The following is a 57,671-nucleotide window of genomic DNA, read 5'->3' as shown; positions in this document are numbered from 1 at the left end:
GTGGTTTCAGCAACGAGACCATCCAGAACATCCACGAGGCTTATCGCCTGCTCTACAGCAAGGGCATCCTGAAGGAAGGTATCGAGGAAATCAAGAAGAATCTTGAGGTGACTAAGGAAATCCAGTACATCATCGACTTCGTAGAGAGTTCTCAGCGAGGCATCATCCGATAAAGAAAACGCCCTGAAAGGGCAAAAGCACATAGCCCAGGGCATCGCCCTGGGTTTATTTATAATATAACGAAGACGCCCTGTAAGGGCAAAAGCATGAATAAGAAAGAAAAAACATTAATCGTTGTTTTAGGCCCTACAGGTGTAGGTAAGACCGAGCTCTGCCTTTCTCTGGCAGAGCATCTCTCTATACCTATTATTAATGCCGACTCCCGCCAGATCTTCGCCGAACTCCCTATCGGAACAGCAGCGCCTACTGCCGAACAGCAGCAGAGGGTGAAGCATTATTTCGTAGGAAACCACCACATCGAAGATTATTACAGCGCAGCCCAATACGAGGCCGATGTGATGAATCTCCTGGAAGAAGAAATCTTCAAGAATCACGATGTGGCGCTGCTTACAGGCGGCAGCATGATGTATATCGATGCCGTATGCAAGGGTATCGACGATATTCCTACCGTGCGGGATGACATCCGTACCTGGATGAAACAGCGCCTGGAAAACGAAGGCTTGGAAGCACTGGTAGAAGAACTCCACAAGATGGACCCGGAGCATTGGGCGATAGTAGATAAGAAGAATCCACGCCGCGTGGTGCATGCCCTGGAAATCTGTCACCAGACTGGCAAGACCTACACTTCTTTCCGAGTAGCCGAAAAGAAGCAGCGACCTTTCCGCATCATCAAGATAGGCCTGAACCGCGACCGTGCCGAACTGTACGACCGAATCAACCAGCGTGTACTGATGATGATGGAGGAAGGTCTGGAGGCAGAAGCCCGCAACGTATATCCACACAAGGGTCTCACTGCCTTGAGAACCGTGGGCTACAAGGAAATGTTTGCCTATTTCGATGGCGAGATAGATAAGGATGAAGCCATCCGCCAGATACAGTCGCATAGCCGTGAATACATGCGCAAGCAGCTCACCTGGTTTAAGCGAGATGCCGAAATCCACTGGTATCATCCCGACCAGCAGGATGAAATCATCCGATTTATTGATGAAGAGATATAAACGTAAATCGCCCGATAGCATCAAAGAATATGCTATCGGGCGATTTTCATATATTCCGATGATTCGCTCAGACGTATTGATAACTCTGATACCCTCCACAATTTCTTTCAAAATTCTAAACAAAAACGGTCTCCCAACCGCATTATCCCGATATTTTAAAGAAAAAACGAAGATTTTTCCGAAAATATTTGGTTATTTCAAAATTTCGCTTTATCTTTGCACTCTAGTTATCAAGAAATCTCGGGGTTGACTGGATTTGACGGCGAGATGAAATGGTACGTAAGCATGCGGAGGCTCGTTGGCTACCTCCTAAATCCTAGTGAACAAAAAATTAATTGGCGAAAATAACTACGCTCTCGCTGCTTAATCGAAGTACAGTAGATTAGCTTTATTCCGGCACAAGGTGCTGGAACGGGACATCGCTCAACGGATGTAGTTCCGAATCTTGTTGATCAAGCGGTGCAGGTAAATCGGAAATAGTTCATGTACGCCTCGTTGCATGGATGAAATTTTAGAGGATAAGGGTATGATTGGTGGTCCAGGTCTTGTCATACCTCGAAAATTGAAGGCTGGAATAAGCATGTAGAAAGCGTATGGTTTCCTTGTGCGGACGAGGGTTCGATTCCCTCCAGCTCCACCCTATAAGCAAAAAGCAGCTGATTTTCAGCTGCTTTTTTTGTTTTTATTGCATAACGGATTGTCAAAGAACTGGGCATGGCTTCTATATGCTGACCCATTTTGTGACATAAATAATCTCCTTTCTTACCAATTCAACACCCAACTTGCATTGGAATATTTTCCTATAATCTCTGCGTCCTTGATGACATGAAGCTGGCGGACATACGTGTTTCTCTTGCTGGTATCTATAGCTTTACCTTCCTTGTCATGGCTATTGAATTCCAACAGGACTGCTGAAGATGCAGATTTGTCAATCGGTCCAAAACCTTCAGAAGGTACATCGTCGAGTGTACAGTTCAGCAACACACACTCCGCATCAGGATAATTCCTTCCTTTATTATCAGGCAGACGGGCTATTACGGCATCCTTGCTCAATCCTCTGAAAGTGCAATCATTGAAGATGTTACCATGGTTATCCCTGGTATTTCTAATCCACATGAAAGCACCATAGCTGGAAAGGGTGCAGTGATTGAAGTAGGATGGACCTCTTCCCAAAACCGTATCCCCTCCTCCATCTATGATGCAGTTGAGCCAGTAAGCTGATCCATTCACCTGAAGTGCATCGCCATCACCGATGATATGTACATCTTCTGCCAGGTTTCGCTCTCCATTTAGAAGAAAGCCCTCTGCCTGTCCCTTGCAATCAGTCTTGAATGTGATATCTTTGAAAATCATGTCGGCACAGTTGTCTGCTGCAACTGCTGCACGGCGTGAAGGGAAGGTTCCTTTCAACTCATTGGTTTTGATATCAACAGGATGAGGATTGAAAACCTCGTTATTAGGGTAATGTACTACCACTCCATCCATGGACTCTCCCTGGATGGTAACAAATCGTTTGTTGCGGAAATACACCAGTTCCTCATAATCTCCATTCTTGACGAAAACCGTTTTCCTGCAAGCTTCTGTTGGCAATGAGTCTGGTATCCAATCCATGGCACCTTGCAGGGTTGAGAAATCTCCGCTTCCATCTGCAGCCACTACCACCTGACTCAAATCCGCAGAAGGTGCGTTCTTCTTGGTGGTGAACTTCCAAGATGTCTTGCCCTTCCAACCTTCAATCACACCGTTGCTTATCTTTACTTCATACTCATGGCCGTAATCCAACATGTTGTTATGCAGATAAATGGTGGCCTTGCTGCCATGACAGAAAACAGGATAGAAGTGGAAAGCATCAGAGAAGCCGCCTATGATGGTCTTCTGGTATTTGCGCTTATCTTCCTTGGCCGCACCCGACGGAGTGCCCGGACGGGTATTGCGATTGGTGATGTGCCCTACCTTATATATATAGGGTACTGGAGTATAGATGGCATGGGGATTCTTGGGCTGTCCTTCCACAGGACCTGCCGGAATACTCATGTCGATTCTGTCAACCACCTTGCGGGTAGTCTTATCAGTAACTGTGATAACACCCTTGCTGCCGGCTTTCACCGTCTTGTCAAACTCAATGACCAGATGTGTATCAACGTTGATGTCCTGGGCATTCTCATGTGGATAAAAACTGATTGGAGTTTGTGCCATCAGGTTCATACCAACAAAGAAATCTACCGTTAAAAAAAAGATTCGTTTCATATTTAAAAGTCTTTAATATTGTTTTTTGTACCAGTCTAATACATCACCTTGCTGACCTGCCATTTCATACCCAAAAACACCGATGCCTTGCGCATAGCAGACACCCATGTTGTTCATCGCCATCAAATCTCCTTCAAGAGCTTGCTGACGATACTTGTTCGTCGTTTCACGTTCCTTTTTCATTTCTGTAATCTCAACTTGGGTGCAAAGGTACAACTTTTATTTTGATTTTTTGCATCGTGAAGAGCTAAAAAAGAAAAGGCAGCAGCAAGCTTCTTCGCAAACGCCTACAACTGCCATCTCTAAATGAAGTGTAGGAATGATTCGTTTACGATTTATTTTTGCTTTCACAATTCTTCAAAACCACTGATTACCAATACGTTTAGGATGAAGGCAGTTTATAAGCAGAAAATATGATAGTACTAATAGGAGTAGCTGACATTTCCAACAAGAAGTATTGATATCCCTATCAGGAGAAACAGATACTATCTAGCATCGGCTGATCCGTGTCATCCATATAGATGACTCTAGTCAGCTATATAGATTACTGGTATCAACCGATACGAGAAGAATATTCCCCGTCCTTCTTTACCTGCCAGCTACTCCCACTCATCATTATCTTCCACCCTCCTTCACCTATCAACCATTTTTCCTCTTCATTATTCTCCTTTCACACTTAATCCACTATGATACAAAGAGTTAATATGAGTGTGAAAGCATTTTGAAATAGACATGGAAATCGTCTCGAAGGATTCTGATTTCTCTATTAATCTTACTTACTGACATACCTGTCTTTCTTGCTAATTCGGGAATAGTCATCTTGTTGTTATCCAACACAGACGATACAATAACCTTCTGTATATCAGATAGGTTTTTCATGTCATCTTTCATGTCATCTTTCATGTCACCTTTCAGGATTGGTCCTCCTAGACAATCCGGATTACATGGTATGTCTATCAAGAAAAACGTTCGCTCTTCATCAGTCTCTATCGTAGCACGTGACGATCCATTTTAACGCAACCTCTTTTATGACACCTTTTACGACATCCCTCATCTCCTGTAGGCGGACATTCTTGTTGTACCATGAAAGCCTACTCAGTAATAAAAGTATAAAGCAGTACATGAAGATGAGTAACCTCCGATAAAAAGGAAGCCTAGCAACTACGTTCACCACAGATAAATGATAATTTAGAGGCGATAGCAAAGCAACTCTACGACTATTGGTTTGTACAATTTGACTTCCCGAATGAGGAGGGCAAACCATACAAATCAAGTGGCGGAGCTATGGTCTATAATGAACGCCTCAAAAGAGAAGTTCCTATTGGTTGGGAAGTTGAAAATCTAATCGATTTTGCAGAAATAAAGAATGGTGCGACACCTTCAACTGCCGACGAAGCAAATTATGGTGGTGATATAGTTTGGGTAACTCCAAAGGATTTGTCTGACCAACAATCAAAGTTTGTGTATCAAGGTGAACGCAACATAACAAAGCAAGGTTTCGATTCTTGTAGTACAAGTATGCTTCCAACAAATTCTGTACTTATGTCAAGTCGTGCTCCAATCGGTCTGGTTTCTATTGCAAAGCATGAGGTCTGTACAAATCAAGGTTTCAAGAGTTTTATTCCTAAGAATATAAGTGATTCTATCTATTTGTACTACTACATAAAACACCATATCAAGCAAATAGAACAATTAGGAACAGGTACGACTTTCAAAGAAGTTTCAAGGGATGACCTCTGCAAGTTTCCAATTCTTACTATTGGTGCAAAAGACATCTATGTGCAATGGATAGAATTACAAAATGGAATAGCAGACAAACAGCTTGCTCTTACTAAAGAAATTGCTGCTCTAACTAAGCAGCGAGACGAGTTATTACCTCTATTAATGAACGGTCAAGTAACGGTAAATTATCATTTATCAGTTTTGTTTATTACTAAAATTATGTTATATTATAAGGAGACAAACATTAATTTTAGATATGAAAGAAATAATAATACAAAACGTTTTAGATGGAATGAGAGCGGTTCTGTCAGTTGAACAGCTGGATTTGTTAAGCGAAGTGACTCTAAAAGCATTGGCTGAATACGAAATTGTGGTTAAAGCTACAGACGAAGAACAGCGTGATAAAGAAAATTCAGATCTCCTTGGAGCTTTTATTTCTTCGAAAAAAGTTGAAGGATGTTCTGAAAAAACGCTCCACTATTATAGGTCTTCTATAGAGAAGATGATTGCTGCTGTCAAGAAGAATGTCTGCAATGTTACTACTAATGATATTCGCTGCTATTTGGCTGATATGCAGGAACAACGAAAGTTGAGCAAGGTGACAATAGATAATTTGAGACGCATCTTTTCAAGCTTCTTTTCTTGGATGGAAGATGAGGACTATATCACTAAAAGTCCGGTGCGCAGAATACATAAAGTACGTACTGATGCTTTGGTGAAAGAGGTGCTGACGGATGAGAATATAGAAGTGTTGCGTGACAGTTGTCAAGAACTTCGTGATGTGGCGATGATAGATTTGCTACTCAGTACAGGCATGCGTGTGGGTGAGTTGGTAAAAATCAACCGTGAAGACATTGACTTTCAAGAGCGCCAATGTGTTGTGTTTGGAAAGGGTAATAAAGAGCGAGAGGTGTACTTCAATGCTCGTACGAAAATACACCTCAAAAAGTATCTGAATCAACGCTCAGATTCTAATCCTGCATTGTTCGTCTGTCTCAAGAAACCTCATACCCGATTAACAATTAGTGGCGTTGAGGTTCGCTTGCGCCAGTTGGGCAAGAAAGTTAATCTGCATAAGGTACATCCTCATAAGTTCCGCAGGACTTTGGCAACAATGGCTATAGACAAGGGTATGCCAATAGAGCAGGTGCAAAAGATGTTGGGACATGTGAAAATTGATACTACGCTGCATTATGCTATGGTAAATCAGACAAATGTCAAGATAGCACACCGAAAATTTCTTAATTAAGGTTTACAAATTAGTTATTCTGCTTGATTTTGAGTACCTTTGCATCACAAAATGTAAGCAAGCAGAGCATGAAACTAAATGATATAGCAGAATTTGTAACAGACAAAATTAGCAGTGGTAGCATTTCTTTAGACAGATATGTCACTACAGATTCTTTATTACAAAATAGAAGAGGTAGAGAAACAGCACAAAATCTACCTCCAATGCCGTGTGCCCTTACTCATTATAGGCAAGGTGATGTATTGGTAGCAAACATTCGACCTTATCTTAAAAAGGTCTGGTATGCTGATTCAGAAGGTGGTTGTTCTTCGGATGTTCTGGTTTTCAGAGCAAAGAATGGGCATTGTTCGTCATTTCTTTATACAGTTCTAATGCAAGATGCTTTCTTTGATTACGCAATGTCTGGAGCAAAAGGAAGCAAAATGCCACGTGGTGACAAAGACCAAATCATGCGATATGAATTGCCGACATTAACTCCTATGGAGGAAGAAAATATCGGCAATATGATGGTTGATATTATGTCTAAAATCAATGTCAATCGTCAGATAAATGATAATTTACCATGGCTTGACTGTTCATTAAGAGTGGCAAAAGTTCATCTCGCTGCTTAGTGAGACTATTGATTTCTTCTATATTATTCTTTATACTATCGAATATTGGAGCAACTTTATTATGGAAAGCTTGTAAAATTTGCTTTGGGGGATAAGCCACGATTATTGACGCAAATTCTTCCTTGCTCATATTTGCAAAAACATTCCCAGTCTTAGCTTTTGCATTTTCATAATACAATTTCAAGGAAAAATATAGAAATTCTTTGTTATATTCATGTTCAAAAACAATTGAGTTTATCTGTTGGTTCGTCTGCGCTAATCTTGCAACAAATCCCATAACACCAATAGTTCCAATACATGAAACAGAAAGACTTCCTATGGGTAAGTATTTCTTTTCTTGACTATCTGCACCTTTTGTAGAAAGAGTACGTTGTGCCTCAAAAACAAATAAATTGCCTCTAATATCGTCTATCGTCACAAAAGGTATATCTCCTCCGAAATTATCCTCATCTGCACATGAAGGAGTCTTGCCTGTTATGATGTTCTTTTCTATATCTCCAATCTTTGGGGTACCCAATCCCTGCGGTATTTCACGCTTCAGCTTCTCATTCCACACCATAGCTCCGCCACTTGATTTGTATGGTTTGCCCTCCTCATTCGGGAAGTCAAATTGTACAAACCAATAGTCGTAGAGTTGCTTTGCTATCGCCTCTAAATTATCATTTATCTGATGATTAAGAGCAATTTTGCGGTCAAGTGCATATAATATAGAGACAATATCTTTCTGATATTTAATACCAGGAAGGTATATCTCTATTTCTTCAAATACCGATTTCGGTAATATTGGAGTTGTTGTAGAACCTGCTATTTTCTGAAAGTAAGGTTTCATCGTGGAAAGCAGATAGTACACATACAATGGTTCTGCTCCATTTTTAAACTGGGTTATTGAGTTTATTTGTTGGTTCGTTGCACACGTGATATTTGAATACGAAACATTTCCCATATCTGAACCAATACACCCCACCAATACACTTTCGCCAGAAATAGTATTACTTGCAATTTCTTCAAATCCTGTTTGAGAAATGAAACGATTGTTTCTTCCCATCATCCTCAATCCTTTTGCAACATCTTCAGGAGTGTAGAACGGAATATTACCACAAGCATAGTTTTCTGCTATGCTTGTGGATGGGGTTTTGCCTGTAATCACCTTGCCGATGTCGGCAAGTCTATATTTTTTCAATTTCATTTATTCCTATATATATTATGGTTGTTTCCAAAATGGAAATAACCACGTATTACTCTTTATCCGTTTTTTCCTCTGATTCTTCAAGTTTCTCCTCTATTTCCTCAATCTGTGGCAATGCCGATGCTACATCAGCAAAGAGTTTTTCTGTTTCGTATTGTGCAATTCCCATAGGTTGGGTAATGCCACGAAGCGAAAACTCAGCTTTCTTGTTACTCTTGGTTCGACAGAGAAGCAAGCCAATGGTAGGTTTGTCTTCTGGAGATTTTACAATGTCATCAACAGCAGAAATATAAAAGTTCAGTTTGCTAACGAACTCAGGTTTAAACTCCACGGCTTTCAACTCCACTACAACATAGCAATGCAGTTTGAGATGGTACATCAGCAAGTCGATATAATAATCATCCCCATCTACGGAAATATGGTATTGCCTGCCTATGTATGCAAAACCACGTCCCATCTCGAGGAGAAAATCAGTTATCTTGCTTGTCAAGGACTTTTCTATATCCAATTCATTTTGTAATGCCATCGTTCCTATGAACGAAAAATTGTAAGGGTCTTTGAATATGTAACGAGCCAAGTCTGACTGAACAGGTGGCAAGGTCTGTTCAAAATTATTAATTGCATGCCCTTTTGCATGGATATATCCATTGTCTATTTGGAGGAGCATCACATCACGACTCCACCCATTCTGTGCTGTTTCTGTTATATAGTAGGCACGTTGTGCTTCGTCTTTTACCTTGGATAACAGTGAAATATGGTGATACCAAGATATTTGTGCAAGTGGTACTTGTACATGCTCTTTTCCTTCATTCTCTAATTCTGCAAGTGTCGCTTGCAGAATTGGCAATTTCTTTAATTCTGCAAGTGGGACTTGCAGAATTGGAAAGTCTGGATATTCAGATGCAAAGCGTTTCATATATCGCAGATTACGTATGGAATAGCCACGATCATCCGGATAGCGAGAAATCAAATCTTTCGATAGTTGCTCTATAACCTGTTTGCCCCAACCTTCCTGTTCTTGTTTCTGTAGGATACTTTTCCCTATATTCCAATATAGCGACAATGTTCCCATATTGACACTGATAGCTGTTTTCAACTTTGCAGTGTCAATCAGGTTTTCTATGTCTTTACGCCATTGATTATAGCCAGTAGGCAACAATGTATTGCCGTCTTTTGTTATATTGTTCATCTTATTATTCCTTTCCTGCATTAGCATTGAAACCGATGCAGTCCAACTGTTTTATAATTTCTTCTTCCAAACGATGACTTTCTGTAAATTGTTGTGTAAGCGTAGTTTTATAATCGCTCATTCGCTTGTTGAACTCTTCTTCCGTAATATCCACATAGTCTATCTTGATATCAAAATACTGTCCGGCAGAGAGGCTATATCCCTTCTCTTTGATTTCATCGTAGGTCACATTGACAGAGAAGTCATCCACAGCTTCCTTATTTTGAAAAGTGCTGACTATCTGGTCTATCTCCTCGTCACGAAGACGGACCTTTTTCAATCCATTGCTATCTTTGTATTCCTCACCAAGTTTGCTAGCATCAATCAATACCACCTTATCACTCTTCTTTGAATCATCGAAGAAGAGCACAGAAACATTGGTTCCTGTGTTGGCAAAGACATTACTTGGCATGGATACGCAGCCATAAACAATCTTGTTGTCAACGATATGTTTTAGGATTTTGTTCTCAATGCCACTCTTGGCAGTGATGAATCCTGTTGGAATAACAATGGCTCCCTTGCCTGAGTTTTTCTTCAAAGAATTGATAACATGCTGGATGAAGCAGGTATAGATTGCCATGCTGTCTTTTTTCTTCGCTGGCACTTTTGGTACTCCTGCCCAAAAACGAGCAGGAAAGGCTGCTATCTTCTCTCTTGTATCGCTGAAATCCATCTTGAATGGTGGATTGCTTACCACAAAGTCGAACTGGCGAAGGCTTTGTCCGTCATCGCTTTTATGGTAAGGTGCAACGAGTGTGTCACCTTGGATGGCATGATCAAGTGAAGATACCAAACCATTGAGCAACAGGTTGAGCTTGAGCATCTTGTTGCTTCGTTGAGAAATATCTTGGGCAAAAATAGTACAGCGGTCTTCTCCGATTTGATGTGACAATGCCATCAGCAAAGTACCTGTACCTGCTGATGGGTCGTAGCATTCAATATTATGGAGGTCGGCATGATCGCCCACTAATAATCTGGCCATAATGGTAGCGATGGCATGAGGAGTGTAATATTCTGCATATTTTCCGCCTCCAGCCGTATTGTAGTCTTTGATAAGATATTCAAAGATATTGGCGAAGAAGTCGTAATGCTCCGAAAATGCTTCCTCAAAAGAGAAATTGGCAAGCTTATCCACCATGGCACGTGCAAATGGTGCTCTCTGAGCCACATCTGTCACATATTGGGTCAATGGCTCAAAGAGAGGTATCTTGGTGTTTTGGGTGGTTTGTGTAGAGAAGATGGCAAGATTCTGCTCCGCAATGTCGCTCATCGTATTGTCAAAGATAAAATCAAAATCACCCTTTGCCTGCTGGTTCCAGAGGTTTGCAATCAGATGCTCTGGTTTCAAGCGTGGTAGGTCTGGAGACAAGGAAGCCAGTAACATCATGCGCTCCATATCACTCAACTCACTGTAAGCGGTTTCCCATTTCTCTGCTGTGCAAATTTTCTCAGCATAGCGGTTTCCTGAGTGTTTGATAGCATAGCCAAACTTGTCATTCAAGAACTTATATAGGAATACCTGGGTGATAATTTTATACTCATTGCCGTCATTGCCCATGCCGTATGTCTTGCAAGTTGCTTTCAGGGCATCGATGAGGGCTACGGTATTTTCTCTTATTGTCATATTTTTATATTTAATTACTTGGATATGTTCTATTATATTGATTGATGTATTGACGAGCTATCCTTGACTGGATGAAAGTAAAATCTTCCATCTGTGGCTCTATGTTTGGATAATGATAGAGCGACTGAGCTATCTCAGTCATCACGGTCATTTCGAAATAGTCGTCTTTCTTAAGAATGTCTGCACGGTCGTAAACCTTTTGATCTATTTCTGATTTTATGTCAGAAAGTATCGCCACAATATCATTATCATAATAACTGAAGATGAATGGCTTGTGCTCTTTCAATCTTCGTTGGTTTTCTTCGTGAATTCGTTTGTGGACATTGGCAAACTTGGTGTCGCCATTGTATTTCTTCAGCAAGCGGTTGTTGCTTTCCTGCAATTTTACCAATCGCTCAATGATTTCATCCAACTCTTTACTTTCTTGGTTAAACTTAGCGATACTGTCAACGACAAAGCCATGCTCCTTGAATCTTTGCATGAAGGCATCACGCAGAGTGATATATTCAGGATCGTCTGGGTCTGTATTTTCAGTGAATTTGTGAATCACTAAAGCCCATTTTTCTTGTAACTCCTGTCCACCTGCTATCATTTTCATTTCTTCCTCTCCAATTTTAGAGAAATTGAAGCGGATGTCTTGCATAGCTTCATTGACGAGTTGCTTGGTCTCATCAGAAATGGCAAAGGCTTCCTTTTGGTTGATGATGTCAATGTGGTGTTGCACTTCCTTTAGCATATCTGGGAGTTTGGTCAGTTCAACCTTGCTGAAAGCATCCTTTAAGCTATCATCACCAAATGTACGTACTATATTGGCACAATCCTTGGCTGAAATCAATGCTTTTTTCAAGTCAAGCAGCACCTGCTTATCTTCTATGGAAGAAATCTCAGAAGAGAAGTCTTCTACATTGTTTGTCGTGTAATCAAACAATGTTTGGCGTACATCTTTCATCTGCCGAATCAGTTCTTCAGGGTCTTCTATAACCTGTGAGAATGTATCGGTGACATGATTGCCTTCTACTTCTTCTGGATTGTTGAAGCGATTCAACTCTCTGAGATAAGCCTCATTGGTCTCTTCAAAGTTTTGCTTGATATTAGCAAAGTCGATGACATAGCCATAACGATTGTTCTTATATGGTCTATTTACACGTGTGAGAGCCTGTAAAAGGTTATGATCTCGGAGCTTACGACCAAAATAAAGTCGCTTTAAGCGTGGTGCATCGAAACCAGTCAAGAGCATGTTGAAGACAATAAGCAAGTCGATGCTCATGTTCTTCTTGAAATCCTTGATAATTTGCTTGTGAGTATCCTTGTCATCACTATCGTGCAAGATGAGTCCAACTTTCAGTGGATGCGTCCTGTAACCTGACATAGGTATGGCATTGGCAACCATCCACTCTTGTCCATCCATCTTAATCTGGATAGGCTTGGCATATCCTGAGTCAAGCGTGTTGGCAAGACCACCATCAGAGAAATTTCGGAAAGCCTCATACAGCTTTCTTGCTTGTTCACTTGTCTCACAGATGACCATGCCACCAAGTGTATCATCTCCCTGTATCTTACGGAATTTTGTTAAGTCATCCGCTATGTAACGGGCCAATTCACCTACATAACTATCGTGCTCTATGATTTGTGCACGCTTGATATCCCTCTTTTGCACAAGGGTTTCCAGTTTGTCGTAAACCTCAGACAGACGTTCCTTATATGAGGTCTCTATATCCTCACGGATTATCTTTAAGGTATATCCGTCAGCAATAGAACGGTCATAATAATAAGTATGGAAATAGCGTTGGAAAACCACACTCGAAGCACAATCTTTCTTTAGCAGAGGAGTTCCTGTCAAGGCTATCTTGATGGAATTTGGATCTGCATCAAAAAGATTGGCTAGAAAACAACCACCAGGTTTGTAACCACGATGAGCCTCGTCCATAATGAAAATACGCTGAAGATTTGTTGCATAAGCCGGAAGTTCCACCTTTTGCTTGTCTTCAGCAAAACGCTGGATGTTCACAACTGTTATCTCTTGCTGTCCACTGGTTCCTTCTTGTGCATGGTTGTTGCGGAACTGAGCCATCAATTCCGCACGAGTATTGGCTGTCGAAACAACGAGTCCACGAGCCTCAAACTCTTGGGTGGCTTGTTCCAACAAGTCTATTCTATCTACTATGAAATAGAATTTTGCAACCATATTCTTCTTGGCATAATAGTCGGACAGAACATAGGTGAGATAAAAGGACAGAGCCGTTTTTCCACTACCTTGCGTATGCCATACTACGCCAGAAGTAGCTCCTTCTGAGAGTTGTTGGCGGATAGCGAGTGCGGCAAACATCTGCTGGTAGCGCATGATGTGCTTTTGATCGGTGCTTTCTATTTTACCATCTACTTCTTTCTCCATTTTAACGTATGCTATGCCATACTTGATGATAAAGAGCAATCGCTCAGGGCTGCACATGGAGGTAAGCATACGGTTCGTAGGAGTATTGACGCCAAGATTGGTTTGATACTCCGGTGTATGATGAATAACTTGACAGTTGAAGTCTGCCAAGATTTGTCTTTCTTCTTTTTGGTTGATTTCCTTATATGGATAATTCGCATTATAAGGTGCTATCGGGAGATTGGAAGGATTCTCCTCACGGAAGCAATTGAAGGGGGCGTTTCCTCTTGCAGCAGTGCAATAGAAAGCTCCTTGGATAGGAACTATTCCCCCCATCGTATCGTACTCCATATTATTGGAGAAAATCATCAACTGTGTGATGTTGATGAAGCTACGAAACTTTTTGTTTGGGAAACGCTCTTGATTCATTCGCTTGCTTTCAGCTACAATTCCTCCATGATTGTTTGGCTTTTTTACCTCTACGAAGCAAAGAGGCAAGCCATTGACAAACAAAGTAATATCTGGGCGGAATTCATCTTGCCCATTTTTACAAGTGAATTCAGCGGTAAAATGAAAAGTATTGTTCTGAGGATTTTCAAAGTCTATCAATTTGATGGGAGATACAGCCTGTAATCTTTTGTAAAAAGACTTACCGAGGTCATCATTCTTTAGTTCTTGGCGAATGGAGCGCAAAATGCTCTTGAACCCATCCTTCTTTGCTGATGGATTCAACTTATAAAATTGTTCTCTGAAAATTTCAGTCAATATATTTGTGTCAGGGTCATAGACTGTCCCTGCCATATCTTCGCTAATCTTTCCGAAATAAGAATAGCCTAATCGAGTAAGGTGAACCATTGCTGGCATCTGAACTCTTGTTGCTTCGTTGAATTTACTCATTGCTTCATTTTATTGCTTTAAATGCAAATATAGTGATTTCTTTTTATAAATATGCAATTTAAGGTTAATCTTTAACAAGATATAACAAAGAGAGCGAGCAGAGAGAGCAGAAGCATAAATTCGTGTTCAAACGCCAGCTCACGGAACTGAATGGTCAGGAGATTTATCTTCGCAAGGAGCAGCAGATTGCAGGAAGCAACCAGTTTAAGAAATTGGATGATATTCCTTATAAAATCAGCGTCTTGTTTGATGCAGAATTCTAAATAATACTTCATTTGCCATCGAAGCCTATTTCATTTGGAACAGAAGAAAGCCAGCTCAGTAATCTAGGCTATTTTTGCCAATACTTATAACCAAATTTTACATACTGGTAAACTTGGAATCTAGCAACGAAAATAGGGAGTTTTGAGCATATCAAATTCCCTATTTTCTGTTTCTAATTAAGCGAATACCCTATAGTTGTACAACTATAAAGTTGTAGTCGTACGACTATATAGGCTATGGTTGTACAACTGTAGAGTTATAGTTGTACAACTACAGGGGTTATAGTCGTACAACTATAGATTTCCTATTTTAGCGCTATTAACTAGCAAAACCATAATCCTTTGGCTATTAATATATTACCATTTTCTTCCATATTTTCAATATTCACAAAGAAATATGAATCGTTTGAAAATACGAGAATCTCAGCAAGGGAAATGTATAAAAATAAAACGACCCGCACATTTGAGCATCGTTGAGAGGCTTGGCGGGTACTAGCGGGTACAAAGGTACGAAGATTTTTCGAAACCAGCAAATTTTTAGAGAGATTTTTATCTCTTTCTTCACCCAATTACCTTCATTCTCTAATTCTGCAAGTGGCACTTGCAGAATTGGAAAGTCAGGATTTTCAGATGCAAAGCGTTTCATATTATATGTCTATATGTCTCTTTGAAATTGCTCCCCAACTTGGGGAGTAATTTCAAAGAGACATTTTTTGCCCCATGTCAAGGTGAAAAATCTTTCTTCTCTAATTGGTCAGCAACTTGCTGACTAATTACTCTTTATATGGTAGGTACATGCAATAAAAATTCTTCATGTATAGAAGATTCAGAATTTGCAGCAAGTTGCTGCATTTTTTAATCTTTTGGCTATAAAGTTGATAGAACTTTTTGTATAACATAAATTCCGCCGGGACGCCTAGCGGGGCAGCGGGCAGAATACATTCTATAAGCTACCGATTCCATTGATATATGGACTCGATTATTTGTCATTGTAATGTCCTTCTAGCTCAATAATGGACACTAGAATTTCTTCATCAAGTATGTCATAGATAATCCTGTCCTGGGCAGTAATATGTCTAGAATACGTGATGTCGTTTCCACCTTTCAAAGGTTCCGGATGTCCTTTACCTGTTCTAGGGTGCTCAGAAAGTTCTGGAATCAACTTCTCTAGTTTTTTGAATAGAGGTAGATTTGATTTCTTCCATTTCTTAATGACCTTCTGTGCATCCTTAGAGAATTCTATTCGATATATCATAAAGCTTCCATCCATGCGATTGCATCTTGTGCTGTGTCAAAGCACAGAGTTTCTCCGTTTTTATGTTCTTCTCTCGCCTTGTCAAGCTTAGCTTGCAAATCGGGAGTAATCACATTTTCATCCATGGTCTTGTTCTTACTCATAAAATCCATAAGAATGGATTCTACATAATTGTTAAGGCTACGATTGGTAGCCTTAGCACACTCCTTGAGCTCCTCAAGAAGCTCTGCTGGTAACCTAAATGAAGTAGATACACGTAATGTTGATGTGCTCATATTCTTTGTTTTAAATTGTTATTTTGGGGCAAAGATAATAAAAAATAATGAGAACCGGAGTGAATCTTTGGTTTTTAACACTGATAAGTGCGATTATTAACACATTACCATTTTCTTCCATATTTTCAATATTCACAAAGAAATAAGAACCGATACCTTGAAGCAATGAACAATGACACGAAGAAAGCCATGGCGTTATACCGCTATAACTTAAAGATGTCGAAATTATTTGTACTATTTTGTTCTATTCAACGAACGAAATGAGGAAAAGCAGCTTCTCCTAATTCTGGCGCATATTCAAAACCTTCGTAACTGAAGCCTGCCAGTTCCTCTGGAGTAAGAAGCTGATTATTCAGGATATATCTCACCATGGCTCCACGGCAAGATTTAGCCCATACAGCCTGCATCTTCAATCTGCCATCTTTCTGGCGGACATAAAAGAGTGGCTGAATGACCTTTATCTCCTTACATACTCTCTTCCAATCAAACAGATGTTCATATTCCTCTGTTGAGAGATGGATGAGAATGCCATCATCAGCTTTCACACTATCGATGAGAACATCCGTCAGTTTGTCTTTCCAGAACTGATTGACAGGCTTGTCGTTTGTGGCTTCAAGCGATACGCAATACTCCATACGATAAGGTACGATACCATCCATTGGTCGAAGTAAACCATAGAGAAAACAGGTAATCCAGAGATGCTTCTGGGCATACTCTAATGAGTCGTCACTTAAAGAGCTGGCACGCAAATGTTTATAGGCCTGACCATTGTAAGCCAGGATGGCAGGCATCTTTTCTGCTGCCATAAAATTATAATAGCGTTTCCAGTTTTCAGTTGCAATCTTGCTGCTGCAATCCAGTTGCCTAGCCAATTCCTCTACATTCATCCTTGCCATTTCTTCGGCCAAGACATTGGCAACTGATTGGAAGAGTGGCACGGAGACAGGCTTTCTGTCTGCCTTATCAAACATGATTTTTGCATTTGCCAATAATATCTGCATAATAATCTATCTTTTATTTTTTGAACATCAATACAAAGTTAAGAAAAAAACAATATTCAATGGCAAATATCCAAGAAAAATCCCATGAACTTATAATTTTTAAAAAAAAGAACATTATATTACACCTTTTCTTGCGTAATCTAGAAATATTTATTACCTTTGCAGGAAAAGAACAATATAATGCACTACTTGGCATGGAGGTTAAATATGAGATTCGTCAGACCGTTTAGTACAACATAAAATATTGATCTTCAAATAAGAAAATAAAAAAGACAAAAAATAAAAGAAATGAACATCAAGTCAATAGGCAGTAAAATCAAGGGAAATCCTACGATGGTAGAGGGTACGGTGTATTCCATGCTCATCATCTGTAGCATTTCCCATTTCCTGAACGATATGATTCAGTCGATTATCCCTTCCATCTATCCGATCGTGAAGGATAAGTTCGACTTCTCGTTTGCACAGATAGGTATCATCACACTGGTCTTCCAGATGACATCTTCCATCCTGCAACCTTTCACAGGACTTTATGCCGATAAGCATCCCCGTCCCTATGCCCTCTCCATCGGCATGTGCTTCACGTTGGTGGGGCTGCTCCTGCTGGCTTTCGCCGAGAATTACTTTCTGATTCTCCTGGCGGTGAGCGTTGTCGGCCTGGGTTCTTCAGTGTTTCATCCCACAGCATCGAGAGTGGCCCAGATGGCATCGGGAGGCAAGAAGAGTCTGGCACAATCCATCTTCCAGGTGGGTGGCAATGGAGGTTCTGCAATAGGACCATTGCTGGCTGCCATCATCATCCTGCCTTTCGGTCAGCATGCCATCTCCTGGTTTGCCCTTGCAGCGCTGCTTGCCGCTATCATCATGGTAAGATTGGGAGTCTGGTATAAGGCACGACTGGCTTACGTGGTGAACCATCCCCAGAAACAGCCCCTTCTTAATACCCATATCTCTAAAAGGGTGAAGTATTGGGCTCTGTTCATCCTCATCATGCTCGTGTTCTCCAAGTATTTCTATACGGCATGCATTACGAGTTACTTCACCTTCTTCCTGATGGATAAGTTCGGCGTATCGGTACAGACCTCGCAGCTGTGCCTCTTCGTATTCCTTGCCGCCTTTGCCATAGGTACGGTGGCAGGAGGAATGCTGGGTGACAAGTTTGGCAGAAAGTATGTCATCTGGTTCTCCATTCTGGGAGCAGCACCCTTTGCCATCGCCATGCCTTTTGTGAACTTCACGTGGACCATCATCTGTACCTTCCTTTCTGGCTTGATCATCGCCTCGGCATTCTCTTCCATCGTGGTATATGCCACCGACCTGATGCCAGATAAAGTGGGATTGATAGCAGGCATTTTCTTCGGATTGATGTTTGGACTGGGAGGACTTGGCTCAGCGTTCTTCGGCTGGTTAGCCGACAAGACCAGTATTGAGTTTATCTTCCAGGTGAGTGCCTTCCTGCCATTGCTCGGCATCATAGCAGGATTCTTGCCGAATACCCAGAAGAGAAACGTTGAAGAAACTGATGAAAACGCAAAGTTTAAGTTTTAAAAAATATTAAGGAAAGAAGTGGCGATAGTTACATAAAAAGCCGCCACAACTTGCCTGCTGCCAGCAGCGTGAGTCTTGCTCTCAAGACCCTGATCAATAGGGAATTCATCTACAAGTACAATGGCAGCTATATCATATACGACCGCTTCTTCGGGATGTGGTTGAGGACTTTGACCATCAGTTCATTGAAACAGAGAATACGAAGATTATTCGAACCTACTCCGCCCCCATGCGGTAATTCTTTGGCGATAAACCGGTATGCTTCTTGAAGAAGGTGCCGAAGGATGAGGCATTAGGAAAACTTAACTCGCAGGCTATCTGCTGAATCGTCATGTTCGTATTCTTCATCAGATAAATGCTGCGACGGATGATCGCCTTGAAAATCAACTGCTGAACCGTCTTGCCACACACCGACTTCACTATCACCGAAAGATACTTCGGGGTGAGACAAAGCTGGTCGGCATAAAACGCCACACCACGCTCTCGCATGAAATTCGCATCTATCAGCTTCACCAACTCCTCAAACGTCTCTATCTTGCGATCCATCTCCTTCCTCGGCGTGGTGAGCGAGGCAGAGAATATGCTGCAAAGACGATAGGTCACCGCCATGAGAAGCAACTTCTGCTCATGATCACTATACGTATCCTTCTTCTCCTTCTGATCCAAGACAAAAAGCATCCGGGCATAAGACGTCAGCATCTCCTCGTAACCCGTCTGCGCCACGGTGCACGCCTTGGGATAAAGCGTGGAATAAAGACGCATGCTCATCACCGTATTGCCCAACATGTGACGAATCTGCTCCACACGATAGAAAAGTAAGGTAAAGCGGAAATCGGAAGAGGTTTCCTGAACATGAAAAAGAATTTCAGGAGAAAGGAAAATAGTCTCTCCCATAGACGCAGCAAAGGATGCCCCGTTTACCTGGAAACGGAACATCCCTTGATGACAAACTACTATTCCGACATAATCAGAATAGAAAGGCTGCATCAGAAAATGAGGAAATTCTCTTGCCTCACATATTATAATATTATCTGTTATCTCCATTTTTTCAAATTGCTTGAACTGCGAAGATAACAAAAATATCAATTTCCTCTGATAATTGCCTTGATTATTTATGATATTTTAGCAGAATCCTACCTCCTTCCCAAGTTTTTCTCATTCACATTCTTCAGCAGATACTCGCGGGTAAGCTCCTTGATGTTGCGCTTGCGCCAAGGTATCACGAGCATCAGTCCGGCACATACCAGACAGCCATAAAAGGTCCAGCCTGCCATCTCCTTGATAGATACCAGGGTGGCTTGTACCTGTACCTTTCCCTTCACACTCATGGCAGCCATGTTCTGCGCCTCGGTCTCCGTCTTGCCCTGATACTGCATGCCTCTTACCGTCTGGTCATAGGTCTTTGCCGTCTCCAAGCTGGTACGGTCGTAATCCTGCGCAAAGCGGGTGACGTAATACTGCTGGCGATGCTGAAACACATTGGTGTAGAGCGCCGAACCGATGCAAGGGGCGATGACCATACGCACGGTGAGCATGATGCAGACCCAGGTGGACATGAAGCGGTAAGGCATGCGCTGATTGGCTATCGTGGAGATGAGCGAATAGAGCAGCATCATTCCCGTGGAACGGATGATGATAGGCCATTTCATGCGCTCATACATGCCGTCGTTCTGCACCTCGAAATACATAAAGAGGGCGTAGCCTCCGATAAAGAGGAAACCCAGACAGTACATCCACTTCAGATGAACATTCTTGGCTCTGGCGATGACTGCGAAAATCAAGCCCACGGTATATCCCACCATCACCCAGTTGCCCAGGGTGGCATTCTGCCAGTTGTCTATCTTCATTCCCACATTGGTGAACACATTCACGAACATGGCGCTGGAGTTGCAGACCATCAGGAGGAAGAACAGCATGATGCCATAATTGATGACCCTGAGCTGGAACACCTCCATGATAAAATAAGGTGAGCGGCGGGTCTTCTCCAGATAGATAAACAGGGCGGTGAAGATGAGACAGACCACCGTAGAATAACGGATGGTAGGATCATCAAACCAGTCCAGCGTCTTGCCGAACACCATCACATAGGCAAACGAGCAGAGCATGATGCTGAACACCGTGACATTGCCAAACTTCGACATCGTAATCGGGAACTTCGGCATCGGATACTTATGGTAAGGCATGGTGAAGAACACGATGATGATGCCCGCCAGCATGAATGCCATCATGAAATGATACACATACTGCCACTCGTAAGCATAGGCAAGCCAAGCCGTGAGCCAGGTGCCCAACTGTCCGATAATCATGAAGAAAAGATAGATGACCGGCTGGGACACCATTTTTTCTGAATCCACCGCATCCCAAGCCTCCTCGGTGGTAGGCTCGCAACCCGGCGTGATATTCTTCGTTGCCTCAATGCCGAAGCCATATCGAATCAATACAAAGAGATGCGCCATCAGAAGCGTCTGGCGAACAAAGCCCATCAGCAGACTGCACAAGCCTAGGATGAACAGCGAATCGGTCTGGGCGCAGACGAAACTGAGCAAAAAGAGAATGGAGAATCCCACGATACACATCATCTTCTCTCTTCGGATGCACACCAGTTCGTAGAAGAACGGCGAAAAAGCCGCCATTCCTATCGACGTGCAGAAGCCCGCAAAGGCGATGTATTCCGACTGGATGCCCAGTCCGCTCATCATCTCGCCGCTGTTGGCGGAATAGACACCACTCATCGTAATCATCGGCACGAAGAGGATGATCATGAAGATGATGCCCAGCGGTTTCGGCACCCAGTCATAGAACGGATAATTCTTATATTCTTCTTCCATATATTACTTCATTTCCTTCTATCTACTTTTTATTTCTCTCCGCCTTCACTACCACCATCATACCTGCTGCCAGGCGGGCATTGTCTTCCTTGCTGAGGTTAGTGAAGTCGATTCTTACAGGCACACGCTGCTGAATCTTCACGAAGTTACCTGCCGAATTATCGGTAGGAACAAGAGAATACTTGGAACCGGTTGCTCCGGAGATAGCGGTAACGGTGCCCTCAAACTCCTTGTTGCTGATGGCATCCACCGTCATGCGTACCTTCTGACCCACATAGAGATTTTCTACCTGGGTTTCCTTATAGTTGGCGATGACCCATTTCTGGGCATTAGGAAGGATATAGGTGATGGTAGTACCTGCGTTCACCATCTGTCCCTCTTCGATAGAGCGGCGGCCCAACTTACCATCGCATGGTGCTACCACCACACAATAAGAGAGGTTCAGCTTCGCCATCTCCACCGCAGCCTCAGCACGCTCGATGGCAGCAGCCACATTCTGCTTGCGGGTAACCACCTCGTTCACACCCTTATAGGCAGCAGCCTGCTGTCGCTTTACTGATTCCAGTTTCTTCTTGGTAGCCGCATATTCCACTTCGAGCTGTTCCAGCTGGATAGGAGTAGCCGCTTTCTTCTCTACCAGGTTGCGATAGCGCTCGCAGTCCTTGGCGAGTTTGGCAAGGCGCACCTCTATCTCATCGATGGATGCCGAATAGACGGTAGCCGATGTCTGGGTGGTCTGCTGGGTAGCATCAATGACGTTGGCTCCAGCCTTGGCATCCTTCAGTGCCGCCTCAGCCTCCATCAGTCGGATGCGATACTCACGGTCGTCGAGAACCAGGAGCGTATCACCCTTGTGCACCTCCTCGTGTTCCTTGAAGCAAACCTTGGCGATATAGCCCGATGCACGGAGATTGACAGGAGAGATATACTGCTCTACCTGGGCATCGTTGCTGGTTTCGTTGGCATTATAATCCAGGAAAAGGCAGACTATCTTCCAGAGTCCGAAGGTGAGAATGGCTACGCCGATGAGGCTGGCGATGATCTGGCGGATGCGCTGCTTCTTCAGTTTCTTCTGCATTTCCTCGTGAGAAGTTTCTATCTTGTTGTTTTCGTTCTGTTCCATTGTTATATTCTGATTGATTGTTCTTATTATTACATGATTACTTTGCTATTTTACCTGGTCCAACTGTCCGGTGAGTTTCAGGAGCGAGAGATTCGCCACCTTATATTTATAGTAGGCGGTGAGATAGTTGTTCATGGCTTCGCTCATGCGCATCTCATCCTGGAGAACGGCGGTCATCGTTCCTACACCTTCTTTATACTGGTCGGCTGTTACACTATATACATCCTGCGCCAGAGTGTAGTTGTCAAACTGCTTCTTGTAGTTGCGCTGACTGTTGTTCACCTCGCTCACGGCGTTCATATAGTTTGCCTGCATGCCTTTCAAGGCATCCTCGTATCCGATGCGGGCATTCTCCTCCTCCATCTTGGCACGTCTTATCTTGGAACGCTTCTCGAAGCCATCGAAGACAGGCACTCTCAGCTGGATGCCGATGCCATTGGAACCATACCAATGGTTTGATTCGCCCGAATGAATCCAATGCTCTATCTTATCAGTAAAGGCTGAATACATCAGACTTCCGGTAAGACTCACAGAAGGCAGATAGCCATCCTTAGCAAGTTGGGTCTGCTTCTGGGCAAGTTCCTTTCTCTTCTCCAGGAGCTGAAGTTCATAGAGATTGGTGTTCAATCCGTTGGCATTCACCGTTTCTATCTCTCCGGGATTCACATCACTTACCTTGATTTGCTTTTCTGCAGGATAATCTATCACATACTTGAGCATGGTATATTGCTGATCGAGCATGGCAATGGCGTTATCACGCTGTACGGTGAGATTCTCGATGTTGAGTTTCACACGCTTCACATCTACCTCAAGACTCATCTGATTATCGTAGAATGCCTGGGTGATACCATAGAGTTCCTCCAGGCGCTTGATATTGTCGTTTACCAGTCTAATCTGCTCAGCAGTATTCTGCGCCATGTAATACATCTTGGCGGTCTGCACGATGAGGTCTTCACGTGCCTTCTCGTAAGAGAGCTGGTTGAGATGGTCTGCTATCTTGGCAATGTCGATGGCAGTATTCACCATCTGGTTGTAGAGCGGCATCTGGAGCTGCAAGCCTGCCGAAGCATTATACTGCAGGGTTTTGGTTACATTGTAAGGTTTGCCGTAGGCAGAACCATCCGTCACGGAAACGGGAGGCGTGAAGTTATCGTTCAACTGTGCCACGGCGTTGATCTGCGGCAGCAACTTCGCCTGGTTCTCGCTGATGGAATACTTTCCCTTTGCAATCTCGTTCCTGCTTTTCTGCAGCGACAGGTTGTTATCCACTGCCATCTGCAGGCACTGGCTCAGCGACAGAGTTTCCTGCGCCATCATAGCAGAAAAAGCCCCGAGAGCCAGACAAAAACACAATATCTTTTTCTTGTTCATTTTTAATATGTTTCTTATGATATACAATACGATTGTTTTCTGGTGCAAAGGTACTGATTTTCTGCAAATAATCACTATTCACAAAATATCACAATATGTTCAAAATTGCCGTTTCTTTTAGTGGCGGAGTTCTTAGAAACAAAAAGGCGATTGCTATCCCCTTTGCGGAAAAGCAATCGCCTTCATTATTTCATATAATTTTTATCTTACTTCCAAGGATTCTCGGTTGGATAAGGCAGGCTAGCTGGCTGGTTGTAAGCGATATCCTTGATGCCAAGATACTTGAATACCTCGAACAGGGTCTTGCCTACGTGAGAGAAAGCTACTGCACCATGGTGTGGATAGCCCTTCTGAACCAAGACGTGGCGATAGAAGCGGCCCATCTCATTGATGGCGAAGATACCGATACCACCGAATGAACGAGTAGGAACATCGAGAACCTCACCCTCTGCGATATAAGAACGGAGGTTACCCTCTGAATCGCACTGCAGACGATAGAATGTGATATCTGATGCAGCGATGTCACCCTCCAAAGTACCACGGGTGAAGTCTGGTGTGCCACCATTCTCCAACAAGCGGTTCTGGATCAACTGATACTTGATCTTACGGCTAGAGCACATCTTGCACTGTGGAGTGTTACCGCAGTGGAAGCCCATGAAGGTATCAGTCAACTTGTAATCGTACTTACCCTTGATGTCCTCATCATAGATATACTGAGGAACAGAGTTGTTGATGTCGAGCAATGTTACAGTATCATCAGAAGCACACATACCGATGTACTCAGACAAAGCACCATAGATATCTACCTCGCAAGCTACAGGAATACCGCGGCTAACGAGACGGCTGTTAACATAGCAAGGCTCGAAACCGAACTGGCTTGGGAAGGCTGGCCAGCACTTGTCGGCGAATGCTACATACTGGCGAGAACCCTTGTGAGCCTCTGCCCAGTCGAGCAATGTCAACTCAAACTGTGCCATTCTGCGGCTGAGGTCAGGATAGTAGCATCCCTCGCCCATCTCCTTGGCCATATCAGCGCAAACCTCGTCGATACGTGGATCGTTCGCGTGCTCCTTATAAGCTACGAGGAGGTCGAGCTCTGAGTTCTCCTCAATCTCTACACCCAGTTCGTACAAGCCCTTGATTGGAGCGTTGCAAGCGAAGAAGTCCTGTGGACGTGGACCGAAAGTGATAATCTTCAAGCCCTTCAAACCGAGGATGACGCGAGCTACTGGTACGAAGTCCTGAATCATCTTGGCTACTTCTGCAGCTGTGCCTACAGGATACTCAGGGATGTAACCCTTCAGGTGGCGCATGCCGAGATTGTAAGAGCAGTTGAGCATACCGCAGTATGCATCACCACGACCATTGATCATGTCGCCGTCGCCCTCAGCGGCAGCTACGAACATAACAGGACCGTCGAAATTCTTTGCAATCAAAGTCTCAGGAGTCTCTGGACCGAAGTTACCGAGGAAAACCACCAAGGCGTTGCAGCCCTGCTCCTTTACCTCGCTCACAGCCTTGAGCATATCTTTTTCGTTCTCAACTGTAGTCTGGCAGTTGAAAATCTCACCTTTGTACTCTTTTACGATGTTCTCACGGCGCTGTGTAGAAAGCGCGATTGGAAAACAGTCACGGCTAACGGCAATGATGCCGAGCTTTACTTGTGGAATGTTGTTGCTTACCATAATTATTATGTTTTATATTAAGTTTTTGTATAATTGCTTATGAACTGCTTGTTTTTACTGAGCGCAAAGTTACTAATTATTTTTATCCCAGCAAACGTTTTTTGCGTTTTTTTGTGGTGAAAAAAGTTAAAAAAGGGGGGAAAACGTCTAAATGTAACATCTGATAAAGTTCCTGAAACATTTCATGCACCCGATATGATGCCTTATAACAAATAAAAACATAAAGATTGATGGTTTTTCAAATTATTATTGTACCTTTGCACCGACAAAAACAGATAAACGATTATGAATAAAGTCAAGACTATCTTTGCCTGGATATGGCATAAGTTTCGCGCCAGTTGGACTTGGTACAAGAGTTTGTACCAGGGAAGGGCTTGGTACACCAAGACGGTTGTCGCCTTGGCTAGTTGTATCGTAGCCTTTATCCTATACTTGGGTGCAGTAGATATCAACTTTCTGTGGCTCTTCGGTAAGTCACCTGGTTATTTTTCGGGTATTCTGAACCCGCAGACTTCGGAGGCTTCCCTGATTTACAGTGCCGATGGTAAGCTCATCGGTAAGTATTTCAACGAGAACCGTACTCCTGTGGAATACGAAGACGTGAACCCTGCCTTCTTCAAGGCACTGGTAGACACCGAGGATGAGCGCTTCTACAAGCACATCGGTATCGACCCTATCGGTGTATTCGCTGCTGCCAAGGATGCCCTGCTGCATCATAGCGGGCGTGGTGCCTCAACCATCACCCAGCAGTTGGCAAAGAATATGTTCCGTGTCCGTTCGCAATACTCCACCGGTCTGCTCGGCAAGGTGCCTGTGCTGCGACTGCTCATCATCAAGAGCAAGGAGTGGATCATCGCCGTGAAACTGGAGACGGTTTTCTCCAAGAAGGAAATCATCACCATGTATGCCAACACCGTGGATTTCGGTAGTAACTCTTACGGTATCAAGACTGCCGCCAAGACTTACTTCAATACCACGCCAAAGGAGATGACCACCGACCAGGCTGCCATACTCGTGGGTATGCTGAAGGCTACCACCTATTATAATCCACGCACCAATCCGGAAAACAGTCTGGCTCGCCGCAACACCGTATTATATAATATGGTGACACATGGCGACCTGACCCGTGCCGAATACGACCAGCTGAAGACGGAGCCTATCAAGCTCGACTTCAAGGTAGAGGAAAACTACGACGGACAGGCGAAGTACTTCCGTGAGGCTGTGGCCAACTACCTGAAAGACTGGTGCAAGGACGAGGGTTATGACCTCTACACCAGTGGTTTGAAGATATACACCACCATTGATACCCGCATGCAGAAGTATGCCGAGGATGCTGCCCGCAAGCAGATGAAGCAGGTGCAGCAGAACTTCAATAATCACTGGAGCATCCGCCGCACGCAGGCAGGTAAGGGCAATTGGCTGGGTCAGGAACCTTGGCAGGACGAGAACCACCAGGTGATTCCTAACTTTATCCAGGGCATCGCCGAGCGCCAGCCATTCTACAAGGCATTGCTGGCACGCTTCCCTAACGATCCAGACTCCGTGAACTATTATTATAAGGAGTGGGTTCACCCAGTGAAGGTGTTCGATTACGATAAGGGAAGCATTACCATCAACATGACTTCAGAGGATAGCATCAAGTATATGACCACCTTCATGCACAGCGCTTTCGTGGCTATGGAGCCACAGACGGGAGCCGTAAAGGCATGGGTGGGCGACATTGATTTCGACCACTGGAAGTATGACAAGGTAACAGCCGAGCGCCAGCCGGGTTCTACCTTCAAGCTCTTTGTCTATACCGAGGCGATGAACCAGGGACTCACTCCTTGCGACAAGCGCCGCGACGAATACATCTCGATGGAGGTTTATGACAAGAAGAAGCACGAGATGACCACCTGGAGACCATCCAATGCCAGCGGTTCGTTCTCGGGCGACAGCATCCCGCTGAAGAGTGCCTTTGCCAAGAGTATCAACTCCGTGGCTGTGCGCCTGGGTCAGGAAATGGGCATCAAGCGCATCATCGAGACCGCCAAGAAGATGGGTATCGACAGTCCGCTGGATGACACACCAGCTCTTGCCTTGGGTTCCAGCGATGTGAACCTGCTGGAGATGGCCTGTGCCTACTGTACCATTGCAAACAATGGTAAGCACCACGACCCAGTATTGGTAACCAAGATTGTGGACCACGACGGAAAGGTGGTATATGAAGGTCCTTCTACAGAAGAGCAGGTGATTCCTTACAAGAGTGCCTTCCTGATGCAACAGTTGCTTCAGGGCGGTATGAAGGAGCCGGGCGGTACATCGCAGAGCCTTTGGGGCTATGTGGGCAACTACCGTGATACCGAGTTTGGCGGAAAGACGGGAACAACCAACAACCACTCAGATGCCTGGTTCATGTGTGTAAGTCCTAAACTGGTGGTTGGTGCCTGGGTAGGTGGAGAATACCGCTGTCTGCACTTCCGCACCGGAGCCTTGGGACAGGGTGCCAGAACAGCATTGCCTATATGCGGTTACTTCCTGCAATCCGTATTTGGCGACCCAGCCTTCAAGGAGTACCACGCCAAGTTTGACAAGCCGCAGGATGCCGACATCACCCGCGACATGTACATCTGTGCTAGCTATGCGCCAAAACCTAAGGTAGATACCACTCGTGTAGACAGCACCGCCTTCAACGAGGAAATCATCCTCGATGAGAATGGCAACCCTGTTATCAAGGAAGTTCCAGTGAACAAGACCGAGGGAGCAACCCCTACCCCAAGTTCCGGAACAACAGAAGAAAAGAAAGAGAAGAAGAAGGCTAAGCCAACAGAGCAGCCTATCAACTTCGATGATCTCTAATTTTTTAATATGATTGATCTCGACAATGCGGAGTTGCAGAACGCACTCCAAATCATACAGTTTACCCGTCGTTCGCTTTTCCTCACCGGAAAGGCGGGGACGGGTAAATCCACTTTTCTGCGATACATCGCAGCCAATACCAAGAAGAAACACATCGTCTTGGCGCCTACGGGCATCGCTGCCATCAATGCCGGAGGCAGTACCCTGCATAGTTTCTTCAAGTTACCCTTCCATCCGCTGCTGCCCAACGACAGCATGTATTCCGTGCGCAATATCCGGAATACGCTGAAGTATAATTCTGAGAAAATCAAGATTATCCGCGAAGTGGAACTCATCATCATCGATGAGATCAGTATGGTGCGTGCCGACATCATCGATTTCATCGACAAGGTGCTGCGTGTGTATTGCCGCAACATGAGGGAGCCGTTCGGAGGTAAGCAACTCTTGCTTGTGGGTGACATCTACCAGTTGGAACCTGTGGTAAGGGAGGATGACCGCAGACTGCTGAATCCTTTCTATCGCAGCAGCTTCTTCTTCGATGCCAAGATATTCCAGCAGTTCCAGCTCGTGAGCATCGAACTCACCAAGGTGTATCGTCAGAGCGACCCCGTATTCATCAGTATTCTCGACCATATCCGAACCAGTCAGGCGCAGACGAAAGACCTGCAGCTGCTCAACCAGCGGGTGGGTGCCCAACTCGACGAGAGTGATTCCAAGCTTGCCATCACCCTCTCTACCCGCCGCGACACCGTGGATTACATCAACGAGAACCAGCTCAAACTTCTGCCGGGTGAGCCAACGCTCTTCCGTGGCAACATCCAGGGCGAGTTCCCCGAAAGCAGTTTGCCTACCCCTATCGAACTATATCTGAAGACGGGAGCACAGGTCATCTTCATCAAGAACGATATCGAACACCAGTGGGTAAACGGCACGCTGGGCACCATCATCGGTTTTGATAATGAGGATGATGCCAAGATATATGTACGCACGGAAAATGGACTGGACGTGATGGTGGAGCCTGCAGCCTGGAGCAACATGCGCTATCATTTCAACGAAGTAGAGAAGAAGATTGAAGAGGAGGAGATTGGCAGATACGAGCAATACCCTATCCGACTTGCCTGGGCGATTACCGTTCACAAAAGTCAGGGATTGACTTTCAATCAGGTGAAGATTGATTTTACGGGTGGTGTCTTTGCAGGTGGTCAGACTTACGTGGCTTTGTCGAGATGCACCAGTCTGGAGGGAATCAGTTTGCAGGAGCCTATCCGCCCAAGCGAGATATTCGTCCGCAACGAGGTGAAGCAGTTTGCCCGCCAGTATAACAACCAGAATACCATCAACACGGCATTGACGCAGAGCAAAGCCGACAGGCAGTATCACGATGCCGTAAAAGCGTATGACAAGGGTGACATGCAAGCCGCCTTGGATAATTTCTTCCTAGCCATCCACAGCCGTTACGACATAGAGCATCCACTTGCCAAGCGTTTTATCCGCAAGAAGCTGAACAAGGTGAATGAGTTGCAGGCAGAGAACGAACGGTTGAGAGAAGTAATCAAGCAGAAGGATGAAGAAAAGAAGAAGCAGGAGAAATTCCTGAAGCGCTTAGCCACGGAGTATGTCATCATGGGTAAGGAGTGCGAAAAGGAGGGTATGAAAGAAGCGGCGATTATCAATTACAAGAAAGCGCTGACGCTTTATCCGAGCCATCCGGAGGCAAAGAGAAGGCTGAAGCATCTGAAGGACTAATTAGCCCCTTCACAGCTTTTATCATAGCGTATTTTTTTTCCCTTAAGGCTAGAAATATTTAGCCTTAAGGGAAAATATTTTTTTCCTTAAGGCTAAATAATTTCTTTTTATTCATCAGAACTTAACCTCGTAGGTCTTGCCCTTCTGAGTCTTCATCTTTTTCACCTTATCTCCATATCTTACCTGGCATGGTTCACCGGAACCGGAGAGGATGACTGCCTTGGTAAGGCGACCGTTATCCCAATAGATATCTACCGTGAAGTTACCCTTGGCACGGAGGCCCTTGATGGACCCCTTCTGCCATGCATCAGGCAGGGCTGGGAGGAGATGGATAAAGCCCATGTGACTCTGCATCAGCATCTCGGTGACACCCGCAGTGCCGCCAAAGTTACCGTCAATCTGGAATGGGGCGTGCGTATCCCAGAGATTATCCAGCGTACCATTCTTCAACAGGTTGCCATAAAGCTTGTAGGCATGGTTGCCATCGTGCAGACGAGCCCACTGGTTCAACTTCCAACCCATCGACCATCCCGTGGCACCATCGCCACGATGCTCCAACACCACCTTGGAAGCCTTTGCCAGCACAGGAGTGGTGATAGGCGAAATGGTGCGGCCCGGATGCAAACCGAAGAGATGGTTCACATGGCGATGCTCATCCTTAGGATCATCGATATCCTTAGACCACTCCATCAACTGACCATAGCGGCCTATCTGATAAGGAGCAATGTGCTTCAGGGCATCTTCCCACTGCTTGCGATCCTTGGCATCCCTGCCCAATATCTTGCTAGCCTCCACCGCATCGAGCAGAATCTCACGAATCACGGCATGAGCAAAGGTGGCGCCCTCGTCTATCGGTCCATGCTCAGGAGAGGTGGAAGGAGCCGCTGTATAGACACCATCCTTGCGATGCCACAGATAATCCGTAGCGAAGTTGGCACTTCCCTTGATGATATCGTATGCAGTCTCGCTTAGGAACTTCTTATCGCGGGTATAGTCGTAATAATCCCAGAGATGGGTAGCCAGCCATGGACCGGCGAATGGAGAGAAGTTCCACGACATATCCTCGCTTGACAGCGGAGAGGTAAAACCGAAGATATTGCTGGATACAGATGTGGTCCAGCCACGGGTACCATAATATGACTTGGCAGTCTTTTCACCCGGCTTCACCTGTGTCTGGATAAAGTCGAAGAGCGGAAGCTCGCACTCGCTCAGGTTGGTGGTGCAGGCTGGCCAATAATTCATCTGAAGATTGATGTTGTTATGGTAGTCAACACGCCAAGGACCATCCACGTTGTTGTGCCATACACCCTGCAGGTTGGCTGGCATGTTGCCAGGACGGGAAGAGGCGATGAGCAGATAGCGGCCAAACTGATAGTAGAGCTGCTCCAGATAGAAATCCTTGGCACCCTTGCGATAGTTGGCCAGGCGCTGGTCTATAGGCATATCGTTGGCTTTATCTACATCGTTCAGGTTCAGACTTACCCGATTGAACAGGCGGCTGTAATCCTTATAATGCTCATCGAGCAACTGCGCATAGCCCTTGCCTTCAGCCTTGCTCACCCAATCCTGGGTGGTAGCCAGTGGATCCACGCCCACATAGGTCTTAGGATCATTGTAATCCGGATTATTGTTTGCCTTGTAATCGGTATCGGCAGAAATGAGGAAAACCACCTCATCAGCCCCTTTCACGGTCAGTTTTCCGCCTTCGTTAGAGAGGCTACCGCCCTTGTTGATGGCACGGATGCGAATGGCATACTGCATATCGTTGTTATCGAGACGTGCATCCCAAAGCAAGCCGTTTCTGCCATCAGCCACCAGTCTGCCCGTAGAAACAGGGTTAGGCGCATAGGAGAACACGAGATTCTGCTTGCCCTGACGGGAAGCCTTATAGCGGATAGCCATCACATTGGCAGGATAAGAGATGAAATACTCACGCTGATATCTTACGCCATCCTTGACGAAGGAAACCGAAGCCAAGGCTGAATCAAGCGACAAGGCACGGCGATAATCCGACATGCCAACAGTGCTCAGTCCCGTCTCGATATACGCCTCGCCCATCGTGGTAAAGCTACCGAAGCGGAATGGGTCCTCGGCATAAGACTCGTAAGGCACAGGACTGTTGAAGTTCTTGCGGGTGAGCTGGGATGCCTTTTCCCAATCGTTGGCAGCGAAGGCATCTCTGATTTCCTGCATCACATGGGCAGAATTCTTGTTCACATTCCAATAATAGGCAGCACCCTTCCTGGTGTTCGGACCGCCACGCCAGAGTGTCTTCTCATTCAACGTGATGCGCTCAGCTTCCACGGAACCCAGGATGTTGGCACCGATGCTGCCATTACCGATAGGCAACGACTTAGACTCCCAATCAGGATCAGGATTGCGGGCGGTATCACCAGCCGAGATAGGCTTCTTGTGCTTCCATTTCTCAGGATGGCCACCATACCAGATCTGCTGTCCCTTCAGGGTGACAGGCGTGTCGAACCAATAAGATAACTGTGTCTGCTGCTGTGCTGAAGCCTGAAGTGCCCCCAGCATAGCGAAAGTTAGGATAGTTGTAATTTTCTTACTCATGGTTTTATAAATTTACGTATAATGTTTATTTTCAAAATCTTCGGTACAAAAATACGATTATTATCCGAGATTACAAAATATATCATAAAAAAAACGAGGAAAACTAGCATTTTTTCAATACTAGCTGTCCTCGTTTAGTTATTACTCTGATAATTTCTCAGCATATCATTCGATTATACTCTGCTTAATACCACTGCACGGCGTTAGAATAGCCGCTTCGCTTATCATACTTCAAGGCATCCGTCAATGTGGCTGCATTGCATCGGAAGGTGAAGTTGTAGCTGGTGTATGGTGCAAGTACCACCGAACAGCTCATGTTGAAGCAGTGGAGGTCGCGTGCCAGACTGGCTGTGGTCATACTGATTTTCGAGTTATCGAAATCGTAACCAGAAGAGAAGCTGATGTTCCAGCCGTCGCTGATGCGGATGTTACCACTCATGTTCAGCGTCTGGGTGAACTTATACGGATAGCGCATAGTCTTCTCGTTGAACTTCTCACGGCGGGTATCCTCACGCATGGTGACACCATATCCAAAGGTGAGCGACCAAGGCATCTTGAATGCCATGTAGCCATCCGAGTCGGTCTTAGCCTTTCCGCCTCCGCTCTTCTTGGCAGCCGTCTTGCCCTTTTCGATATTATCATCCACGTTGCTCTCGATGTCGGTATCCAAGCCTTCATCGTCGTCATCCTTACGCTTGTTCTTATCGCGGTCGTCCTCATCGCTGCCGCCACCGAAGAGTTTCTTCAGTTTTTCCGGATTCAGCGTGAACGAGAAGTTCTGCGACATACCCTGGAATCGTCCGAATCGACCTTTGCCCCACTCCGTGTGGTTACCCACATACACGTTGCCTTTATCGTCCATCTCGTAGGCATAGGTAGCGAACACGGCATTCATATTGAATGTATAGTTCTTCCACCACTTCAGGCGCAGGTTGATGTTCATATCACTCCAAGGGCGCACCTTGGCTGCGGTGTTATAGCTCATGTTGATATCAAACGCATCAATCAGACTAATCTTCTTGATACTGTCGTTCTTATCCTTCCACTTCATCTCCAGGTTGTTGCCCAGAGTGAAAGAGATGTTTCCGCTCTTTCCCTTGCCCGGCACACCATAGAGGGCGTTCTGATAAGGCGAATAGCTTACCAGCGATACATTGCCATCGGCATCAGTCTTCTGATAAGTATCCCAGTAGCCATAGCGGGATGCTCCGAAATCTGGCGCATAACTGAAATTCACCGTTGGGGTGATGACGTGGCGGATGGTCTGAATCTTATCACCGAATATCTTTCGGCTTGGTGTCCAGAAGCCATAAATCTTCGTACTCATACCCACGCTCATATTCCAGTTATATACGTTGTGGAAGCCGTAGGTGGTATCGCACACCTCCTTTTGGGTGGTAGCATCCCACGATTTCTCCACCTTGTTGGTGTACATACGGTCGGTGAAGTTGAACGACGGCGTTACATTGAGATACTTGAAGAGGGTGAACGATGCGCTCACCGGAATCTGATGCTGCCATCCGTTGCGCCAATCCTTGATGAGGGAGCTATGCATCAGCTTATCCTCCTTGGTATTGATGCTGTTGGAGATGTGGCCCGTATAGCTCATGGCAATCTTCTCGTACCATTTCTCGTCGCCCACCATCTTCTTTCTGCGGAACGGATAGAAGCGCGAGATACTGATGTTCAGGTCGGGCAGCGTCATGGCTATCGACGAGTCGCGCATATTCTGCGAGAGGTTGGCGGTAGAGCTGAGCGACATTCCGATGCTCGAGAAGTTGGTACTCCAGCTTACGGAAGAGGTTCTCGTACTCTGCGTCATCGTCTGCGGATTGTAGAGCGAGTTGAGGTTATTGCGCTCGTAGCTCGATGTGGCGAAGTTGACGCTTGCCGAAAGCGAACTGAACGGATTTGCCTTCGAGTCCTGGCGATGGCTCCACTGAATCTTGAAACTCTCCTGCTCGGTGAAGTCAGGCATGCCCTTATCACCATTCTTGGTGTCCTGATAGCTGAAATAGAACGAGCCGGAATATTTGTATCGCTTGCGATAGTTGCTGGCTGCCGAGATACCCCAGGAACCCTTGGTGTAGATTTCACCCAACAGTTTCAAATCCCATTTATCATTCATGGCAAAATAATATCCGCCATCACGCAGATAGAAGCCTCGTGCCGTTTCGTCGCCATAGGTAGGCATGATGAAACCGCTGCTGTAGCTCTTGGTGAACGGGAAGAATCCGTATGGGATGGCAAGCGGCATAGGCACATCGCAAACCACGAGATAGGCTGGTCCGAAGACCACGTCCTTGCCCGGTCGCATCTTAGCCCTGGAGAGCGAGATATAGAAATCAGGGTGCGGATCATCGCAGGTGGTATATCTGCCATGCTGCAGATAGATGACACCCGAGGAATCTCGCTTCGACTTCATACCCGTGAGGAATCCATCCTGCTGCTCAGTATATACATTATTAATAAGTGCCTTCTTGCTCTTGAAGTTGAACTTGATGGTATCGGTATCATAGGTATCACTGCCCATCTTGAAGACAGGTTTACCCTTGACGCCGCCTTCCTCCGTAGAGTCGGCTGTACCGCTCGCCCTGACGTTGCTCTTGTCCAAATCCATCGAGATGCGGTCGGAGGTGAGGTCCATGTTCTCGTACTTCACGTTCGAGTTGCCATAGAGATGCGCCACCTTGCTGTGGGCATCATACACCAGCGAGTCGTCGGCCTGATAATTGACAGGTGCGTCGATGCCGCCCGACTTCTTTCGATTGATACTATCGAGCCGGATGCTGTCATCCACCACCTTATTGTGTTTCCATATAGCCTTCTGCAGGGAATCCATCTTCGTGGTATCGCTGGCGGCATCATCCTCCAGGGAATTAACGACGGCAGGCATACCCGGGTTTGCCACCATCATGGTAGCGATGGAGGCAAGCAACAGAACAGCTATGGTTGATTGTTTTCTCATTCAGAAAAATATTAGAGTTTCATAAACCCAATAAGACTTCAGAAAATTATTTTCTACTTTTCAAACATCCGCTCCCACTGTTGGAAGCGCTTTACTCCTTCCTCGCCAAACTTAGCGAGACTTTTCTCTGCCTTTTCTATACTCTTTTCCTTATCGAGATGAGTCTTGCTGAAGAATTTATCAGCATAGCAGATTACCTTCTCCTCCATGGTTTCAGGCAGAAAATCCTGGTGAGGCAGAGGCAGTTGCTGCTTCTCTATCTGCTCTTTGGTGATGCCGGCACCGGTGTGGCGCTCGCATACCCGAGCATGTCGCTCATACCCTTCCTTGCGCAGGATTTCCGCTCCCAGCCTTCCGTGGCAGATGTATGGCTGTGAGCCAAAGCACTGGATGCCAGGCGCATCTGTGAGGAAGATTCCCAAGTCGTGAAGCATGGCTGCTTCCTCGATAAACTGTGCGTCGAGCTGCAATTCGGGATGATACGAAACAATCTGTAGCGCTTTTCGCGCTACAGATTGACTATGTGTGATGAGGATATGGCGAAGCTCATTATCCTCAGGATAATACTTATCAATAATTGCTTGATAATTCATAAATTTAATGTTTACTCAGCGTTGCGCTCAATGTAAGCGATGACATCACCCTTGCGGATCTTGCTGCCCTGCTTAGCATTGATTTCTACGAGTTTACCACCCAAAGCGGCAGGAACAGTCTCAAACTCACCCCATGGAGTGAGGATGTAGCAGAAGGCATCACCTTCGTTGTACTCCTTGCCAATGAATGGCTCTACAGCTGGTTGGCACTCGCCCTCACCCTGGAACTCCCAGAAAATCTGACCGGCTACAGGTGATACGATGGCATCAGCCTTGGCGTGCTTGAACTCAGCGAGCTGAGCTGGAGTCAAGGTGCTGCCGAGCTTAGCATCCTTTGCCTTCTGGAGGTCAGCCAGGAAGTTCTTCTTAGCCTGACCACTCTTGAAGTTGCGATACTGCTCTGGGTGCATAGCGAGCTCGAAGAGTTCCTCGTCGTCCTGACCATACTCCCATCCGTTCTCGTCCATCTCCTTCTTGAAGTCGTCGAGTGCATTAGTAAGCAATGTGTGAGCATCCACATCTGTGAACTCACGGCCCTGCTTCTTGGCAAGCTCTACGAGTTCTGGATCAATCTCTCCAGGAATCTTACCACTCTTACCGAGAATCATACCCCACATAGAATCGTCCATCATTACGAAACGACCCTTGCCCTGCTCCATGGTGAGGAGGTTCATCAATGAGATGTTCTTTACATACTGGCTGAATGGTGTTACCAATGGAGGGTAACCTACGCGTGGCCATACATACTCTACCTCATCGAAGAGCTTGATCAGGAGGTCGTCCATAGACAACTCTTCCTCACCCTTCTTCTTGCGGATATTGTTGATAGTCTGACGCATACCGCCGAGGTCTGCCATCATAGAACCCATCATACCGCCAGGGAGACCGCAACCGAGCAACAATGAAGACATAATCTTATTGCCTGGGTTGATGAAGTAGCCCAACCACTCGTCGATGAACTCCTGAGTCATGGCACGAGCCTTCATGTAAGCGCTCATGTTGATTTCAGGTACCTCGAAGCCCTCGTTCTTCAGCATGCTGATAACAGAGATGACGTCTGGGTGAACCTTACCCCATGACAATGGCTCGATGGCTGTATCGATGATGTCGGCACCATTGTTGCAGACCTCGAGGATAGAAGCCATAGAGAGACCTGGGCCAGAGTGACCGTGGTACTGGATGATAATCTCAGGATACTTGTCCTTGATCATCTTGGTGAGCTTACCGAGGAATGCAGGCTGACCGATACCAGCCATATCCTTCAAACAGATTTCCTCTGCACCGGCAGCGATGAGCTGATCGGCGATGTTCATGTAATATTCGAGTGTATGAACAGGAGAGTTTGTGATACAGAGCGCACACTGTGGAGTCATGCCACCCTCCTTAGCCCACTTGATAGAAGGAATGATGTTGCGCACATCGTTCAAGCCATCGAAGATACGGGTGATGTTGGTACCCTGCTTAGCCTTTACCTTGTACATGAGGGCACGTACATCATCTGGCACAGGATACATACGAAGAGCGTTCAATCCTCGGTCGAGCATGTGAGTCTTGATGCCCACCTCATTGAAAGGCTTGCAAAAAGCACGCACTGCATCGTTAGGGTTCTCACCTGCCAAAAGGTTTACCTGCTCGAAAGCACCACCATTGGTCTCAACACGGCTGAAGCAACCCATTTCGATGATAACTGGGGCAATCTTAGCCAACTGATCTTTGCGTGGCTGGAACTTACCAGAACTCTGCCACATGTCTCGATAAACGAGACTGAACTGAATTTTCTTCTTCATTCTTATTCTTAAATTTCTTATATTCCTATTATATATAATAAGGTATAGGACTTGTCTTGCCTCTGAAGCCAAAGCCATCATATTCTCTTCTGAAAACTATCAGAAAGCTTATTGAAAGCCATCAGAAAGCCCAGACATTCCATACCAAGGTGCAAAATTAGACAAAAAAATCGAGAAATCGGTCTAATCTCCTTTTTTTTTAATTTTATTATGTAATCTTCTTACTTTATTTCAACTCTCGCTTCAACTTTTCGCTGAGTTTGGCAGCCGCCGCATTCGCCTTGGCATTCACGGTGCGGGCATCCTTGCTACGCTTGTAGCCAGTCACCACACCGGCACTGTTGCGCAGAGCCAGGGAGGGCACTGAAAAAGGTACCCAATTTTAAGTTGCATAGCTTGTTTTTGAACTTTAATTCTTGTCCAAGAAGCATTTCATCTTTTAAAAGTGGAATACTTTTTTGGACAGGAATATAGCCCCAAATAGCTTTCTATAGCCTTTCTGGCGCTTAATTCGGCAATATATAGAGGAATCTACTTCCCCCCTTATGCATTTTGCATCAATTTGATGATTCTTTTCACATTTGCAGCGAAAATAGTCAAAGCACCCTGCATTTCCATGCACGACAAACCGTATGACAGGGCTCTGTCATATCCTAAGACATTCTTAAGTTCGGAGTTCTTGGCTTCTATCTTGTATCGTTTCCTCTGAAGATTTATAAACTCTTCTGTTTTTTGATATTCGATTTGCTCCAACTGTTCATCCGATTTGATGGTAACCGCATATGTTTTTGTCTTGGCTCCTTCCTTGTAGCAACCTTCACGCAATGGACAGACCTTGCATTTGTCCACATCAAAATAATAGGTAATGCTGGAGTTTCTGTGACGCTTGTCATTTTTGCGATTATTCATCTCTTTCCATTTCGCCAGATGCCCTGCTGGGCAGACGTACAGATCTGCATCCTTGTTGTATTCAAAAGGGAGTTTGTTTGTTCGATTACCGTCAATTACAGAGCTTAAACGAGCAGAGAGGCGCATATTGTTTTCCTTTGCCATTTTGAGATTCTCCTTGCTGGAATATGCCTTATCTGCTACTATGGAATCAACTTCCATTCCTGCTTCCTCTGTCTTTTTTATCAATTCCGGCAATTGCTGTCCATCACCCTTCTCGCCGGAGGTGACGGTAGCTGCGGTGATAATTCTCTCATCGCTCATAGCTATATGCGTCTTATAGCCAAAGAATGAAGAATGCGCTGTTTTATGTCCTGTACGGGCATCTTCATCTTTTGATATTACGCCTCGGGTCTCTGCATCGGAAATGGTTTCTTTCAGCATGTTAAGACGTTCCTTGACTGCAGGCATATTGGCAGTTGCAGCGTCAGCTTCTACTGTTGCAACTATTGTTTTGGCAGCAGTCATGATAGAAGAATACTTCTTTTCTTTTGGAAGCTCAGGCAATTCCATGCTGTCATCTACAGAATCAACGACCTTGATTACGTCCTTGCAATAATACTCCAAACTCTTTGCTGCACTGATAGGGTTGGAACGAGAATGCGTATGGGTTGCATCAACAATGATGGTTCTAGACTTGAGGACACCAGCTTCTATAGCAATAGAAACAGTCTTCTTGATGAGAAGATCCAACAGGTCCATATCCTTCAGGCGAAGTCGACGGAATTTGGTCAAGGAACTAGGATTAATCAGATTAGTCTCCTCAGGAGTTAATCCCAAGAAGTACTTAAACGACATATCATAGCGAGTACGTTCAACAACATCAACATCCGATATGTTATAGATTACCTTTAAAAGAAGATACTTAAACATACGGATAGGACTCTCTGCTGTACGACCATTGTCATGACAATACTTGTCCTGCAATTCCTGGTATACGAAACTAAAGTCCACCAGGTCAGTAATCTGGCGGAGCAGGTTGTCTTTTGGGATAATCAAGTCATACAAACTTGAATAATCACTGAATGATATGGTCTGTTGTTGCTCTAGCATAATCCTTGTATTTTCCTACAAAGATACAAAAAATATTGCACATATGCAACTTTTGGGTACACTATTTCAAAGATCGAATGTTAAACTAACATAACCAATGAAGGGACTTTTTCAGTGCCCTCCCTGGGAGTCGCCCTTCATGTAGACAAAGGTGAGAGTATCATAGGTAGTCTTCTCGTTAACCACCATCTCTCCCAACTCCCTTCTGCCTTTCACCAGAATCAGCTTGCCGTTATAAGGATGCCATTCTGTATAGAAAGGTACTTCCGGATATTCCACTGGGCTATCATCCTCCACACCGGCATTTGACATCACATGACCCACGGAGAGCGCCTCACTCATGCGCTTCAGAGTGAAGCCATACTGGCGTGGCACCATATAATTCTCTACGATGCTATCGGGCATATTGGCAAGAATGCGCGCCTGCTGGCGCTTCGACAGATGCGAAACATCACGCAGTCGAGGCATCACGGGATAAGTCCAGGTGGCCTTCAGCTTGTCGAGGTCTATCACCATATCCGCCCCGTTGCGGTCGTTCTTGTTTGTACAAGGCATCACGCAAATCCAGTCGCCAATTTCAATGTCGCCAAACACCTGATGGTTTCTGCTGGCATCCAGGATATTGTATCTCACGGGGTCGCCGCCGCCATTGGGCAGCAGCACCACGGCAGTATCCGAGCAGCCCATGCAGGCAAGTCCATAGATAGCCCTGTCGCCCTTGGCAGGCTTGGAAAGGCTGATGGCAAGCTTGGAATTATCCATGCGTGGAGGGCGCTTATCACCCCTATGGCACGCAGCCAGCGCCAGCACAGCCAGCGCCATCGCCCCCCATGTCTTGATTTTCATTGTCATATCACTCATTAATCTAGCTAATTTTTTCTGCAAAACTACTATAAATATTTGAAAGAGCCAAATCATCAAGCCCAAAAATGAAGAAAACACGGCAATTATGCTAAAAAAAACGGCTCGAAATTTTGTATTGTCTGTAATTCTCCGTAACTTTGCAGCCGTTTTCGGAAATTCAATTCCGCAATTCAGTAAAATAGGATAATACATAAAAAACAGATATGACAAATAATACGAACAAGCACACCTTGCCTGTCTGGACTGAGGTGGAATACACAGCATTATGTAAGAACCCTTACTTATCCTCTCCTTTCTTTATCCCTAAGGAGTCGAAGGTTTTTCTCTGCCGTGAAGACGGCAGTAAGGAGGAACAGCGAATGATTTTCCTCGTCTTCAAATCGGTTTCCGCTGCCGAAGAGGACGAATGGGAAGATGACCCAATGCCGGGTCTGATTCAGGTGAAACCACTTGAGGACGACGATACGGAGGTTTACGAACCAGCCACCGTGGTCTATCTGGGTCAGGACATCGACGACTTCATCCAGGTGACAGCCGAGGATGACAGCACCATCACCTTCGACATCTATTGGCGTCATGGCGACGTGAAGGTGGAGAAGGCAGAGAAGACCGACGACGGATTTGTATGCAAGAAGGAAGACTTCGGCGACGAGGGTCTACGCCTGACGCTGATTCCTGAAGAAGGTAATCCTTTCACCATGAACATCCAGATTCCTTATATCGGTTTCTCTCTCTATGATGCAGACAACAACAAGGTGCACGAGGAGATTGAGATTCCTCACGACCAGGTGGACAACTACCATTATGAGTTCGTGGGCGATGACAACAACGACCGCTTCACCTTGCAACTCGACGAGAACAAGTTGGTATATCTCTGCGTATTGCGCCACGAGGATGCCCAGCTAGTGGTACGCGACCAACGCCAGCGCCTTGCCGTGGTTGACCAGATTCCATCAGAGGGAAAGTTGAGCGAGCTGATGATGAATGCCCACTCTGCACTCATCAAGAACAAGAACTATCGTTGGCGCATCAATATTGCAGGCAGCTCTATCGCCCACGAAGCAGAAATGGAAATCAATCCAGAAAGTCTCGTAGCCTTTGTTAAGGAGCAGATGGCTAAGGGCATCGACATGGATACCCTGGGACAGCAACTCATTGCCATGGAGCAGAAATATCTGTTCCAGTGGTTCTGGCTGAAAGACAGCGACTGGAGTCACGACGACCCTATGTTCGACATGTTCATGAACCAGCTTGTAGCCTTCTCGTTCGTTACCCAGAAGCCAATTCAGGGCGACCAGTTGCAGGCTCGCAACAACAAGCGCAAGATTAAGCGTTGCGCCAAGCTCATCAAGGCTCATCAGAAGGGTGAAATCAGCCTCTGGGATGAGGAAGAGGAGCAGCGCAAGGAGATTCTTCATCTCTTCAGCACCTTCCACAGTCCATTCGTGGAGACGCTGGAATCATTGAAAGATGAAGAAGGAGAAGAATAAAGTGGTATAAGAATTTTATAAGGGTTTTATAAGACCCTTATAAAATATCGAGTTACAAGACATCGAGTTACAAGACATCGAGGAGTTCCTCGAATCTTGAAATACGACGGAGCTTGGGATGTTCAAATTCCTCTGTCTTTTCATGCGCCCATGTGGTATGAAAGGGGATATGGACAGCCGAAGCTCCGATTTTTAATGCCGGAGCAATATCGCTTTTGAAGCTGTTGCCCACCATCACGAGTTCATCAGAATTTACCTCTAATTCCTTGCAAAGGCGACGATAAGCCTCGGGAGTCTTATCGCTCACGATGCTCACCACATCGAAATAACGCTGCAACCCCGAACGCCACAACTTGTTTTCCTGATCCATCAACTCACCTTTAGTAAAAACTGCAAGCTTGTATTTCAAGGACGCATTTCCTGCATTTTGTATGAATCTATCCTTCAGACAGGCTATTGTCTTCTCTACGCCTTCCAAAGGTTTGGCATCGAGATGCAGCAGACTCTTGCCCAAATCCACGATCTGCGCAATGACGTTTGCCTCCACCTTTCCATGGCTCACCTTTACAGCATTCTCCACCAGCGAGATGGTGAACGCCTTGCAGCCGTAACCCAAGTCGGGCATATTCTTACTCTCCGTTTCCAGGAGGGCAGCAGAAATTTCCTTCTCGTTTCCATACTCCGAAAGCAGATCGCAATACTCATGTTCCACTTCCTCGAAGTAGTTTTGCAAAGCCCACAACGTATCATCGGCATCAAAAGCTATCGCTTTGATATGTTCAAATTGTTTCATCATATTCTTTTTTCGTTTTCTAATATTATCGGAAAATCATGCTTTTTATTATCTTTATCTCCTTTTTCTTTTCCCAAGAAACCACAACGAAATTGTTTTTAAGACTAGAAGAAAGTTCCGTTCAACGTCGTTGAACCTACATTCAACGTCGCTGAACATACATTCAACGTCGCTGAACGGACATTCAACGTCGCTGAACGAAACTTTCTGCTAACTCTAGAAACATTTTCCTTTAAAGGTAGAAAGCAATTCCTTTAAGGGAAGAATTATATCGAACCTAAGGGCCCTAGCCATTTCTCCATTTTAACCAGATTGTAACATCTGTTTAAATAGCCTGTAACATCCCTTACGTACCTTTGCACCCGAAAACGAAGGAATTAGGATAATAACAATAAACATTAAATAAGTAATGAGTACGATTTATCTTTGTATCGTGATCTTCCTGCTCTGTTTGGCAGTGTTTGATCTCTTCGTAGGAGTCAGCAACGACGCTGTTAACTTCCTGCAATCTGCCATCGGAGCTAAGGTGGCAAAGTTTCGCACGGTGCTGATCATCGCATCCTGCGGTGTAGTATTGGGAGCCATCATGTCATCGGGAATGATGGATATCGCCCGACACGGCATCATGAGTCCAGACCACTTCACCTTTGAAGAAGTGATGACGCTCTTTCTAGCCGTGATGGTGACGGATGTGATTATCCTGGATGTGTTCAATACGCTGGGTATGCCAACCTCAACCACCGTTTCGCTGGTGTTCGAGCTCCTGGGAGGTGCCTTTATCCTCGCTACATTGAAGATGTACGGCGACGATAGCCTCAACTATGGCGTATTACTCAACAGCAACAAAGCCTTGGAGGTTATCATGGGTATCTTCTCATCCGTTATCATCGCCTTCGTATTCGGTGCTTTCGTGATGTGGCTTTCCCGTATCATCTTCACCTTTAATTATCGCAAGCATTCTCGCTACAGCATCGCCATCTTCGGCGGTATCGCCTTCACTGCCCTCTCTTACTTCATCTTCATGAAGGGCTTGGGTAAGAGTCCTTACCTGCCAGCTGAGTGGCGCAATTATATCGACCAGAACCTTGGCTTGCTGCTCTGCATCACCTTCGTGGGTTCTGCCATCGTGATGGAGTTCCTGCATCTCTGCCGTATCAACATCTTCAAGTTTACTGTGCTGATGGGTACTTTCGCCCTGGCGATGGCTTTCGCCGGTAACGACCTGGTTAACTTCATTGGTGTGCCTCTGGCTGGTCTTTCTTCTTATCAGGACTATATGGCGAATGGAAATGGTGCTACTCCAGACCAGTTTATGATGACTTCTCTGATGGATAGCGCCAAGACTACTCCTGTGTATCTTCTCGCTGCCGGTGCCGTGATGATCATCGCTATGGCAACATCCAAGAAGGCTCAGAACGTAATCAAGACTTCTGTAGATTTGAGCCGTCAGGACGAGGGTGATGAAATGTTCGGAAGTTCTTCTGCAGCCCGCGTGATTGTACGCAACTGCCAGGCTACAGATTCATGGTTGAAGCAGTTTATGCCAAAGGCTCTGATGAACTGGATCAACAGCCGATTCGACAAGAACGATGTAGAGCTGGAAGAGAGCGCTGCCTTCGACGTGGTTCGTGCAGCCGTAAACCTGGTATTGGCAAGTATGCTTATCACCATCGGTACCAACCTGAAGTTGCCTCTCTCTACTACCTACGTTACCTTTATGGTGGCTATGGGTTCTTCGCTTGCCGATAGAGCTTGGAGCCGTGAGAGTGCCGTATTCCGAGTAACCGGTGTATTGAGTGTGATTGGTGGATGGTTTATCACAGCCGGTGTGGCTTTCGCAGCCTGCGCCATTGTTTGTATCATCATGCACTTCGGCGGTGTAGGTATCCAGACCTGCTTCATGGCATTGGTTATCTTCCTGCTCATCCGCAGCAACATCCAGTATAACAAAAAGGCAAAGGAAGAGAGCAAGGGCAGCACCTTCCAGCTGATGATGCGCTCACACGACCCTGAGATTGTATGGGATTTGCTTCGCCGCCAGGTATCACGCACCCAGGCTTACGTTTGCCACTTCGCCCTGAACGAGTTCAACCAGATTATGGATGGTCTTGCCAACGAGAAGCCTAAAGAGCTTCGCCATGCCAACAAGGAATTGAAGAAGGAGCAGGATATGCTGAAGAAGCTCCGTCGTCAGGAGATGCTCGGCTTGAAGAAATCGCCTATGGAGATTGCCATCGAGCGCAACACCTGGTTCCATCTGGGAGCCAACAGCAATCAGCAGTTTATCTACTCTCTGCGTCGTATGCTCGACCCTATCAAGGAACACGTGGACAACAACTTCAACCCACTGCCAGAAGAGTACACCAAGGAGTTTGCTCCTGTTCGACAGAAGATCAACGACCTGATGCGCATGAGTTGTGAGCAGATAGAGACAAGCCGCTATGAGAACTATCGCGAGATTCTCGCCGAGGCTGATGCCTGCAAGGATGAACTGAGCGCACTTCGCAAGAAGCATATCGACCGCATCCAGCATCTTTCAGACAACTCGCTGATGCAGATTTCTCTGGTTTATCTGAATGTATTGCAGGAGAGCCAGGAGTTCCTGAGCGTGATGAGACACCAGCTCAGAGCTGCCAAGAAATTTATGGAGAAATAAAGACTGGGGGGACTGGGAGCTGAGGATTCTCGGTGGAACCGAGAGGAACAGCGGTTCTCTTATGTAAAAAAGAACTGAGGTAATTAATATGATAAGCCCGCATTCACGACAGAATGGCGGGCTTTTTTCTGTCTTTCTCGTTCTTTTCTGCCTATTTGGCAGAAATAGAGACTTTGGTATGGAGATTGCAATAAGAGGAAGTGTCAATAAGTTGATAAGTTTTCATAAAAAGTTTGTTTGATTAGGTTAGATTGTTTGGTTAGGTTAAATTGTTTAGAAGTTAGGTTAGATTGTTAGATTAGTTTAGGTTTAGTTAGATAGAAGCCCCAAGTGCTAGAGATAGTACTTGGGGCTTTTTTATTTGAAAAACTTGAGTAAATATTTGGCAGTTAGAGAGAAAAGTTGTAATTTTGCAGCCCGAATTAAAAAGTAAGTATAATCCGAGTGCTTGGTAAACCTCGTAAAAAACAAGAAAATGGAAAAGAAAACAACTCAAGTGAGTGTGCTGTTTATGCTTTTCAGCATCCTCTTCTGCGTTTGTCTCATTGCAGCAAACGTGCTCGAAACAAAGCAAATTGCAGTAGGCCCGATTTCTTTGACTGGCGGTCTCATCGTGTTTCCGGTAAGTTACATCATCAACGATGTAGTGTGCGAAGTATGGGGCTATCAGAAAGCCCGCCTTCTCATCTGGACAGGCTTCGCCATGAACTTCTTCTTTGTAGCTCTGGGCGCCATCTGCGACTGGATTCCAGCTGCTCCCTATTGGACGAACGATGCCGGTTTCCATGCCATCTTCGGTCTTGCTCCCCGCATTGCCGCCGCCTCATTCGTAGCATTCATCATTGGTTCCTTTGCCAATGCCTATGTGATGAGCGTGATGAAGATTCGTGATGGCGGCAAACATTTCTCCGCCCGTGCCATCTGGAGCACCGTGGCAGGCGAAAGCTGCGATAGCCTTATCTTCTTCCCTCTTGCCTTGGGTGGAGTGGTTCCTACTTCAGAACTGCCGTGGCTGATGCTCTGGCAGGTGGTATTGAAGACCGTGTACGAAATCATCGTGCTTCCTGTCACCATCCGTGTGGTCAATGCGATTAAGAAACACGAGGGCGAGGATGTGTATGACAACAACATCTCCTACAACATCTTCAAACTGGGGACTATCTAGAGCCCAAAAAGAAAGTCCTTTCAGCAGAAGTTCGCCACCCAAAATTAACATTAAACACCAAACATTAAACATTAGAACTATGGATAGAAAAGAAGATGGGTTGAAGGCACTGGGAGCCAAGACCCAATATAGAATGGATTATGCACCAGAGGTATTGGAAACCTTCGTAAACAAGCACCCTGGCAATGATTACTGGGTACGTTTCAACTGCCCAGAGTTCACCTCCCTCTGCCCTATTACGGGTCAGCCTGATTTTGCAGAGATTCGCATCAGCTACATTCCTGATGTAAAGATGGTAGAGAGCAAGAGTCTGAAGCTTTATCTCTTCAGTTTCCGCAACCACGGCGATTTCCATGAGGATTGCGTGAACATCATCATGAAGGACCTCATCAAGCTGATGGATCCTAAGTATATCGAGGTAACAGGTATCTTTACTCCTCGTGGCGGCATCAGCATCTGGCCTTACGCCAACTATGGCAAGCCAGGCACGAAATATGAGAAGCTCGCAGAACAGAGATTCGCTACTCACGAATAAAAACAAGAAACCTCGGAAGATATCGAAATGTATCTTCCGAGGTTTCTTAAATTTATGGGAACTGAGGATAATCCTCGAAGCGAGGCTTGCGCTTCTCCAGGAAAGCCTTGCCGCCTTCCTGTGCCTCATCCATGGTATAATAGAGCATGGTGGCATCGCCAGCCAACTCCTGGATACCTGCCTGACCATCCAACTCGGCATTCAATCCAGCCTTGATCATACGGAGAGCCAAAGGAGAACGCTCCATCATGATTTCAGCCCACTCCACGCAGGTATCTTCCAACTGGTCGAGAGGAACCACCTTGTTAACCATTCCCATCTCTTCTGCCTCCTTTGCAGAATACTGCTTGCAGAGGAACCAGATTTCGCGTGCCTTCTTCTGACCTACCATTCGTGCCAGATAAGAAGAACCGAAACCGGCATCGAAGCTTCCCACCTTAGGACCGGTCTGTCCGAAGATGGCATTCTCTGAAGCAATGGTCAGGTCGCACATCACATGGAGCACATGGCCGCCACCGATGGCATAACCGTTCACCATGGCGATAACCGGCTTAGGCAAACGGCGAATCTGCATCTGTACATCAAGCACATTGAGACGAGGCACGCCATCGTTGCCTACGTATCCGCCCCTACCCTTCACATGCATATCGCCACCGGCACAGAACGCCTTGTCGCCAGCACCCGTCAAGATAACCACTCGGATATCCAAGCAGTCACGGCAATAGTTGAAAGCCTGCGCCATCTCCCAGGTGGTCAATGGGGTGAAGGCATTGCGATAACGCTCACGATTGATGGTAATCTTAGCGATATGATTATACTCCTCGAAGATGATTTCCTTGAAATCAAAACCTTCTATCTTTTTCCATTCTCTCATATTTGAAAACTATTATAATATTCTTCTATTACTTGATTATCTGTTTCTATATCCGTTAGCACTTCCAAGAGCATCGGTCTGTCAGACTCGGTATGGATGAGCCAGTCGATGCCCTCATGTAGCGACTTCATATCATCGGCATTCTGATAGGCAACATTCTGTGCCTGGCAGATGTGATAGGCCGAGGTGCAGTGCTCAGCCATCACCAGCTTCTCACGTGCCGCACTCTCCTTCAATCCCTTGAACTTGGCAAAGATGGCTCCACCGCCATTATTCAGCAAAAGAATGCGAAGGCTGCCATTAAGATTTTGATTCCAGAGAGCATTCTGATCATAGAAGAAGCTCAGGTCACCCAGCACACAGAATACCTTCTGCTGGTTCCTGGCATCAGGATGATGATACTCCGAGAGATAGACTGACAAACCTGCAGCAGTAGATAGAGATCCCTCGATGCCATTCACGCCCCTATTGCAATGCACATATTGGCGAGCATAGATGCAGGCCAGTCGAATCGCCATACTATTGCCATAAAACAGACGGCATTCACGGGTATCATCCAGCGAATAAGCCAGATATTCCGTTTGGAATGCCTTTACGGCTGCCATACTGCTGAATGGCGGTTCGTAATCAAAGGCATGACGCTTTGCCGCCAAAAGTGCCTTCTCCCAACGCTCTCTGTATGCATTCACATCATCCTGATAAGCCAGATCGTAAGAAGTCATGGCATCCGCCAGCAGGGTGGTATCGCATTGGAAAATGCGATCGATACGCATAAAGGTATCGATGTAATCACCATCGGTACTAGCACGCCATACCTTGGCTCCCTTCTTCACGGCAAGGCGAAGGAACTGCTTCAAGCGCTTGCTCACCAGAGTACCTCCTACATAGAGGATAAAATCGGGCATATAACTCTCGTCATCCCCCACCTTATTCAATACTTCATCGAAATTGGTAACCAGGAGATTGCGAGAGAAATCCCGGCATGCCGGATCTTCGCTCGATGTTCCCAAAGCAGTTGGCTCAATTAGCGTAACGGTTCGCCAATTTATCTGTTTGATACCAACAAGCTGACTGCATGGATAATCCTGTCCCACCACTATCATCGGTTTTCTGGCATTCAGAAAATCGAGCATGTCACCATAATGGAAACTTCCACCAAAGAGATTACTCTTCACATAATCCACCCAATGTATCTTCGGGAGTCTATCGAGCGTAAACTGATAAAGCGGTTCGGAAAGCTGTATATTAATATGTACCGGACCAATCTTTCGATGCACGCAATCGATAATAGCCTCATGAACCAACCGTTCACAATACCAAGCCTGCTCTTCATTGGATATGATAGGAAGATTCACGCTCCGGTTCACCATCGTTCCGAAGACGTTGGCTTGCGGAAGGGTCTGTCCATCCTGCTGTCCTATCCAGGTTTCGGGTCTGTCAGCAGAAATCACGATGATAGGCACCTTCTGATAATATGCCTCGCAGACTGCCGGATAGAGATTGAGCAATGCCGAACCGGAAGTGACGCATACTGCCACAGGAGCCGGACAAGGAGCCGGATTGCCCAAGGCAACGCCCATAGCCACAAAACCGGCACTGCGCTCATCGGTAACAGGATAGCAGGTAATACCTTCCGTTTCATTGAGATTATGTACGATAGGCGCATTGCGACTTCCCGGGCAAACCACCACCCTTCTCACACCATGCGATTGTAGAACACCCGTCAGGATATTGACATTATCTATATTACTATACATGAACTATCAACTATAAACTATAAACTGTTAACTAAATCAGAACCCGCCTGATGGTCTGCATCTTAGCTTCTGTTTCCTTCCACTCCTTTTCCATCTCACTCTCCTTGAGCAATCCGCCACCGGCATAGAGTTCACAGATACCTTCTGGCAGGATATTCATGCAGCGGAGAGAGACGAAAAGATGGGTCTTTCCCTGCGGAGAGATAGGCCCCACAAAACCACTATAGTATTTGCGAGACTGATGTTCATGTTGAAGGATAAACTGGCGAGCCTCATCCTTCGGGATACCGCAGACGGCAGGCGTAGGATAAAGCGCATGAATCACGTCTCCTAATTTGCCTTCATCACGAAGAAGGAAAGTGATGTCGGTGCGGAGATGAAAGAGATTTGCCGCCATCGTGGTATAAGGACCTTTCAACTGATAATCATCAGAGAAAGCCCTGATACAATCTTCGATATAATCCGTTACATACTGCTGTTCCTCCCTGTTCTTCAGCGACCACTCCACACCCTCTATCGGATAATCGGCTATGGTCCGTGAAGGTTCCGCCTTTTGGGTTCCGGCAAGCGACATCGTCTGCATCTTTCCCTGTTCTCCCCTAAGCAAGATTTCAGGAGTGGCCATCAGCCACATTCCCGACTGCGGAGTGCAGACCAGGGAGACGAAGAGACGGGGATACATGCGGCAAGCCTTCATAAAGAGCTTTTCGAAATCCTTATCAGCCATTCGCAAGGTTGCCTTTCTTGCCAGTACAATCTTTCTGAAAGTTCCTTTTTCCAACTCCCGATGGAAACATTCAAAATCCTCGGCATAGATATCATGAGCAGAAATACTTTCTTTAAATTCCGTTTCCGAACTAGAAGCCGTTCTTTCATCAGAGATAGCCAGAAGTCTGCTTTCATCGGGATGAATGAGCAGCACAGGACAGTCGCTGGACGGCGAGAAAGGAGCTATTACAAAACCCTCCTTGCCATTCAGTTCTGCCACAGAGGAGAGCACCTCCGGCTCTCCCTGATGCTGCGCCACAAAATTTGCGTGATGCAGATAAGGCAAACGATAGTATGCAAATGCAGTCATACCTTATTCTTCTGTCTTTTTAGAATTCTCTTTATCTGTTTCTTTCTTCGCCTCATTCTTTTTAGGAGTAAACACATAGTTGGTTACCTGCACGGTGCAAATCAATTCACCCGCAGTATTCTTGATAGCAACCTCCCAAGTATGCAAGGTTCTGCCCTTGTGTACGAGTTTGGCGTATGCCGTAACCGTATCACCCTCACTTACAGCCTGCACATGAGTTCCGCTCACATTGATGCCCACAGCAATCTGTCCTGGACAAAGAGCCAGAGAACCGATGCCTGCTACATTCTCGGCAAGCGCCAGAGAAGCACCACCACTCAAGAAGCCGAAAGGTTGGCGATTGCGCTCATCCACCTTCATTGAAGCCTGAAGCGTATCAGGCTCAGGGGTTGAGATAAAATGCATTCCGAGGGTTTTAGATAGTCCATCGGTTTTACTTATTCTTTTTACTAATTCGTCTATGTTCATCCTTATCAAAATTTAAGTTGGTTGTTTCTGGGATTTCAGGGCTTCACCCCATTCCCCATTTTCTTGCAAAAGTAATGCAAATCCAAGACAAAACAAAATAAATAAGTCTTTTTTAATCTTTTAAGCACTTTTTACTTGGTATTATCAGCTTTTTCCGTTATCTTTGTCCCGAAATATAGCTGCATTCGGCAATTAAAATACTAATAACAACTTTATGAGAAAAGTACTTGTAGGACTATTATGCACCGTTGCTCTTGGAGCATTCGCCAATCCGGCAGACGACCTTCTGAATCGAATAGACAAGGGAGCCGCCGCCAAGTTTAAAACCGTGCTTGTGAAATCGGACAAGGATTTCTTCGAGATAGACCAAGCCAAAACCAGAAAAGGAAACAGCACATCAGCCGCTTCAAAATCTGCCGCAGGCAAAAACAACCCAATTATCATCCGGGGAAACTCCTGGGTGAACATCGCCGTGGGCATCAACTGGTATCTGAAGCACCATGCCGGCATCCACATCTCCTGGAACAACATGAACGTGAAGCTGCCAGCCGTTCTTCCTGTCGTGAAACAGAAGGAACGCCACGAAACGGACCTGAAGCTGCGCTATAACTTCAACTATTGCACCTTTTCCTATACAATGGCATTCTGGAACTGGAACCGATGGCAGAAAGAGATAGACTGGATGGCGCTGCATGGCATCAATATGCCGCTTGCCGCCGTGGGCACAGAAAGCGTATGGCGCAACATGCTCCTGAAACTGGGATACTCAGAGGAGGAAGTAGGCAAATTCATCGCCGGTCCTGCCTTCCTTGCCTGGTGGGAGATGAACAACCTGGAAGGTTGGGGCGGTCCACTACCCCTGAACTGGTACAAGCAGCAGGAAGCCCTGCAGAAGAAGATTCTTGCCAGAATGAAGGAGATGGGCATGAAACCCGTTTTACCAGGATATTGCGGCATGGTACCTCACGATGCCAAACAGAAACTGGGACTGAACGTAACCGATGCCGGTAGATGGAACAGTTACCAGCGCCCAGCCAACCTATCCCCTACCGATAGCCGGTTTGCAGAAATCGCAGACCTATATTATAAGGAGCTAACCCGACTCTACGGCAAATCCGATTACTACTCCATGGACCCATTCCATGAAAGCGGCAACGATGCTGCGGTGGATTACGGCAAGGCAGGAGAAGCCTTGATGAGTGCGATGAAGCGAGCCAATCCGCATGCAATCTGGGTGGTACAGGGATGGAACGAGAATCCAAGACCCCAGATGATAGCCAATCTGAAGGTAGGCGACCTGCTTGTTCTCGACCTCTTTTCTGAAAGTCGCCAGAATTTCAAAGATTTCTGCACAGGGGAAAATACATCCGGCACGGGGAAGAAAGATTTCAGCACAAGTAAGAAAGAAGGCATCTATGGCAAGCACCAGTGGCTCTTCTGTCTGCTCGAAAACTTCGGAGGCAACGTAGGACTTCATGGACGAATGGACCAACTTCTCAATAACTTCTATCTGGCAACGGGGAAAAAGGACACCCCAAAACAAGAGAATTCTTCACTCCTCACTCTTCACTCTTCACTTAAAGGTTGGGGCTTCACCATGGAAGGTTCAGAGAACAACCCCGTGATGTTCGAACTGATGAGCGAGTTGCCATGGCGTGCAGAAAAGATAACCAAGGAAGACTGGATCAGGGAATATTGCTATGCCCGATATGGCGTTCATGATGCCACAATAGAGAAGGCATGGATTCTTCTTGCACAAAGCATCTACAACTGTCCGAAGGGCAACATTCAGCAGGGCACCCACGAGAGCATCTTCTGCGCCCGTCCATCGCTGAACAGTTATCAGGTTTCAACCTGGTCGCTGATGAGCAACTACTACGACCCGGAGGATACCCGCCAGGCTGCCATCCTCCTTACCAGCGTAGCAGAGAAATATCGGGGCAACAACAATTTCGAGTACGACCTGGTAGACATCTGTCGCCAGGCTCTCGCCGACCAGGGGCGCAAGCAGTATCTGAAGACCATGGCTGATTACAAGTCATTCTCACGACAGGAATTCAAGAAGGATTCCGATCGCTTCCTGAAGATGATTCTGCTACAGGACAAGTTGCTCGGCACCCGTCAGGAGTTCCGTCTGGGGCACTGGATAGAAGAAGCCAGAAACTTAGGAAAGACAGCCGAAGAAAAGGACCTTTACGAATGGAACGCCCGCGTGCAGATAACCACCTGGGGCAACAGAATCTGTGCTGATAATGGTGGGCTTCACGATTACGGTCACAAGGAATGGCAAGGATTGCTGAAGGATTTCTACTACCTGCGCTGGAGTACCTTCATGAAATCGCTAGCCAGCCAATTATCGCTGCAAAATACTCCACGAATCGACTGGTATGGACTGGAAGAACCATGGACTCTACAGAAAAGCCCATATTCATCGAAAGCAGAAGGAAGCCCTATAGATGTAGCAAAGGAAGTGATTGATTGCATATAAATCACCTTATTTATATTAAAAAGCATAAAAATAGCACAAGAGTTTGGAAAATTATTTGTATTTTTGCACCAAAAATAAGAAAATAAAAAGATATATCTGAATATAATATGAACATTTTAGAGTTAAGCGAACAGGAAATCGTTCGCAGACAGAGTCTTCAGACATTGCGCGAGATGGGCATCGATCCATATCCAGCAGCAGAGTTTCCAACCAATGCATTCAGCACAGACATCAAGGCTGAATTCAAGGACGAGGACGAGCCACGCCAGGTAGTTATCGCTGGCCGTATGATGGGTCGCCGCGTGATGGGTAAAGCAAGCTTCGCTGAGTTGCAGGACTCAAAGGGAAGAATCCAGGTCTATATCGCCCGCGACGAGATTTGTCCAGACGAGAACAAAGACCTTTACAATACAGTATTCAAGAAGCTTCTTGACATCGGTGACTTCATCGGCATAAAGGGTTTCGTATTCCGCACACAGACTGGCGAGATTTCTGTTCACGCCAAGGAATTGTGTCTGCTCTCCAAGAGCTTGAAGCCACTCCCTATCGTGAAGTACAAGGACGGCGTAGCATACGATAAGTTTGATGATCCAGAGTTGCGTTACCGTCAGCGCTATGTTGACCTCATCGTAAACGATGGTGTGAAGGATACATTCCTGCAGCGTGCCACCGTGCTCCGCACCCTGCGCAGCGTTTTGGATAATGCTGGCTATACAGAGGTAGAGACTCCTACTCTCCAGAGCATCGCAGGTGGTGCTTCTGCCCGCCCATTCATCACCCACTTCAATGCGCTCGACCAGGATATGTACATGCGTATCGCTACAGAGCTCTATCTGAAGCGCCTCATCGTAGGTGGTTTCGAGGGTGTCTATGAGATTGGCAAGAACTTCCGCAACGAGGGCATGGACCGCAACCACAACCCAGAGTTCACCTGCATGGAGCTTTATGTTCAGTACAAGGACTACAACTGGATGATGTCATTCACAGAGAAATTGCTCGAAACTATCTGTATCGCCGTTAACGGCAAGCCAGAGCGCGAGATTGATGGCAACATCATCAGTTTCAAGGCTCCATATCGCCGTCTGCCTATCCTCGATGCCATCAAGGAGAAGACCGGTTTCGACTGCAACGGCAAGACAGAGGAAGAAATCCGCGCATTCTGCAAGGAGAAGGGCATGGACGTAGATGAGACCATGGGTAAGGGTAAGTTGATTGACGAACTCTTCGGCGAGTTCTGCGAGGGCACCTTCCTCCAGCCAACCTTCATCACCGACTATCCAGTAGAGATGTCTCCACTGACCAAGATGCACCGCTCTAAGCCAGGCTTGACCGAGCGTTTCGAGTTGATGGTAAATGGTAAGGAGCTTGCCAATGCATACTCTGAGCTCAACGACCCAATCGACCAGGAAGAGCGTTTCATCGACCAGATGAAGCTTGCCGACAAGGGTGATGACGAGGCAATGATCATCGACCAGGACTTCCTCCGTGCCCTCCAGTACGGTATGCCTCCAACATCAGGTATCGGTATCGGTATCGACCGTTTGGTAATGCTGATGACAGGCAAGACCTTCATCCAGGAGGTATTGTTCTTCCCACAGATGAAGCCAGAGAAGAAGATGCCACAGAGCACCATCAAGGAATGGGCAGAGATTGGCGTGCCAGAGGATTGGGCATACGTGCTCCGCAAGGCAGGCTTCAACCTCATCTCTGATATCCGTGAAGAAAAAGCACAAGGCTTGCAGCAGAAGATTGGAGAAATCAACAAGAAGTACAAGCTCGGCTACGAGAAGCCTTCTGTTGATGACATCCAGGGCTGGATCAATGCAGCAAATGCATAATTGATAATGTATAATTAATAATGTATAATTAATAAAGAGTTCCGGCTTTTTATTAGTTATACATTATATCTACAAACAAAGGCGAAAGCCTCATTATACATTATTAATTATTAATTATTAATTTATAAATTCATTCGAAGTGTATAACTGCGGAAAAATAGCGATAATTGGCGGCGGTAGCTGGGCTACAGCCATTGCCAAGATTGTGGTGGGGCATACTCATCACATAGGTTGGTATATGCGTCGCGACGACCGCATCGAGGACTTCAAGCGCATGGGTCACAACCCTGCCTATCTGATGTCGGCACGATTCAATGTGGATGAGATATTCTTCTCTTCCGACATCAACAAGATAGTGCAGAACTACGATACACTTGTATTCGTCACCCCATCGCCTTATTTGAAGAATCATCTCAAGAAGCTCAAGACCCGACTCAGCGATAAGTTTATCATCACAGCCATCAAGGGTATCGTGCCTGACGAGAACCTCGTCTGCTCGGAATATTTCCATCAGGTATATGACGTGCCTTACGAGAACCTGGCATGCATCGGTGGTCCTTCTCATGCTGAGGAGGTAGCCCTGGAACGACTGAGCTATCTCACGGTGGGCTGTAGCGATACGGAGAAAGCCCGCGCCTTTGCCAACGATTGTTTGGCAAGCGAGTATATCAAGACCAAGACATCAAGCGACGTGATTGGCATTGAATACTCTTCGGTGCTGAAAAACGTATATGCCATCGCCGCAGGTATCTGTGGCGGACTGAAGTACGGCGACAATTTCCAGGCGGTGCTCATGTCGAACGCCGTACAGGAGATGCATCGCTTTCTGACAGCCGTTCATCCTATCGACCGAAGCATGTACGACTCGGTGTATCTGGGCGACCTACTGGTAACGGGTTATAGCAACTTTTCCAGAAACCGCACCTTCGGAACCATGATAGGCAAAGGTTACAGCGTGAAGAGTGCGCAGATAGAGATGGAGATGATTGCCGAGGGATATTTCGGTACCAAGTGCATGAAGGAAATCAATCGCCACATGCACGTCAACATGCCAATCCTCGATGCCGTATATAATATATTGTACGAGCGCATCAGTCCGCAAATAGAGATTAAACTTTTAACAGATTCATTTAGATAAAAGAAAAAATGAAAAGTATCAGCTTAAACATTACAAAGGCTGCATCATTCCTTGCAGAGGGTGCAGTAAAGGCTTACGAGCCTAAGGTTAAGGCCGCTCAGGAAGCTCTTGAGAACGGCACATGTGAAGGTAACGATTTCTTGGGATGGTTGCATTTGCCATCTTCTATCACTCCAAAGTTCCTCGACGAGATTCAGGCTGTTGCCAACACTTTGCGCGAAAAGTGTGAGGTTGTTGTGGTTGCAGGTATCGGTGGTAGCTACCTCGGTGCTCGCGCCGTTATTGAAGGCCTCAGCAACTCTTTCGCTTGGCTCGTAAACGACAAGAAGAACCCAACTATCCTCTTCGCAGGTAACAATATCGG

At 45.8% G+C, this 57,671-nt stretch carries 44 protein-coding genes, 1 other RNA gene and 1 pseudogene (2 of these 46 cut by a window edge); 19 read left to right on the top strand and 27 right to left on the bottom strand.

From position 1 onward, the window contains the following. From lpxA to ssrA, 3 genes are all read left to right on the top strand, one after another. Positions 1–173 carry the 3' end of an acyl-ACP--UDP-N-acetylglucosamine O-acyltransferase gene (lpxA, locus tag KUA49_RS06510; protein WP_089543518.1) on the top strand. Its footprint begins 598 nt before the window's first position, so only the last 173 of its 771 coding nucleotides appear in the window; its start codon lies beyond the left edge, outside the window; its stop codon occupies positions 171–173. Between the two features lie 93 nt (positions 174–266). Further along, the gene (miaA, locus tag KUA49_RS06505; RefSeq protein WP_218412643.1) at positions 267–1,178 is read left to right on the top strand and encodes a tRNA (adenosine(37)-N6)-dimethylallyltransferase MiaA; all 912 of its coding nucleotides are present in this window, start codon (positions 267–269) and stop codon (positions 1,176–1,178) included. Between the two features lie 242 nt (positions 1,179–1,420). After that, positions 1,421–1,818, top strand: a transfer-messenger RNA (tmRNA) gene (gene ssrA / locus KUA49_RS06500). Between the two features lie 122 nt (positions 1,819–1,940). Here ssrA and KUA49_RS06495 read toward each other — a convergent pair. From KUA49_RS06495 to KUA49_RS17630, 3 genes are all read right to left on the bottom strand, one after another. Continuing rightward, complete coding sequence (locus KUA49_RS06495; protein WP_218412642.1) at positions 1,941–3,425, bottom strand: pectinesterase family protein; 1,485 nt, start codon at positions 3,423–3,425, stop codon at positions 1,941–1,943. Between the two features lie 12 nt (positions 3,426–3,437). Continuing rightward, positions 3,438–3,608: a hypothetical protein gene (locus tag KUA49_RS06490; protein ID WP_218412641.1), complete on the bottom strand. Its 171-nt coding sequence runs from the start codon at positions 3,606–3,608 to the stop codon at positions 3,438–3,440. A 516-nt stretch (positions 3,609–4,124) separates the two neighbouring features. Next, positions 4,125–4,304 (bottom strand): winged helix-turn-helix domain-containing protein, encoded by a 180-nt coding sequence (locus KUA49_RS17630; protein WP_412178605.1) that lies wholly within the window; start codon positions 4,302–4,304, stop codon positions 4,125–4,127. Between the two features lie 294 nt (positions 4,305–4,598). Between KUA49_RS17630 and KUA49_RS06485 the strand changes: the two are divergent. The 3 genes and pseudogenes from KUA49_RS06485 to KUA49_RS06475 all read left to right on the top strand — a co-directional run. Next, positions 4,599–5,345 (top strand): annotated as a pseudogene (locus tag KUA49_RS06485) (restriction endonuclease subunit S); the annotation flags it as partial. Positions 5,346–5,403: 58 nt separating this feature from the next. Continuing rightward, positions 5,404–6,396 carry a site-specific tyrosine recombinase/integron integrase gene (gene xerA, locus KUA49_RS06480; protein WP_256624836.1) on the top strand — a complete coding sequence of 331 codons (993 nt, stop codon included), beginning with the start codon at positions 5,404–5,406 and terminating at the stop codon, positions 6,394–6,396. Positions 6,397–6,464: 68 nt separating this feature from the next. Then, positions 6,465–7,007 carry a hypothetical protein gene (locus tag KUA49_RS06475; protein WP_218412639.1) on the top strand — a complete coding sequence of 181 codons (543 nt, stop codon included), beginning with the start codon at positions 6,465–6,467 and terminating at the stop codon, positions 7,005–7,007. Here the strand turns inward: KUA49_RS06475 and KUA49_RS06470 are convergent. From KUA49_RS06470 to KUA49_RS06455, 4 genes are read right to left on the bottom strand one after another with little or no spacing between them, the layout of a single operon-like run. After that, a complete protein-coding gene (locus KUA49_RS06470; RefSeq protein WP_218412638.1) occupies positions 6,931–8,193 on the bottom strand; it encodes a restriction endonuclease subunit S in 1,263 nt (420 codons plus the stop codon). The two genes, KUA49_RS06475 and KUA49_RS06470, sit on opposite strands and share 77 nt — an antisense overlap. Before the next feature lie 49 nt (positions 8,194–8,242). Next, positions 8,243–9,382, bottom strand: a complete 1,140-nt coding sequence (locus tag KUA49_RS06465; protein ID WP_218412637.1) for a PDDEXK nuclease domain-containing protein — start codon at positions 9,380–9,382, stop codon at positions 8,243–8,245. 4 nt (positions 9,383–9,386) lie between these two features. Beyond that, positions 9,387–11,045 (bottom strand): N-6 DNA methylase, encoded by a 1,659-nt coding sequence (locus tag KUA49_RS06460; RefSeq protein ID WP_218412636.1) that lies wholly within the window; start codon positions 11,043–11,045, stop codon positions 9,387–9,389. Between the two features lie 10 nt (positions 11,046–11,055). Continuing rightward, the gene (locus tag KUA49_RS06455; protein ID WP_218412635.1) at positions 11,056–14,313 is read right to left on the bottom strand and encodes a type I restriction endonuclease subunit R; all 3,258 of its coding nucleotides are present in this window, start codon (positions 14,311–14,313) and stop codon (positions 11,056–11,058) included. Positions 14,314–14,435: 122 nt separating this feature from the next. Here KUA49_RS06455 and KUA49_RS06450 point away from each other — a divergent pair, with 122 nt between their 5' ends. Further along, on the top strand, positions 14,436–14,576 hold the full coding sequence (locus KUA49_RS06450) for a hypothetical protein (RefSeq protein ID WP_158573500.1): 141 nt from the start codon (positions 14,436–14,438) through the stop codon (positions 14,574–14,576). A 979-nt stretch (positions 14,577–15,555) separates the two neighbouring features. Here the strand turns inward: KUA49_RS06450 and KUA49_RS06445 are convergent. From KUA49_RS06445 to KUA49_RS06435, 3 genes are all read right to left on the bottom strand, one after another. Further along, a complete protein-coding gene (locus KUA49_RS06445) occupies positions 15,556–15,831 on the bottom strand; it encodes a Txe/YoeB family addiction module toxin (protein WP_118063899.1) in 276 nt (91 codons plus the stop codon). After that, positions 15,828–16,106, bottom strand: a complete 279-nt coding sequence (locus KUA49_RS06440) for an Arc family DNA-binding protein (RefSeq protein ID WP_218412633.1) — start codon at positions 16,104–16,106, stop codon at positions 15,828–15,830. Before KUA49_RS06440 ends, KUA49_RS06445 begins: the two co-directional genes overlap by 4 nt. Before the next feature lie 248 nt (positions 16,107–16,354). Further along, positions 16,355–17,107 (bottom strand): YaaA family protein, encoded by a 753-nt coding sequence (locus KUA49_RS06435; protein WP_218412632.1) that lies wholly within the window; start codon positions 17,105–17,107, stop codon positions 16,355–16,357. 59 nt (positions 17,108–17,166) lie between these two features. On the opposite strand from KUA49_RS06435, the gene KUA49_RS06430 reads away from it, so the two are divergent. Both KUA49_RS06430 and KUA49_RS06425 read left to right on the top strand, forming a co-directional pair. Next, positions 17,167–17,337 carry a hypothetical protein gene (locus KUA49_RS06430; protein WP_203051167.1) on the top strand — a complete coding sequence of 57 codons (171 nt, stop codon included), beginning with the start codon at positions 17,167–17,169 and terminating at the stop codon, positions 17,335–17,337. Between the two features lie 58 nt (positions 17,338–17,395). Continuing rightward, on the top strand, positions 17,396–18,652 hold the full coding sequence (locus tag KUA49_RS06425) for an MFS transporter (RefSeq protein ID WP_218412631.1): 1,257 nt from the start codon (positions 17,396–17,398) through the stop codon (positions 18,650–18,652). A gap of 216 nt (positions 18,653–18,868) precedes the next feature. On the opposite strand, the gene KUA49_RS06420 is transcribed toward KUA49_RS06425, so the two are convergent. From KUA49_RS06420 to KUA49_RS06400, 5 genes are all read right to left on the bottom strand, one after another. Further along, the gene (locus tag KUA49_RS06420) at positions 18,869–19,696 is read right to left on the bottom strand and encodes a helix-turn-helix domain-containing protein (protein ID WP_203051169.1); all 828 of its coding nucleotides are present in this window, start codon (positions 19,694–19,696) and stop codon (positions 18,869–18,871) included. A gap of 89 nt (positions 19,697–19,785) precedes the next feature. Beyond that, entirely contained in the window at positions 19,786–21,480 is a 1,695-nt protein-coding gene (locus KUA49_RS06415; protein WP_218412630.1) for an MFS transporter, read from the bottom strand. A 22-nt stretch (positions 21,481–21,502) separates the two neighbouring features. After that, positions 21,503–22,603, bottom strand: coding sequence for an HlyD family secretion protein (locus KUA49_RS06410; RefSeq protein ID WP_218412629.1), 1,101 nt, complete (start codon positions 22,601–22,603; stop codon positions 21,503–21,505). Between the two features lie 45 nt (positions 22,604–22,648). Further along, positions 22,649–23,974, bottom strand: coding sequence for a TolC family protein (locus KUA49_RS06405; RefSeq protein ID WP_218412628.1), 1,326 nt, complete (start codon positions 23,972–23,974; stop codon positions 22,649–22,651). 206 nt (positions 23,975–24,180) lie between these two features. Then, a complete protein-coding gene (locus KUA49_RS06400; RefSeq protein ID WP_203051173.1) occupies positions 24,181–25,659 on the bottom strand; it encodes an L-fucose/L-arabinose isomerase family protein in 1,479 nt (492 codons plus the stop codon). A 285-nt stretch (positions 25,660–25,944) separates the two neighbouring features. Between KUA49_RS06400 and KUA49_RS06395 the strand changes: the two genes are divergently transcribed. Next, positions 25,945–28,497 carry a transglycosylase domain-containing protein gene (locus KUA49_RS06395; RefSeq protein ID WP_218412627.1) on the top strand — a complete coding sequence of 851 codons (2,553 nt, stop codon included), beginning with the start codon at positions 25,945–25,947 and terminating at the stop codon, positions 28,495–28,497. Between the two features lie 9 nt (positions 28,498–28,506). Then, entirely contained in the window at positions 28,507–30,243 is a 1,737-nt protein-coding gene (locus KUA49_RS06390; RefSeq protein WP_218412626.1) for an AAA family ATPase, read from the top strand. Positions 30,244–30,357: 114 nt separating this feature from the next. Here KUA49_RS06390 and KUA49_RS06385 read toward each other — a convergent pair whose 3' ends face one another. The 7 genes from KUA49_RS06385 to KUA49_RS06355 form a co-directional block, all read right to left on the bottom strand. Beyond that, positions 30,358–32,814, bottom strand: coding sequence for a glycosyl hydrolase family 95 catalytic domain-containing protein (locus tag KUA49_RS06385; protein ID WP_218412625.1), 2,457 nt, complete (start codon positions 32,812–32,814; stop codon positions 30,358–30,360). Between the two features lie 184 nt (positions 32,815–32,998). Next, on the bottom strand, positions 32,999–35,782 hold the full coding sequence (locus KUA49_RS06380) for a putative LPS assembly protein LptD (protein WP_218412624.1): 2,784 nt from the start codon (positions 35,780–35,782) through the stop codon (positions 32,999–33,001). A gap of 53 nt (positions 35,783–35,835) precedes the next feature. Continuing rightward, positions 35,836–36,375, bottom strand: coding sequence for an HDIG domain-containing metalloprotein (locus tag KUA49_RS06375; RefSeq protein ID WP_203039282.1), 540 nt, complete (start codon positions 36,373–36,375; stop codon positions 35,836–35,838). 11 nt (positions 36,376–36,386) lie between these two features. Then, complete coding sequence (locus KUA49_RS06370) at positions 36,387–38,162, bottom strand: oxaloacetate decarboxylase (RefSeq protein ID WP_217762769.1); 1,776 nt, start codon at positions 38,160–38,162, stop codon at positions 36,387–36,389. Between the two features lie 226 nt (positions 38,163–38,388). Next, complete coding sequence (locus KUA49_RS06365) at positions 38,389–38,526, bottom strand: hypothetical protein (RefSeq protein WP_218412623.1); 138 nt, start codon at positions 38,524–38,526, stop codon at positions 38,389–38,391. Between the two features lie 179 nt (positions 38,527–38,705). Then, the gene (locus tag KUA49_RS06360; RefSeq protein ID WP_218413607.1) at positions 38,706–40,163 is read right to left on the bottom strand and encodes an IS1182 family transposase; all 1,458 of its coding nucleotides are present in this window, start codon (positions 40,161–40,163) and stop codon (positions 38,706–38,708) included. A gap of 111 nt (positions 40,164–40,274) precedes the next feature. Beyond that, entirely contained in the window at positions 40,275–41,009 is a 735-nt protein-coding gene (locus tag KUA49_RS06355; protein ID WP_218412615.1) for a hypothetical protein, read from the bottom strand. 221 nt (positions 41,010–41,230) lie between these two features. Between KUA49_RS06355 and KUA49_RS06350 the strand changes: the two genes are divergently transcribed. After that, a complete protein-coding gene (locus KUA49_RS06350; protein ID WP_256624835.1) occupies positions 41,231–42,517 on the top strand; it encodes a hypothetical protein in 1,287 nt (428 codons plus the stop codon). Between the two features lie 67 nt (positions 42,518–42,584). On the opposite strand, the gene KUA49_RS06345 is transcribed toward KUA49_RS06350, so the two are convergent. Next, complete coding sequence (locus KUA49_RS06345) at positions 42,585–43,310, bottom strand: HAD family hydrolase (protein ID WP_218412621.1); 726 nt, start codon at positions 43,308–43,310, stop codon at positions 42,585–42,587. 409 nt (positions 43,311–43,719) lie between these two features. Here KUA49_RS06345 and KUA49_RS06340 point away from each other — a divergent pair, with 409 nt between their 5' ends. The 3 genes from KUA49_RS06340 (at position 43,720) to queF (ending at position 47,666) form a co-directional block, all read left to right on the top strand. After that, entirely contained in the window at positions 43,720–45,966 is a 2,247-nt protein-coding gene (locus KUA49_RS06340; protein ID WP_218412614.1) for an inorganic phosphate transporter, read from the top strand. A gap of 475 nt (positions 45,967–46,441) precedes the next feature. After that, positions 46,442–47,131 (top strand): queuosine precursor transporter, encoded by a 690-nt coding sequence (locus tag KUA49_RS06335; protein ID WP_118311745.1) that lies wholly within the window; start codon positions 46,442–46,444, stop codon positions 47,129–47,131. Positions 47,132–47,210: 79 nt separating this feature from the next. Beyond that, positions 47,211–47,666 (top strand): preQ(1) synthase, encoded by a 456-nt coding sequence (gene queF / locus KUA49_RS06330; RefSeq protein WP_117661520.1) that lies wholly within the window; start codon positions 47,211–47,213, stop codon positions 47,664–47,666. A gap of 52 nt (positions 47,667–47,718) precedes the next feature. Here the strand turns inward: queF and menB are convergent, their stop codons facing one another. The 4 genes from menB to KUA49_RS06310 are packed head-to-tail and all read right to left on the bottom strand — an operon-like array spanning position 47,719 to position 51,843. Further along, entirely contained in the window at positions 47,719–48,540 is an 822-nt protein-coding gene (menB, locus tag KUA49_RS06325) for a 1,4-dihydroxy-2-naphthoyl-CoA synthase (RefSeq protein ID WP_089545278.1), read from the bottom strand. Next, entirely contained in the window at positions 48,537–50,297 is a 1,761-nt protein-coding gene (gene menD / locus KUA49_RS06320) for a 2-succinyl-5-enolpyruvyl-6-hydroxy-3-cyclohexene-1-carboxylic-acid synthase (RefSeq protein WP_218412613.1), read from the bottom strand. The genes menB and menD overlap by 4 nt, the downstream gene beginning before the upstream one ends. Before the next feature lie 31 nt (positions 50,298–50,328). Next, the gene (locus KUA49_RS06315; protein WP_218412612.1) at positions 50,329–51,375 is read right to left on the bottom strand and encodes an isochorismate synthase; all 1,047 of its coding nucleotides are present in this window, start codon (positions 51,373–51,375) and stop codon (positions 50,329–50,331) included. Between the two features lie 3 nt (positions 51,376–51,378). Next, positions 51,379–51,843 carry a PaaI family thioesterase gene (locus KUA49_RS06310; protein WP_218412611.1) on the bottom strand — a complete coding sequence of 155 codons (465 nt, stop codon included), beginning with the start codon at positions 51,841–51,843 and terminating at the stop codon, positions 51,379–51,381. A 214-nt stretch (positions 51,844–52,057) separates the two neighbouring features. Between KUA49_RS06310 and KUA49_RS06305 the strand changes: the two genes are divergently transcribed. The 4 genes from KUA49_RS06305 to KUA49_RS06290 all read left to right on the top strand — a co-directional run. Continuing rightward, on the top strand, positions 52,058–54,331 hold the full coding sequence (locus KUA49_RS06305; RefSeq protein WP_218412610.1) for an alpha-N-acetylglucosaminidase: 2,274 nt from the start codon (positions 52,058–52,060) through the stop codon (positions 54,329–54,331). Positions 54,332–54,438: 107 nt separating this feature from the next. Then, positions 54,439–56,169 (top strand): lysine--tRNA ligase, encoded by a 1,731-nt coding sequence (gene lysS, locus KUA49_RS06300; RefSeq protein ID WP_218412609.1) that lies wholly within the window; start codon positions 54,439–54,441, stop codon positions 56,167–56,169. A 139-nt stretch (positions 56,170–56,308) separates the two neighbouring features. Beyond that, positions 56,309–57,307 carry an NAD(P)H-dependent glycerol-3-phosphate dehydrogenase gene (locus KUA49_RS06295; protein WP_218412608.1) on the top strand — a complete coding sequence of 333 codons (999 nt, stop codon included), beginning with the start codon at positions 56,309–56,311 and terminating at the stop codon, positions 57,305–57,307. Positions 57,308–57,315: 8 nt separating this feature from the next. After that, positions 57,316–57,671 carry the 5' portion of a glucose-6-phosphate isomerase gene (locus tag KUA49_RS06290; protein ID WP_218412607.1) on the top strand. Its footprint extends 1,003 nt past the window's final position, so the window shows 356 of its 1,359 coding nt (coding positions 1–356); it begins with the start codon at positions 57,316–57,318; the stop codon falls past the right edge of the window.

Source organism: Segatella copri, assembly GCF_019249655.2.
Taxonomy (GTDB): domain Bacteria; phylum Bacteroidota; class Bacteroidia; order Bacteroidales; family Bacteroidaceae; genus Prevotella.
This window is presented reverse-complemented; position numbering and strand designations above follow the sequence as displayed.

What these genes read in the sequence shown, in the direction of transcription:
- miaA (WP_218412643.1), top strand. Translation starts at nt 267, where the DNA reads ATGAATAAGAAAGAAAAAACATTAATCGTTGTTTTAGGCCCTACAGGT.
- KUA49_RS06495 (WP_218412642.1), bottom strand. Translation starts at nt 3,425, where the DNA reads ATGAAACGAATCTTTTTTTTAACGGTAGATTTCTTTGTTGGTATGAAC.
- KUA49_RS06490 (WP_218412641.1), bottom strand. Translation starts at nt 3,608, where the DNA reads ATGAAAAAGGAACGTGAAACGACGAACAAGTATCGTCAGCAAGCTCTT.
- KUA49_RS17630 (WP_412178605.1), bottom strand. Translation starts at nt 4,304, where the DNA reads ATGAAAAACCTATCTGATATACAGAAGGTTATTGTATCGTCTGTGTTG.
- xerA (WP_256624836.1), top strand. Translation starts at nt 5,404, where the DNA reads ATGAAAGAAATAATAATACAAAACGTTTTAGATGGAATGAGAGCGGTT.
- KUA49_RS06475 (WP_218412639.1), top strand. Translation starts at nt 6,465, where the DNA reads ATGAAACTAAATGATATAGCAGAATTTGTAACAGACAAAATTAGCAGT.
- KUA49_RS06470 (WP_218412638.1), bottom strand. Translation starts at nt 8,193, where the DNA reads ATGAAATTGAAAAAATATAGACTTGCCGACATCGGCAAGGTGATTACA.
- KUA49_RS06465 (WP_218412637.1), bottom strand. Translation starts at nt 9,382, where the DNA reads ATGAACAATATAACAAAAGACGGCAATACATTGTTGCCTACTGGCTAT.
- KUA49_RS06460 (WP_218412636.1), bottom strand. Translation starts at nt 11,045, where the DNA reads ATGACAATAAGAGAAAATACCGTAGCCCTCATCGATGCCCTGAAAGCA.
- KUA49_RS06455 (WP_218412635.1), bottom strand. Translation starts at nt 14,313, where the DNA reads ATGAGTAAATTCAACGAAGCAACAAGAGTTCAGATGCCAGCAATGGTT.
- KUA49_RS06445 (WP_118063899.1), bottom strand. Translation starts at nt 15,831, where the DNA reads ATGATATATCGAATAGAATTCTCTAAGGATGCACAGAAGGTCATTAAG.
- KUA49_RS06440 (WP_218412633.1), bottom strand. Translation starts at nt 16,106, where the DNA reads ATGAGCACATCAACATTACGTGTATCTACTTCATTTAGGTTACCAGCA.
- KUA49_RS06435 (WP_218412632.1), bottom strand. Translation starts at nt 17,107, where the DNA reads ATGCAGATATTATTGGCAAATGCAAAAATCATGTTTGATAAGGCAGAC.
- KUA49_RS06430 (WP_203051167.1), top strand. Translation starts at nt 17,167, where the DNA reads ATGGCAAATATCCAAGAAAAATCCCATGAACTTATAATTTTTAAAAAA.
- KUA49_RS06425 (WP_218412631.1), top strand. Translation starts at nt 17,396, where the DNA reads ATGAACATCAAGTCAATAGGCAGTAAAATCAAGGGAAATCCTACGATG.
- KUA49_RS06420 (WP_203051169.1), bottom strand. Translation starts at nt 19,696, where the DNA reads ATGGAGATAACAGATAATATTATAATATGTGAGGCAAGAGAATTTCCT.
- KUA49_RS06415 (WP_218412630.1), bottom strand. Translation starts at nt 21,480, where the DNA reads ATGGAAGAAGAATATAAGAATTATCCGTTCTATGACTGGGTGCCGAAA.
- KUA49_RS06410 (WP_218412629.1), bottom strand. Translation starts at nt 22,603, where the DNA reads ATGGAACAGAACGAAAACAACAAGATAGAAACTTCTCACGAGGAAATG.
- KUA49_RS06405 (WP_218412628.1), bottom strand. Translation starts at nt 23,974, where the DNA reads ATGAACAAGAAAAAGATATTGTGTTTTTGTCTGGCTCTCGGGGCTTTT.
- KUA49_RS06400 (WP_203051173.1), bottom strand. Translation starts at nt 25,659, where the DNA reads ATGGTAAGCAACAACATTCCACAAGTAAAGCTCGGCATCATTGCCGTT.
- KUA49_RS06395 (WP_218412627.1), top strand. Translation starts at nt 25,945, where the DNA reads ATGAATAAAGTCAAGACTATCTTTGCCTGGATATGGCATAAGTTTCGC.
- KUA49_RS06390 (WP_218412626.1), top strand. Translation starts at nt 28,507, where the DNA reads ATGATTGATCTCGACAATGCGGAGTTGCAGAACGCACTCCAAATCATA.
- KUA49_RS06385 (WP_218412625.1), bottom strand. Translation starts at nt 32,814, where the DNA reads ATGAGTAAGAAAATTACAACTATCCTAACTTTCGCTATGCTGGGGGCA.
- KUA49_RS06380 (WP_218412624.1), bottom strand. Translation starts at nt 35,782, where the DNA reads ATGAGAAAACAATCAACCATAGCTGTTCTGTTGCTTGCCTCCATCGCT.
- KUA49_RS06375 (WP_203039282.1), bottom strand. Translation starts at nt 36,375, where the DNA reads ATGAATTATCAAGCAATTATTGATAAGTATTATCCTGAGGATAATGAG.
- KUA49_RS06370 (WP_217762769.1), bottom strand. Translation starts at nt 38,162, where the DNA reads ATGAAGAAGAAAATTCAGTTCAGTCTCGTTTATCGAGACATGTGGCAG.
- KUA49_RS06360 (WP_218413607.1), bottom strand. Translation starts at nt 40,163, where the DNA reads ATGCTAGAGCAACAACAGACCATATCATTCAGTGATTATTCAAGTTTG.
- KUA49_RS06355 (WP_218412615.1), bottom strand. Translation starts at nt 41,009, where the DNA reads ATGAAAATCAAGACATGGGGGGCGATGGCGCTGGCTGTGCTGGCGCTG.
- KUA49_RS06350 (WP_256624835.1), top strand. Translation starts at nt 41,231, where the DNA reads ATGACAAATAATACGAACAAGCACACCTTGCCTGTCTGGACTGAGGTG.
- KUA49_RS06345 (WP_218412621.1), bottom strand. Translation starts at nt 43,310, where the DNA reads ATGAAACAATTTGAACATATCAAAGCGATAGCTTTTGATGCCGATGAT.
- KUA49_RS06340 (WP_218412614.1), top strand. Translation starts at nt 43,720, where the DNA reads ATGAGTACGATTTATCTTTGTATCGTGATCTTCCTGCTCTGTTTGGCA.
- KUA49_RS06335 (WP_118311745.1), top strand. Translation starts at nt 46,442, where the DNA reads ATGGAAAAGAAAACAACTCAAGTGAGTGTGCTGTTTATGCTTTTCAGC.
- queF (WP_117661520.1), top strand. Translation starts at nt 47,211, where the DNA reads ATGGATAGAAAAGAAGATGGGTTGAAGGCACTGGGAGCCAAGACCCAA.
- menB (WP_089545278.1), bottom strand. Translation starts at nt 48,540, where the DNA reads ATGAGAGAATGGAAAAAGATAGAAGGTTTTGATTTCAAGGAAATCATC.
- menD (WP_218412613.1), bottom strand. Translation starts at nt 50,297, where the DNA reads ATGTATAGTAATATAGATAATGTCAATATCCTGACGGGTGTTCTACAA.
- KUA49_RS06315 (WP_218412612.1), bottom strand. Translation starts at nt 51,375, where the DNA reads ATGACTGCATTTGCATACTATCGTTTGCCTTATCTGCATCACGCAAAT.
- KUA49_RS06310 (WP_218412611.1), bottom strand. Translation starts at nt 51,843, where the DNA reads ATGAACATAGACGAATTAGTAAAAAGAATAAGTAAAACCGATGGACTA.
- KUA49_RS06305 (WP_218412610.1), top strand. Translation starts at nt 52,058, where the DNA reads ATGAGAAAAGTACTTGTAGGACTATTATGCACCGTTGCTCTTGGAGCA.
- lysS (WP_218412609.1), top strand. Translation starts at nt 54,439, where the DNA reads ATGAACATTTTAGAGTTAAGCGAACAGGAAATCGTTCGCAGACAGAGT.